Raw genomic sequence first — 55980 nt, 5'->3', positions numbered from 1 at the left:
AGCGATCGCGCTCTTCGCCACCGCCAGCGCCGCGACCCTTGCGCTCCCAATCCGGGTGGCTGCGCGCCACCAACAGGCTGGACAGCAACGCGCGCGGCAAGGCGGTCGTTGTCTCCGGGCCCTCGGCAGCCGCGGCGGGTGCCAGCGGCATGCGCAAGGCATCCTGCACTGCATGGCTGCGACTGGCCAGTGCCAGCGCCAGGGCATGCAGATGCTGCAGCAGCAGCCACAGCAGCGCATCTTCCGCGGTCAGTTCCTGCACGCCGCTCAGCCGGTTTTCCAGCTTGCGCCACAGCGGCCGCCAACCGCCCGAAAGGGCGCCGCCTACGGTAGCCCCCAGCGTAGTCGCGGCACCCAGCGACAGGCCCGCGAGCAGCAGATCGGCGATCGCACCGACGCCGGCGCCGATCACCGAGCCCAAGCCCAGGCGCATGCCAGCCTGCGCAAGCAGTTCGGGGTCGAAAAGGTCGTCCTTCCAGCGGCCCGCGAGCTCGGGCAGGTCCGCCAATTCGGCATCGCCCGCGCGAAAGGCGTGCAGCGCCAGCAGCGCATCCATGCCCGCCTGCACATGGGCGCGCAGCGCGGTCCGGAATTCAAGCACGCACTGCTCGCGCCTGACCTCATCCTGCAGCACCTCGGCCGCTACTTGCCGACGCATGGCGGCCACGTCGATCAGTGTGCTTGCCACGATGCGCCAGCCGGCCTGTTCGCGCTCCTGCGCGGCCTGCGAGAGCGCGGCGCCGATGGCGGCCACCTGGCTGCGCCGCTCGGGCGGCAGCAGCGTGGCCAGATCGGCGTAGAGCTGCTGCTCGCTGCCATGCAGCGGCGCCACCACATCGAACTGCGCCTGGGCATGCAGGCTGCATTCGCGCAGCAGGGCCTGCCACTCGGGCACGCGGCTGGCGGCGTCGGCGGTGAAGTTGAGCACCGGCATGATGGGCCGCGTGCACCAGCCGAGGATTTCGATCTCGGCGCGGTACTTGGGCAGCACCGGCGCGCGCGTATCCAGGACCAGCATCGCGCAGTCCGCGCCATCGAGCAGCGCGCGCAGCACCTTGGCTTCCTGCTCGAAGGCGGCGCGGGCCTCGGGGCCGGCGAGAAAAGCGCGGATTTTCTCCAGCCGCGTCTGGCCCGGCTGCTGCGCCAGAAACCCGTGCAGCGCGATGGAATCCTCCAGCCCGGGCGTATCGGTAAAGCGCGCCAGCACTTCGCCCGCAATGCGCAGATCAACCACCTGGGCATGGCGCGTGGTGCCGGGGCGATCAGACACCTCGCCGAAATCGCGCTGGCGCGTGAGCGCGCGCAGCAGCGAGGTCTTGCCCGCGTTGGTATGGCCCACCACCACGGCGGTCAAGGGCTGGCCATTCATTGCTGGCTCCTTTTCACTATCCATTCAATAGCTTGTTGCGCATGTTCCATAAGCGCAAGATCCTCAAAACCCTCTGAATCCATCCAACGGCGCCAGCGCGCCACGCCATCACCGCCCGTGGCCAGCACGGCGACCTCAGGCACGCTCTGGCGCAGTTCACGCAGCCAGCGCGCCGTGCCGCGATCGGGGCTGCCCGGCGCAGCCACCACCACCAGCGCCGCGCCTGGCCGCTCCCGCAACAGGCGTGCGTGCAAGGCCTCACGCTCCTCGGCGCTACCGCTGAGATTCACGCTCCAGCCCCCACCAGCGCCGGCCAGCTCCGTCGGCGGCCAGGCGAGCTCGGGCGGGAGCTCGAAGCCGATCAACACCACCCCTGCCGCGGCGTTGCCGGGTTCGCGTTCGGCCCGCGCGGGCAGCGCCACGCCGCGCCGCTCGGCATCGACCACCACCGGCGGCGGCTCCAGCGCATCCAGGCGCCGCACGATCTGCTGGATCTGCGGATCGGCCGTGTCCACCACCGCCAGCCGCGCCAGCCCGCTGCGCCAGCGCGCAAGGCTCAGCAGCGCAAGCAGCGCCCGCGGCAGCACGCCATACACCACCACGCAGCCAATCAGCCACCAGGCCCAGGCGCGCTGCTGCACGGCATCGGCGGTGTGGTGGGCAGCCACGGCGCGCACCGCATCGGCATCGGGCACGGCAAAGCCGAGCAGCGCGGGCAAGCTGCCCGTCCAGGCGACAAAGCGCTGGAAAAACGCCGGGCTCAGGATCGTTGTTTCCCAATGCAGCGCGTAGGCCTGGAAGGCAAACCCCGCCAGCAATACCGCCAGCGTGAGCGTGAGCGAAACCGCCCAGATGCTGTGGCTGAGCAGACCCGCAAGCCAAGGCCACAGGCGCTGGCGCTGCACCAGCGCGGCAAAGGCCTGCCAGATCTCGGGCGCATGCCGCCCGCGGTCTGGCGGCAGGCGCGCGGCCCAGGCCAAGGCCCAGCGGCCCAGAGACCAATCGCCGTGGCGGCTGCCGCTCTTCATGTCCCAGAGCAGGCCAAAAAACCACATCACCAGCGTCACGAGGTGCAACCCCAGCAGACTGGCAAAGGCCGCGATGGCGTTGATGCTGCGCGCTTCGCTCAGCACCGCCCGCCCGGCGAGCAGGCCCGCCAGCGCGAGCAGCAGCGCCAGCAGTAAAGCGCAAAGGCGCGTGGCACGCCGCCAGCGCGCCAGCTCGGCCACCACACCCAGACGCTCACCCAGCAGCCAGGCGCGCTGCTGTACCTGCACAGGCCGGTCCGCTGCGGCGGCAAAGGCCTGGCGCAGCGGTGCATCGTCTTCCAGCGCCCCGCCCTGCTCGATGCGTGCGACAGCCGCCACCACGACGGCGCGGTCCAGCGCGCTGGCAGAAGTGAACGAACCCTGGGAGGTGTGCGCAGCGCTATTCACGACGGCAGGCCGCGAACAGATCCAGCGCGCGGTTGTAGCTGGGCGAGCGCACATCGAGCAGCGTGAGCACCGACGAATACAGGTTGTCGTGCGTCAGCGGCGCATCCAGATGCGTGCGCAAACAAACCGGCGAAAGCCCCAGGCGCTGCTGCAGTGGCGCGCTGAACCAGGCAAGCATAGGCACATGCTTTTGCACGTCGGGCGCCACCGCGTAGGGCATGCCGTGCAGGTACAGTCCGTATTCTCCGAGCGATTCGCCGTGGTCACTCACGTACAGCAGGCCGGTGTCGCTTTGCGCCGAGCGCTGCGCAAGCCAATCCACCGTGCCGGCCAGAAAGGCATCGGTGGCGACGATGGAGTTGTCGTAGGCGTTGATGAGCGCCTGCTGATCGCAGTCGGAGAGCACTTCGGTGCGGCATTCGGGTTCGAACGTTTTCTGCGCCGCCGTTGAACGCTTGTAGTAGGCCGGGCCATGGCTGCCCATCTGGTGCAGCACCAGCAGCACGCCGCGCGCGCGCTCGGCCTCGGGCAACGCGGCGATGCGCGCATCCAGCCCTGCCAGCATGGCCTCGTCGCTGCATTCACCGCCGGGGCACAGCTGCTGGCGCTGCTGCGGGCTCAAGCCGTCGATCGCATCCGCATGGTGCACGCGGTCGCACACACCCTTGCAGCCACTCTGGTTATCCAGCCACAGCACCGCAAGACCGGCGGCTTGCACGACATCGAGCAGGTTTTCCGTGTCCTCGCTGCGCGCGAGGAAGCCATCGCGCCCCAATGGCGAAAACATGCACGGCAGCGATGCCGCGGTACTGGTGCCGCAGGAAAACACGTCGCGCCAGCTCAGTACATCATCGCGACGGGCCAGCTCGGGGTTGGTGGCACGCGCATAGCCATTGAGCGCGAAATGGTCCGCACGCGCGGTTTCGCCCACCACCAGTGCCAGCAGCAGCGGCCGTCGGTTGCCGGCATGGCTCGCGCCAAGCGCCGCGCCTGCGGTCATTTTCACCAGGGTACGCGGGCGGCTGAACCATTGGTCGTGCACGGCCATCACGCTCGAAAACAGCGGCGCTGCCGGGTTCATCAGGTAACGCAGTTCGGTGTGGTTGCGCATCAGCGGCGCCAGGCTGCGCGAACCCAGCGCGATGGTGGCTCCTGCCAGCGCCAGCGCCAGCGCGATCAAACCCGCATTGCGCGCCATCTGGCGCCACCAGGGAGCGGGCAGGAGTTGCAGGTGCAGCAACCACCAGGTCGGCAGCGTCATCACCAGCAGCACTGACGTCAGCAGACGGGCGGTGAGCAGATCGCGCGTCTCGCGCACATCGGTCTGCATCACGTTGGTGAGCATGCCCGGGTCCATCACCACCCGGTAGGTCAGCATGTAGTACTGCGCCAGCGCCGCCACCAGCAGCAAGAGCCACCAGAGCCAGCGCATGCCGCGCGACCAGGCGGTCACGCCCAGCACCGCCAGCGTCGCACTGGCGAGCAGGCCCAGCATGGGGACACCCAGCGACAGCACATCGCCCTGACCCTGGGCAATACGCGCCAGGCTCAGCCACAGCGGCCAATTGGCCGTGAGCAGCAGGTACAGCGTGAGCAGCAGCACCGCACGCTGCGCGGACATGGGACCACGCCACCAGGAGGCTGTGCCCTGCGACAGTGAAGGATGGCTCACGCTGAATCCAGATCGCGGGTCACATGAAATTGCGCGTGTGCAGCAGCGAAAGCCGCTGCGCCTCGTCGCGCTCGAAACCCAAGCGCAGCAAGCGTGCAAAGCGCCCCCCGGCCATGTCCCGCACCAATGCCTGCACACGCTCAAAGCCTCGCCGCAGCGCCGCGATGTCCAAGGCTCCTGCACCTATCAGGATCAGCGCATCGAACACTTCCTCATTCAAACCCGAAGTCCCGGACAAGCCCTCGTGGCGCTGCTGCATCGCCCGGGCCAATTGCTGGCGCAGCGCAGGCCCAGCCTGCAGGCGATAGAGCAGGTGGGACATGCCCAGAGCCACATGACGTGCCTCGTCGCGCGCCGCCAGCTTGCAGATCTGGCGCGTAAGCGGATCCGGCCCGTGCTCGGCAAGAAACTGCAGCAAATGAACAAAGCTGCCCTCCCCCTGTACCGACAGCAAAAAGCTCGCCATCGAAAAGTCCGGCTCATCGAGCAGCGTCTTGAGCGACGCCTGTCCACCCGCGGTGGAAAGTGCGGGCTCACGCCCGCCCTTGCGAATGCGGCGGGTGAAGACGTCGATATGGCGCGCCTCGTCCGCCACCTGAATGGCAAGCGCTGCCTGCATCTCGCGGAAATGCGGGTGGATCTGGCCAAGAAAGCGAGCGGGAACGAGCAGCGCAGCGTTCTCGTTCTCCACCATGTAGGTCATAACCTGGCACACAGCTTGCTCGATCTCGGGCGGGTGCGTGAATGAAACGCTCCAGTCCAATGCGGTATCCGGGTTCCACTGCGCCGCGACAGCCTGCGCATAGAGCTCTGCCGCGTTGTCGCACCAGACTTCTTCCTTGCGATCCAGGCGAAACGCAAACGAGGGCGAGCCCGCCTCCACCAGTGCTCCGCGGGCGGCCAACCCCCAACCGGGTTCGGCCTGTTCCAGCACCGCACCCGGCACGTGCGGATCGCTGCGCCCGGTGGCCAGCGCATCGCGCCAACGCCCGGTCTGTGCACTGCCGCGCGCAATCACGGCGGCCTCGCCTTCAAGGCTGATGGCGTGCCCTTGCGAGCGACACCAATGGGCAAGCGGCGCTTGCCAGCCCGCGCCCTGCCCGGTCACACGCAGCCGACCACCTACCGCAACGTGCGCGAGCGCGTGCTTGACCAGCAGGTGCGCCCCGGCATCGAAGCCCAAGTCTTCAATATCGATAGTCGCTGGCGAGCAGTCCACCGTTGGCGTCATAAAACCCCTGCTCCGTTGCCGCACGTTCAAGCAGCGCCCACCCGCTGGTGCGCCCCGCGCGCCATTGGCGCAAACCTTCAAGCTCCAGCAGCGGGCGTACCTGCGCATCGTCCCAATCCATGGACAGCAGCAACCCGCCCAGGCGATCGGCCGCCTGCGCATCCACGCCGGGGCTCACGGTAAGCGTGCAGTGGTCGAACAAGCTCGTCGTGGCCAGCACGCGCGTTCCGCCGGCTGGCAAAGTCCCTTCTTGCGCGAACGCCTGGTAGTTGCCGGCAATCATCCAGCTTGCCGCCACTTCGCCTCTGAGCATGGCCTGCGCCGCATCACGTTCACCGCCGATATGGTCGCCATGCTTGCCGCCGAGCACGTCAAAGCGGCACACCTCGTACTCACGTCCGCCCACCAAGCCCCCCTGGTGCTGCAGATGATCGAGCGGAATCAGCGTGGCTTGCGGTGAATCGATGGCGCCAAAGCCCACCGCCTGGCCACGCAGATCGGCCAATTGCTTCAGCGGGCTGTCGGCCTTGACGACAAGCACCGACTGCAGGTCCTGATCAGTGTCACGCATCACCAGCGAACGCACGCTCTGACCGCGCGCGCGCGCCATGCGGTCGGCCCGCACCCAGGCCAGCGGTGAATTCCAGGCGAATGCAATATCGCCCGTGAACTGCGCTTGCACCTGCGCCTCGTAGTTGGAATACAAGACGTAGTCCATGGCAAAGCCGCGCTCTGCCAACCACGCCTTGAAGCCTTCCCAGATGGTGACGACCTTGGGCGCATAGGCAACGGCGCCAAGCATGAGAGGGGATGAACGCATGGGAGATCCTGGAAAACGCCTTATTTTTTGGGGGCCGCGGCATCGCACAGCGCACCGCCGATGAAATCGAACAGTACGTCCGACGTCGGCGCCATGATAGATGCCGCTCGCGCATCGCGGAACATCCTCTCTATGCCCAGATCCTTGCGGAAGGCCGCGCCACCGCAAATGCGCATTGCGGTATCAGTCACTTCCAGCGCAGCCTCGGCAGCGCTGGCCTTGACCTGCAGCACACGCAGTGTCGCATCGGCACGCCCTGCAGCCAGTGCCGCCAGCGTGTCGTCGCGCAACAGGCGCGCCTGGTCGGCACGGATGCAGGCCCGTGCGAGATACGCGCGCACCGTCGGCAAATCGGCAATGCTGCTGCCGCTTTCGGCAAAACGGCCGTGGGTGATGTGCGCCGTGGCACGCGAGAGCGCACCATCCATCATGCCGATGGAGCAGGAGGCAATCAGCGCCGTGAACGTCGGCAACTCATCGTTGTTCATCAGTTCGGCGCCCTGGCCGTCGTCGCCCAGAAGGCAGTCGAGGCCGATGCGCACACCTTCAGCGCTGACCGGCGCCGAAGCGTTCGCGCGCAAGCCGAGCCCATCGAACGGAGCGGGGCTGGACAAACCCGGCAGGCGGCTGTCGACCACCCAGAGGCTGCAAGCTGCATCGCCCTGCGTAGGGCGTGAGGACCAGACGTAGGAATCCGCCGCGCCTGCCGACGTGACCATGCTCTTGCGTCCATCGAGGACCACCGCGTTCCCCTCGCGACGGGCCGTACCCACCGGTGCCCAGAAATGGCTGCGCGTACCCACCTCTGACCACGCCAGCGTGGTCAGGTGCCGACCGGCGGCAATCGCCTCGCGCAGGGCACGTTGCCCATACTTCTCGATCAGGGTGGTACCCGCGTAGTGCATGGTCAGCACCATGGCGGTGGAAGAGCAATCGCGCGCAATGCGTTCGACGACCTGGGTTGCCTCGGTCAGGCCAAGACCCAAACCACCGACATCGCGGTGACTGATCAGGCCCAGCAGCCCAGCCGCGCCCAAGGCGTCGAGTGCAGCACGTGGGAATCGGGCCTCTTTGTCAGTGATCTCGGCCGTGGGCGCGATCACGTCCTGAACGATGGGCTCCAGCGTAGAAATAAAAGACATGGGATGAAAACAAGCAAGACCGCAAACCAGGGCGCAATTCACACTGGTGACCGATCGTGGAAAAGAGCGCTGCAATGGACACGTTCTCGCACGATGATTTCCTGTGCAGACCTGCAACACCATCATACGGAGGCCATCAGCGAATGGCTGCCCGCAGTGCGGGAACAGCCATTTTATAGCGCACAAGGCAAGTCTACGCTGCGCTAAAAAATGCCCAGTGCCAGCCCGGCAGCCAGCGCCTCGCCCAGCGCTCGGCAGCGTTCGCGATCGGCCTCGACTATGTGCTTGGGCGCCGCAATCGCCTCCGGCGTTTGCGCATGGGTGCAGACGATGAGGGGCTCGGCCACCGGTCTCAAGCGCCAGCCCGTGGCAATGCGTGCCATCTGGCGCGCCGCGCCCTCGCCATCGCTGCCGGCACAGACCATGCCCGCATACGGACGCCCCTCGATACGACCCAGCGCGCCGTAATACGTGCGGTCAAAAAAATCCTTCATCATGCCGGCCATGCTGGCCAGGTTTTCCGGCGTGGCAAACAGATAGCCCGTTGCGGCCAGCAGGTCACCCACACCGGTCTCCTGGGCGCTCAGCAGTCGCACCTGCACATCCGGTTCACCCGCCGCCCCCTGCTGCGCCGCCTGCACCATCTGTAGCGTGCCGCCGGTGAGCGTGTGATGGACGATGAGCAGGGTGCGCATGGTGGCATTTTGCGTCAAAAATGCCGCCAAGGCATGCCTATCAAGCGACTGAAGCTATCATTCAAAAAGCATCTGCTGGCACTGCCATGCAGGTGCTGTCACGCCGCGCCACCGGCGCCAGCCAGGCGGCTATTTTTGGCAGTTCGTAATGGTAAAAATAGCATGCAGCGCCCATCCTGCCTGCGTTGGCAGCTATCGGTAGCGGAGCATCCTGCTGCTGCACGCAGAGCGCCACGTCGAGCCACACCCAGGCCAGCACCACGTGGCCAAAGGCTTGCAGATAGGGCACGGCGTTGGCCAGCGCCGCGGCCGGGTCGCCGCTGCTCCAGGCATCGCGCGTGGCCGCTTGCAGCTGCGCCAGCGCCTGCTGCAACTGCCCGGCCCAGGCGGCCAGCGCCGGCGTTTGCGCGGCCGCCACTGCCGTGGCCTGCACGCGCGCGGCCCACAGCGCCAGCGCCGCGCCGCCCTGCATCACCACCTTGCGCCCGAGCAAATCCTGCGCCTGGATGCCGTGCGTGCCCTCGTGGATCATGTTCAGGCGGTTGTCGCGCCAGTACTGCTCGACGGCAAAGTCGCGCGTATAGCCATAGCCGCCGTGGATCTGGATGGCCAGCGAATTGGCCTCCAGGCAGTTCTCGCTCGGCCAGCTTTTGGCGATCGGTGTCAGCAGCTCCAGCAGCAGTTTGGCCTCGGCCGCGGCCTCCGGCGCGCCGGTGCGGCCTTCGTCGACCAGCCGCGCGCAGTACAGGTTGAGCGCCAGCGCGCCCTCGCAAAAACTCTTTTGCGCCAGCAGCATGCGCTTGACGTCGGCGTGCTCAATCAGCGCCACCTGCGGCGCAGCGGCGTCCTTGCCGCCGGCGCCCACGGGCCGGCCCTGCAGCCGGGTCTTGGCGTAGTCCAGGCTGGCGTAATAGCCGGCGAGCCCCAGTGCCGTGGCCGCCATGCCGATGGCGATGCGCGCCTCGTTCATCATGTGAAACATGCATTTGAGCCCCTCGCCGGGCTGGCCGACCAGGTAGCCGATGGCGCCGGCCTGGCCCTTGACGGGGTAACGGCCCTCGCCAAAGTTCAGCAGCGTATTCGTCGTGCCGCGCCAGCCGAGCTTGTGGTTCAGGCCGGCAAGGGCGATGTCATTCCTCTCGCCCAGCGTGACGCGCGCAGCCCCCATCCCAGCCTTCCCCCAGAGGGGGAAGGAGTCGGGACCATCGCCAGCGCCCAGCGGTACTCCCCCCTCTCCTTCTGGGAGAGGGCCGGGGTGAGGGCTGCCCACCTCCACCAAAAATTTCGGCACGATGAACAGCGAAATCCCCTTGACCCCCGGCACCAGCGTGCCATCGGCCTGCGGGATCTTGGCCAGCACCAGGTGCACGATGTTCTCCGTCATCTCGTGCTCGCCAGAGCTGATCCACATCTTGTTGCCCGTCAGGCGGTAGCGCGGGCCGAGCGGGTCGGCGGCAAAGTCCGCCCCATCAGCGACGGCGCGCGTGGCGATGTCGCTCAAGGAAGAGCCCGCCTGCGGCTCCGAGAGGCACATCGTGCCGGCCCAGCGGCCATTGAACTCGTTGGCGGCAAACACCTGCTGCTGCAAGGCAGTGCCGTGCGCCAGGATGGCGTTGGCGTTGCCCGTGGTCAGCAGGTTGGAGCCAATGCTGATCGACGCCACGCCAAAAAAAGTGTTGGCCGCCGCATCCACCAGCCAGGGCAGCTGCATGCCGCCCAGCGCGTAGTCCTGCGCCGCGGCCAGCATGCCGCTGTCGGCGTAGGTCTGGCGCGCCTCGTGCGTGCAGCGCGGCAGCACCACGCGCAGGCTGCCTGCGCCGTCGGGCTCGGTACGCGGCTCCTCGGTGTCGACCTGGCGGTTGAACGGCGCATATTTCTCGCGCGCGATGCGCTCACAGGTGTCGAGCACGGCGTCAAAGGTCTCGCGCGAATGGTCGGCGAACCTCGGCCGTTCGGTCAGGGCGGGTGCCTGCAGCCAGTCGTAGAGCAGGAAATCGAGGGTGGAGCGCAACGGGGAAGTCATGCCGCGGATTTTGGGAGCGCGGCAGCCCAAACGCCTGTCCGATGGGCGACGCACAGGCGCCGGTGGCTCAGGCCGCCCCTTCCCGCGTGCCCAGCCAGCACAAAATCGCACCGCCGCAGACCATGAAGGCGCCGATCCAGAACGGCGCCGCCAGCGGCACCTGCAGCATCACCGCCGCCAGTGCCGCCGACAGCACCGGGATGAAGTACGACGCGCCCGCCAGCAGCGTCACGTTGCCGTGCAGGATGCCCACATTCCAGGCCGCATAGCCAAAGCCCATGGCACAGGCGGCCAGCGCAAGGTAAACGGTGGTTGGCCAACTCCAGTGCATCGCGCCGCCACCGTCCAGCAGGTATTTGGCCCAGAGCGCCAGCGCCGTCAGCATGAAGAACAGCGTGATTGCGTTGCTGCCCCGGGCGATGCGCGCGGTGACGGCGCAATAGGCGGCCCAGATCACGGCCCCGGCAAACGCCAGGCCATAGCTCAGGGGGTTGTCCTGCACATTGGCCCACATGCCGGCCAGATCAATGCCGCGCTCGCCCGCCAGCACCTGCACGATGCCGAGCATGGACACCAGCGCGCCTGGCGCGACCAGCCAGTTGGCGCGCTGGCCGTTGAAGGCAATCGCCGCCAGCAGCGTGAACGTCGGCCAGAGGTAATTGACCATGCCGACCTCGATCGCCTGCTGGCCGGTGTGCGCGTAGCCAATCGAGAGCGACAGACACAGCTCGTAACTCACGAACAGCAGGCTGCCCCAGCACAGATAGCGCCGCGGCATGCGGCGCAGCCCCTGCAGGCCCACGCTGAACACCAGCAGGACAGAGGCACTGGTGTAGATCAGCGCGGCGCCGCCGGTGGCGCCCAGGCCGTCGCTCACGCTGCGGATCAGGCCGACGATGGAGGCCCAGAGAACGACAGCGATCAGGCCGATGAGGGTAGCGGTGCGGTAGGGCATGGGGCGCGATTATTGGCACTTCTGATGAAGCTGTTTCTGCCGCATCGAGCTGCCCTGCGGCGCATGTTGATCCAGAATTCGCCGGGAGCCGCGCTGTCAGCGATCGGTCTGGAAAACAACGCAAGGAGCGAACATGAAAGTCTATGAAGCCATCGCCCACGGATTGTGGGACATGGGGTGCACCGAGCTGTTTGGCGTGCTGGGCGATGGCTGCGTCTACGTCGTGGACAGCTTCCGCCGCGACACCCAGGGCCACTACTTCCCCGCCGTCAACGAAGGCGGCGCGGTGCTGATGGCGCAGGGCTGGGCGCGCGTCACCGGCCGCATCGGTGTGGCCACGGTGACCCATGGCCCGGGGCTGGCCAACACCGTCACCGCGCTGATCGAGGGCGTGAAGGCCGCCACCCCCATGGTGCTGCTGGCCGGCGTGACCCCGGCGACCGACCTGGAGCACGCGCAGCACATCAACCATGTGGAGCTGGTCACCGCCACCGGCGCGGGCGTGGTCAACCTGCGCGGCATCGATACGGTGGCCGAAGACCTGGTGCGGGCGTTTCATCGCGCCTGGACCGAGCGCCGGCCCATCGTCTTCAACATGCCGGTCGAGCTGCAGTGGAAGGAGATCGAATACGAAAAACCCGCGCTGCGCCTGCCGCAAACGCGCAGCGCCATCCCCAGCAGCACCGACATGGACGATGCCATCGGCATCATCGCCTCGGCCCACCTGCCGGTGGTCATTGGCGGGCGCGGCATTGATACCCCCGAAGCCGAGGCGGCGGTGCTGCGTTTTGCCCACCGCATCGAGGCGCCGGTGGCGACTTCCCTGCGCGGCAAGGGTCTTTTCGCTGGCGATCCGTTTCACCTCGGCATCTCGGGCACCGTGAGCCATGAGGTGGCGCTGGACGTGATCGGCAAGGCCGATTGCCTCGTGGTCTTCGGCGCCAGCCTCAACAAGTACACCTCGGGCCACCGCGGCCTGACACGCGGCAAGCGCATCGTCCAGATCAACCCGCTGGCCAGCGAGATCGGCCGCTGCACGCCGGTGACGGTGGGCCTGGTGGGTGACCCGGGCCTGACGGCCGACGCCATGGTCAAGTGGCTGGACGAAGCGGAAATCCCCGGCTCCGGTGCGCGCAGCGAGCATTTGCGTGAGCAGCTTCAGGCCTGGGATGCGCACAAGCGCCAGAAGCTGATGCACAAAACCCCCGCCGGCACGGTGGACCTGTACGAGATCGCCTTCGCGCTCGAAGCAGCGCTGCCCAGGGACCGCGTGTTCCTAACCGATTCCGGCCGCTTCATGTTCGCCTTCTGGAACGTGATCTCGGTGCCCAACCCGCATTCCTATGTGGATTGCAATGGCTTCTCCTCCATCGGCCTGGGTCTGGCCCACTCGATCGGCGCCGCCAGGGCCGCGGGCGAGCGCCCCACGCTGCTGGTCGTGGGCGACGGCGGCTTCACGCTCAGCGGCCTGAGCGAGCTGGCGACGGCGGTGGACGAGCAGCTGGACCTCATCATCGTCGTGCCCAACGACGGCAGCTACGGCGCCGAGCACATCGCGCTGACCGCACACAACATGGACCCCAGCCTGTCGCTGCTGCCGCAGCGCGATTTCGCCCGCATCGCCGAAGCCTTTGGCGCCAAGGGCATCACGGTCACCAGCAGCGCCGAGCTGCAATCGGCCATGCAAGCGATCGCCACGCGCGACCGCAAGCGCCCGATGGTGATCGACGTCAAGGTCGATCCGGCATCCGTCTATGGGGGCGCACCGATTTCCCGCCCCTGAATCCCTTTTGGCGCGCTTCCCACGGCAGCGCTACGATGATCGCGAGGAGGCACCCGCCATGAACCCACCGGAACCAACGCGGCTCGAGGCGCGGCACACGCAGTTTCGCGCACTGCATGCTGCGGGCTGCTTCGTCATCCCCAACCCCTGGGATGTCGGCTCGGCACGCTACCTCGCCAGCCTGGGCTTCAAGGCCCTGGCGACGACCAGCTCGGGGTTCGCCTGGTCGCATGGCGCGCGGGACGGCGCCATGCCGCTTGAAGCCGTACTCGGTTACCTGCGCAGCATCGTCGCCGCCACCGATCTGCCGGTGAACGCGGATTTCGAGAGCGGCTATGCTGATACTCCTGAAGGCGTAGCGCATAACGTAGGTCTGGCTTGCGCTACAGGCATATCCGGCATCTCCATTGAAGACTCCACGGGAAACCCTTACGCACCCCTCATGGAGATCCCGCGCGCCGTGGAGCGCCTGCGCGCCGCTCGCGAGGCGATCGCTGCCAGCGGCCAGAACGTGATGCTGATTGGCCGTGCGGAAAACTTCTTCGTCGGCCGGCCAGACATTGACGACGCCATCGCCCGTCTGCGCGCCTACGACGAAGCGGGGGCCGATTGCCTCTACGCGCCGGGCATCCATACGCACGAGCAGATCACCGCCGTGGTCGCCGCCTGCGCGCCCAAGCCGGTCAACGTGCTGGTGGGCGGCACCAGCGCCTTCAGCGTCGCCGATCTGGCGGCGCTCGGCGTGCGCCGCATCAGCGTCGGCGGCGCTCTGGCACGTGCCGCCTGGGGCGGCTTCATGCGCGCCGCCAGCGCACTCGCCACCGAAGGACGTTTTGACGGCTTCGCAGGCGCCACGGCCGGGCGCGAGCTCAACACGCTGTTTCAGCCCTGACCCGTGCCAGCGGATAGCATCCGGGTTCTTCCTCAAGGACCACGGACCGCATGAGCACCACCCAAGCACCCGCCCTGCGCGAGGGCATCACCCGTCTGCTCAACCAGGTGCACGGCATGGCACCGATGCGCACCGCCGTCGTGCACCCCTGCGATGCACTGAGCCTGGCCGGCGCGCTGGACGCGCGCGATGCAGGCGTCATTGCTCCGGTGCTCGTCGCACCCAAGGCAAAACTCGAACATCTGGCACAAGCAAGCGCACTGGACCTGAGCGGCTGTGAAATCGTCGATGCGCCCCACAGCCACGCAGCCGCAGCCGCAGCCGCGCAACTGGCCGGCAAGGGCGAAGTGCAGGCGCTGATGAAAGGCAGCCTGCACACCGACGAATACCTGGCCGCGGTGCTGGCGCCCGAGGTCGGCTTGCGCACCGAGCGGCGCCTGTCGCACTGCTACGTGATGCAGACGCCCAGCTACCCGCGCCCCTTCCTCATCACCGACGCCGCCATCAACATCGCCCCCACGCTGGTGGACAAGGCCGACATCATCCGCAACGCCATCGCTCTGGCCCAGGTGCTGGGCGTGGCGCTGCCCAAGGTCGCCATCCTCGCCGCAGTGGAGACGGTGAACCCGCGCATGCCGGCCACGCTGGATGCCGCCGCGCTGTGCAAGATGGCCGACCGCGGGCAGATCACCGGCGGCGTGCTCGATGGGCCGCTGGCCTTCGACAACGCCGTCTCGCCCGAGGCGGCACAGGTTAAGGGCATCACCTCGCCCGTCGCCGGGCAGGCGGATGTGCTGGTGGTGCCGGACCTGGAAAGCGGCAACATGCTTGCCAAGCAGCTCGAATACCTCGGCGGCGCCGAGAGCGCCGGCATCGTGATGGGCGCGCGCGTGCCACTGGTGCTCACCAGCCGGTCCGATTCGCGCACCACGCGGCTGGCCTCCTGCGCGATTGCACGCCTGCTGGCAAGCCCATGAACGCCGACATGCCGATGCACCGCCCGAGCAACACCATGAGCGATCAAGGCCCCATCCTCGTCCTGAACTGCGGCTCGTCGAGCATCAAGTTCGCCCTGTTCGATACCGGCAGCACGCCGCTGCCGCGCGCCGCGCTCTACAGCGGCAAGGTGCAAGGCATAGGCCAGGCGCAACCGACGCTGGATGAGTCGGGCCGCGCGCCGCTACCCCTGGTGCTGGATGCCGAGCACCCGACCACCGCCGCGCTGCAGATCATCCTGGCGCGCGTCAATGCGCAGCTGCAGGGCGCGCCGCTCAAGGCCGTCGCGCACCGCGTGGTGCATGGCGGGCAGCACTACTTTGCGCCCACACGCATCACCCAGGCGGTCATCGACGAGTTGCGCGCGCTGATACCGCTGGCGCCGCTGCACCAGCCCTTTCCGCTCAAGGCCATGAGCCTGATCCTGCAACAGCACCCAGCGACGGCGCAGGTGGCCTGCTTTGACACCGCGTTTCACCGTACCGTGCCGCAAGTCGAGCAGATGTTCGCCCTGCCCTGGTCGGCCTGGGAGTCCGGCATTCGCCGCTACGGTTTTCATGGCCTGTCGTACGACTTCATGAGCCGCGCACTGCCCGAGCGCCATGGTGATCTGGCATGCGGGCGCACCATCGTTGCGCACCTGGGCAGTGGCGCCAGCCTGTGCGCGATGCAGAACCTGCAAAGCCGGGCCACCACCATGGGCTTTTCCGCGCTCGACGGGCTGATGATGGGCACGCGCTGCGGGCTGCTGGACCCTGGAGCGGTGATCTATCTGATGCAAGAGCAAAAGCTGAGCACGGACGCGGTGGCCGCCATGCTCTACCACGACAGCGGACTGCTGGGCGTCTCCGGCGTCTCGCCTGACCCGCGCGAACTGCTGCCGCTGGAAGCGGGCAACGAACGCGTACGCGCGGCGCTTGCGCTCTACGTGCAGCGCATCGTGCGCGAGATCGGCGCGCTCACCGCCGTGCTGGGCGGCCTGGACATGCTCGTCTTCACCGCCGGCATCGGCGAGCACAACGACCTGCTGCGCGCGCGCATCTGCGAGCGGCTGGGGTGGCTGGGCGTGCAGATCGACGCGCAGGCCAACGCCCGCCACGCAGTGACGATCTCGGCCGCGGGCAGCCGGGTGAGCGTGGGCGTGGAAAAAACCAATGAGGAGTGGGTGGCCGCACAGCAGACGCTGGAGTTGCTGGCGGCGCAAACCGCCTGAGCCGTGCCCAGGCGGGTTCAACGCTGCGTTCAGGCCGGCACGCCCGAAAGAAATTTCTCTATCACCGTCGCCAGCCACACCGGCGTTTCGTCCATGGGGTAGTGCCCGGCGTTCGCCAACACCTGCAGTTCGGCCTGCGGAAATTGCTGCATCCAGGTGGCGCGCGCCGTCGCCTCGCCCAGCGCCGGGTCATGCTCGCCGGGCAGCACCAGTACCGGCAGCGCCTGGCCCTTGACCTGTTCGACGCAATTGGTCTTGGCCCACGAGGGCAGATAGCCACCGACGGCTTCAGTATCCGAATGCGCCTGGCTGCTGGCCACCATGGCATCCAGCCAGGCGCCGCTCAGGCGGTTGCCGGTAGTGAAATCAATGATGCCGCGGCGCGCCGCCATCACGCTCTCGGCCGAGGTGAAGAGTTGCCAGCCCTGCTCGTCAAAGGGCAGGCCCGAGGCCGGCACTGCGGTGATGCCGACGAGCGCGCGCACCCGCTCAGGCGCACGTGCCAGCACCTGCAGGATGGCTGCACCGCCCATCGAATGGCCGATGAGCGAAAAGCGCTGCCATCCCAAGTGGTCGGCAAGCGCCAGCGCATCCTGCGCGATCTGCTGCACGGTGTAGGGCCCACCCGAGCCGCGCATGCCGCCGTAGCCGCGGTAATCCATGAAGGCATAGCTGAAGGCCTTGCCGTCCAGCTGCCGGGCAAACGGGCCCCAGCCATTCGCATGGCCGAACCAGCCATGCAGCGCAATCACCTTGTGCGCACCGTCGCCGAGGAGAAGATGGGTATTGGGCATGCTCTTGTCTCCGCAAATGATGTATGGGTGGCCTGCATCATACGCAGCCAAGTCTTCATGCAAAACATGGTCGCTACACTGCACCGAACATTGCAGACATAAACGAAAACAGGAGACAAGGCATGCGTTTTTCGATCTTTTCCGTCAACGACCACTACCCGCCGGAAAAATTTCCGGGCTTTACCCGCACCGTCGCCGATATCTACAAGGAGGTCTCCGACCAGGCCGCGCTGGCCGACCAGCTCGGCTACGACACCTTCTTCGTCGCCGAGCACCATTTCCACGAATACGGCGCCATCCCCAACGCCGCCATCATGATGGCGCACCTGGCCAACCACACCCGGCGCATTCGCATCGGTTCGGCGATTTCGGTGCTCACGCTGCACAACCCGCTGGAGGTGGCCGAAAATTTTGCGATGGTCGACGTGCTCTCGGGCGGGCGACTGTTTCTGGGCGTTGGCTCGGGCTACCTCAAGCATGAGTTCGAGGGCTACGGCATCCCGCTGGAAGAAAAGCGCGATCGCTTCGACGAGAACCTGGAAATCGTCACGCGCCTGCTGGCCGGCGAGCGGCTGACCTACCACGGCAAACACAACCACATTGATGCGGTGCAGCTCAATGTGCTGCCACTGCAAAAGCCCCCGATGATCGCCGTAGCCATCCTGCGCCGCGAGGCGGCCTTCCATGTCGGGCGCGCAGGGCACGCCATCATCTCCGTCCCTTATGCCTCGGTCGATGGCTGGGCCGATGTGGCGCAGATCGTGGACGAATTCAAGCGCGGGCGAGCCGAGGCGGGCAAGCCCTATCAGCCGGGCGATGCCGTGGTCAGCCTGCACACGCATGTGGCCGAGACCGACGAACGTGCGCGTGCGCTCGCGGCCGATCCGTTTGATCTGTACGTCAAGACCCGGCTGTATGCCAGGCGCCAGACCTATGACGACATCCTCCAAAGCGGTCTGTCGCTGTTCGGCTCGATCGATCACGTCGTGGACAAAGTGGTTGAACTACACCAGATGGGTGTGGATCATCTGATGACGCAGCATTACTTCGGCGGCCTGGCGCCCGAGCATGTCGCGCATTCCATGCGCCTTTTTGCGCTTGAAGTCATGCCACGCGTGCGCGTCAAGCTCTCAAAATTGTAATTCCAGATTCCAAAAATCACGCCCACCCCGACCGGCTGGCATTCCGATGCTGCCACGCCCCGACTGCGGCAGAATCCGTCTGCGCCTGCCTGCTGAACGGGCCGGCGATTTCACCCCCTACCGCACGCAAGGAGACTTTTCATGGCCACCCTCAAAGCGCAGTTCAAGACCGCCGTCACCAATTCAAAGAAACTGTCCGCGCGGCCGGACAACGCCACGCTGCTGAAAATCTACTCACTCTACAAGCAGGCCACCGAGGGTGATTGCAGCGGCAAGCGCCCCGGTCTGCTCGACCCGGTCGGCCGCGCCAAATGGGATGCCTGGGACAAGCTCAAGGGCACTGGCACCGATGAGGCGATGCAGGACTATGTCGACCTGATTGAATCGCTCGGCTGAAACGCCGCGGGCAGCCCGGGGTCAGGCCTTGGCCCTGGACCTGGCCTTGGGTTTGGGCTTGGGCCTGGATTCGGGCGCATGCTCGCTGAGCAGTTGATCGAGGTTGTCGATGATCTCGCTCTCGATGCGCTGCTTGAACACGCCCATCAGCAGCCCCAGCTGCACCTGCAGATCAAACGCTGAAGCGCTCACCAGCAAGCACCCCTTCAGGCCCGGGCGCTCGAACGCGATGCTGTCCTGGGCCTTGCCCTTGTCGACCGTGCAACGCATGTCAAACTCTTGCTCCACCCGCGCCTGCCACTGCGCCGCCATGCGCCGCGCCTGTGCCATGCCAAGCTGGTGTTCACGCTGAACCTGGATTGCGGGCACTGGGACTCCTGTGGCGGGTGAGGTGGTGACGGGCGTCGCATCAGCGCGGCGGGCTTACCGGCAACTGGTAGAGCTGCATCAGACGGTCCAGCTCTTGCCGCGCATCGCTGCGAACGTAGGGAGCGAGCAACCCCAGCAATTGCCAGGCGCCGCGCACCAGACATTGTTGCGCATGCTCGGGCTGCTCGTCCAGCCGCGGCTGCAGCGCGTATTCAAAATTCAGCCAGTAATTGATGGTGAACACCAGCTGCCCGCTCAGGCGCTCGCGCTCGCTGCCCGAGATATCGATGACGCCATGGCGCTCCAGGCCGCTGACCATGCCCTGCATCGCCTGCTGCTTGCGGTCCAGCAATTGCCTGAATTGCTGCTCCAGATGGCGGTTGCGCGAAATCAGATCGCTGATGTCGCGGTAGATGAAGCGGTAGTCGCGGATATGTTCCAGCCAAGTGTGCAGCAGGAACCACGCGTCCTCCAGGCTGCCCACCTCGGCCGCCGCCTGCGCCAGTGGCTCGACGGCGCGCATGTAGCGCTCCAGCAGCGCATTGGTCAGCTCTTCCTTGGCCGGGAAGTGGTAATAGAGATTGCCGGGGCTGATGCCCAACTCGCTGGAGATGAGCCCGGTGGAGACATTGGCCTCGCCAAAGCGGTTGTACAAGGCCAGCGTCGCCGCCAGGATGCGCTCTGCCGTGGGGTGGGCCTTGCGCGGCTTCATGCGGGCGCGCGCTTGGGTTCAAGCCCGGTCTTCATGGCCGCCTCCAGTGCATCGAGCACCGCATTCAGGCGCGCGGCGGGTGCAGGGCTTTGGAGCATGCCAACCACCAGATGGCGATTTTTGTCGTGCAGCATTTCAGCGTCAAAGCCAATGCCGTGGCGCGCAAACACCTGCGTCAGCCGCACCGCATTCAGGCGCAACCAGTGCCGCGTCTGCTGGTAAGCGTGCTCGGCCAGTTCGCGGCGCTGGCGGTAGCTGAAGGTGTTGGCCAGAAACATCTGCGCATCGCGGTGGTCGGGTTCGAGCAGCACGATGTCGGTGTCGGGATAATCCTGCGCGTAATGCTTCATGCCCAGCTCCAGCCGCGAGTGGATCAGCGAGCGGAAGGTCTGGTTCAGCACCACGGGCAGGCCGCCGCGCACCAGCGGCGGAATGCGCTCGCGCTCCGTCACGCCCTGGTTGGCCAGAAACGGCACCAACGGGTTGAGGCAGATGAGAATGTCCACACCCTGCTCCAGCGCGATCGAGGCGTGCATGGTCTTCTTGAGCGCGCCGTCGGCATAGTGGCGTCCGTCGATTTCCACCGGCGGGAACAGCCCGGGCAAGGCTGCGCTGGCGACGATGGCGCGCGAGATCGGCACATGCTCCCATCCAGGCTGGCCGAACGGCGCGGCATCGCCGCTATCGAGGTCCGTGGCCACCAGCGTCAGGCTGGCCTTGAGCTGGCGGAAATCGTTACAGCGCCCCTTGCGCGTGAGCAGCGCCTCGATCTCGCGGTGCACGGCCTCGTTGTCCAGCAAGCCCGTCGGCAGCGCCGCCCCCAGCGTCTCCAGAATGCTGCCGAGTGAATGGCCTTGCGCGGCCCAGCCCCACAAGCCCTGTGCCAGCAGCCACGGCGCGCGTGCGCTGCGCTGCAGCACCTCGGCCCAGGCCGGGCGCAGCAGCGCGTTCATGTCGAAGTCTTCATCGGCCAGCGGGTCATCGATGAACATGTGGCACATGTCCCGCGGGCGAATGCCGTTGGCCAGACCGGCCGCAATGAAGGCCCCGGCCGACACGCCGATGTAATCGCTGCATTGGTGCAGCTTGAGCCCGTACAGGCACTCATCGAGCGCGCACAACGCGCCAATTTCGTAAATCGCCCCCAGCGGACCGCCGCCCGCCAGCGCCAGGGCCACCCGGGGCTTTGTCATCGGTCGAGCAGGCAAGGCCTTGGCTTTGGTGGGCATGCGCTAGGGTTTCAGATAGACAGACGGCGGCACCAGCGTCGCCGAAAGGCATTCTCGGGGGAGCCGCCGCGCAGGTCAACCCGCGGGTGCTCCCTGCATGGTTCAGGCCTTTTGGACCTCGTCAAACGCCGTCTTCGGCTTGGCTTGCTTGGCAGTGCTCTTTTTGACAGCCGCTTTTTTTGCAGCCGGTTTCTTTGCAGCGGGCGCCTTTGCTGCCGCTTTGGCGCTGGCGGCACGCGCCTGCTTCACGGGTGCCATGACTTTGCCAGTGATGGCCTGGGTCAACTGCACCACACGCTCGTTGAGCTCTTCGATGCGCGAGAGCAGCTGGCCCATTTCGCGCGCCGAGGGCACGCCGAACTTGTCCATCACGCGCTCCACACGGCCTTCAAAAATGCCTTCGAAACGGTCCAGCTTGCCGGCGGCGGTGGCGGTGATGTCCTTGGCGATGGAGTTGATGCGGTCCTGCGCCTTCTGAACGCGCATGCCGGCCAGATCCTGCGCCTTGCGCTGCAGCGACTGCCCTTCCTGGACCAGCGTCTCGAACAACTGCCCCACTTTGCCGCCCTCGGCCTGCGCGTTGGCAAAGGCCGCGAGGCCGGCGGCCCAGATCTGCTGCGCCTTCTCGTTCAGCGGCGCCGGCAGCGGCAGGTTGGCGAAGGGATAGGGCAGCGTCTTCTTGCTGCTCGATGCCTTCTTGCCAGACGCTTTGGAAGTAGTCTTGGCAGCGGTCTTGGAAGCCGACTTGGAAGCGGCGGGACGCTTGCTCGAAGCGGTGGAAGCGGTCTTCTTGGTAGCCATGGAAATCTCCTGTGAGAAAAAGTGGTGCGATGACGGAACTGTAGGGACGACGGCTGTGCTTTGGTAGAGCGTGCAGTCTAGAAAATGAAAAGGCTCAGGCTGCGCCCAGCTGCGACTGCAACCAGGCGCAGGCGGCGGCGCGGTCGCTCTGAAACAGCGTGTCGATCGCTGTCGCTTCGCGCTCGTGCACCAGTGACAGGAAGGCCTGCGGATCGGGCAAGGCGGCAAATGCATCAAAGCCTGCCTCCAAAGTGCGCTGCAGCGCTGCCAGACCCGCAGCCTTGGCGGGCGCACGCATCATGCGCAGCGCCAGCCGCAAGGCCTTCATGCGCGTGAGTCGCGCCAGAGCGTCGCCCAGTTCGGTCACCAGTTGCAATTGCTCGTGGCGTTGTTGCTGCGATCCCGTCTGGCGCCAGCTGCTCACATACCGCTCGACGGACGTGGATGCGGGTGGGCAGGCGCGCCAATGCTGCGCCATCGTAAAGTCCAGCGCTTCCGACAGGCCATGCAGCCGCGCGAGGTTCTCGGCGAGCTGTCCCACATGGTCCGGGAACAAGCGCTCTATGCTGCCCGCAATGCGATCGAACTGCGCGTCGCGCCGGGAAAAATCATGCGGACCGTAGAGCTCGTCGAGGAAGAACTGCGCCGCCGGCCGCATCGGCCCGCCGTGCAGGCAATCGGCATAGGTTGCCGAAAAACGGCGGGACTGAAACTGCTTGATCGCGTTGACGGCATCCCGCAGGCCGTCGTCAGCCGCCTGCGCCCGCAGGCGCTGGATGGCCTGCAGGTCGCGCCGGATCGCCTGGGCGTGGCCGTGCGAGGGGATGGAAGACATGGTGGACGGCATTGAAGGAAGAGAACGCAGACATCATGGAACGCAAGCGCTGCTGCTTGTAGAGTGTCCACTCTAGAGTTGGACCTTGAAAGCCCGCAGGGCACTGACTACGCTACACACCCACCATGCAGCACGCTTCGACGCCCGCCCCAGCCACAGTGTCCGCCCTCGCCCGGCGCGAGATAGGAATGCTGCTGGCCGGGCTGCTTTCTTGCGCACTGCTGCTGCGGCTTTGGCCGCGCACGGCCGGGATGCCCTGGTGGCTGTGGCTGCCAGCGGCGGCGCTGCTGCTGCTGGCCGTGCTCGGGCTCAGCCAGATCCTGCTCATGCTGTGGGCGCGAGCGATCAGCCGGCGCTGCGCAGATCCCACGCCCGCGGTCACCTGGCCCGGCTTCCACGACGCCGCGCTGCGCGAGGCGCGCGCATGCCTGTCGGTGTTCACCTTCGAGCAGGCCTTTCGCTGGCGCGATTACCCCGACAGCCTGCCGGGCGGCGCGCACGACAGCACACAACCCCCGCTGGTGCTGATCCACGGCTATGTCTGCAACCGCGGCATCTGGCGGCGCTGGATGCGCGAACTCACGCACCGAAGATGGCCCTACGCCAGCGTCAACCTGGAGCCGGTTTTCGGCCCCATCGACCGCTACATCCCGCTGGTCGACGACGCCGTCGCGCGCGCCGCATCGCTGGGCAGCGCCAAACCCTGGCTGGTCTGCCACAGCATGGGCGGTCTGGTGGCGCGCGTCTGGGCTGCGGCAACGCCCGATGCAGAGCAGCGCATCGCCGGCATCGTGACGCTGGGCACGCCGCACCGCGGCACCTGGCTCTCCAGGCTGGCGCACACACCCAACGGGCAGCAGATGCGCCAGCACAGCCCCTGGCTGCAGGCCTTGCAGCAGCGCGAAACCGAACAGAGCGAACGCCTGTCGCAGATCCCCCGGCTGAGTGTGCATGCGCAGACCGACCAGATCGTTTTCCCGCCTGCCACAGCCACCTTCCCGTCAGGCAGCAACTGGCTGGTGGCCGGCGTCGGCCATGTCGCCATGGCGCGCGATTTGAAGCTGCTTGCGCGCATCCTCACCTGGATCGGAACCCGCGGCGGCGCAAAAACGGCCGAGTGCCGCTGATTTTGGGTATCGTCACGCTCGGGACACAACAACACCATCGCGCTTGCAGGAGACACACCATGCCCCCATCCGCCAAGAAGCACGTTGCGCAAGACCCGCGCTGGCTGGGCCTGATCCATCAGGCCAAGGGCTGGGCCGGTACCTTTTTGCAGACCGCGGGCCAGCTCACGGACCTGAGCCTGAACGTGACTCAATCGAGCCTGAGCGACCCGAAGAAGAAAGCGGCCGTCGCCCAGGCCGGGCAGCAACTGCGCCAGTGGCGCGAGTCCGCCGGGATGACGCTGGCGGAGCTGGGCACTGCCATCGACCTGAAGGACCCCAGCCTGATCGAGCAGGCCGAACAGGGCAAGGTGGCACTGCCGTTCGAGGTCATCCTGCGCCTGGCGGCGGTGCTCGGTCGGCGCGACCCGCTGTCGCTGGTAATGACGCTCACGCGCAAGTACAACCCCAAACTCTGGCGCGCGCTGGAAGACATGGGCATTGGCCTGCTGGTGGTGCAGGGCTTGCGCGAGCGGGAGCTGGCCAATATCTACCGCGCCAACGATGCGGCGCGCAAGCTCAGCGACGCGCAATTCGCCGAGGTGCTGGAGTTCACCCGCAAGGGCTTTGACATGGCGGTGGACTTCAGCCAGAGCCGCCCCGCGAAAGCGCCGCTCGGGAAGGCGGAAGAACCCGCCGATGCCAAGCCAGCGGCCGCCGCTGCCAAGCGCAAGACCGCTTCACCCCGCGTCAGCACGCGTGCTGCAACGGCGCGCAAAACCCCCTCCAAAACCACCGGAAACCGCAAAAATGCTGCTTGACCTCATCCCGGAATCGGCCCAGAAGGCAGGCCTTGGCGCCTTGATGAAAGGGGCCGGCAAAGTCACCCGCTGGCTGCCCATCCCGCAGCCGACCCTGCTGGTCGGGCCGGATGCGAGCATCCGCCTGGGCCAGGCGATCGCAGGCTTTGGCCACCGCAAGCTGCTCATCGTCACCGACAAGGTGCTGGTGCAGCTCGGCTTGCACCACGGGCTAACCGGGCAACTCACCCAAGCCGGTGTGCAATTTGCCGTTTTCGACGAAATCACACCCGATGCGCCTATCCCGCTGATCGAGCGCGGCATCCAGTGTTACCAGGAAAACGACTGCGATGCCATCGTCGCGATCGGCGGTGGCTCTTCGATTGACGCTTCCAAAGCCATAGCGCTTGCGATCAGCAACCCGGGCAAGCGGCTGCGCCAGCTGGCGGGCTACTTCAAGGGCTTGCACAGCCCCGTGCCCATCTACGCCGTGCCCACCACGGCGGGCACCGGCTCGGAGGTCACCGTCGCCGCCGTGGTGGCCGACCCGGAGCGCCAATCCAAGCTGGTCATCGTCGATACCCGCATGGTGCCGCGCATGGCGGCGCTCGATCCGGTGCTGATGGCGGGGCTGCCGCCCGCGGTCACCGCGGCCACCGGAGTCGATGCCCTGACCCATGCGGTGGAAGCCTTCATCGGCCGCTGGGCCAGCCCGCAGACCGACAGCCTGGCATTGGCGGCCGTCGGCATGATTTTCAAGAACCTGCCCACGGCCTACGCCACGGGCGCAGACCTGCAGGCGCGCGAACAGATGGCGCTGGCGTCCACCTTTGCCGGCATGGCCTTCACGCGCGCCAACGTCGGTTATGTGCATGCCATCGCGCACCAGTTCGGCGGGCGCTACCACACGCCGCACGGGCTGGCCAACGCCATCGTGCTGCCGCATGTCTTGCGGTTTTCCGCGCCCGCCATCGAAGACCGGCTGGCGCTGCTGGCCGAAAAGACCGGCGCAGACCTGCAAGGCCTCTCAAAAACCGAGCGTGCGCAGTCCTTCCTGGATGCGGTCGATGCACTGCTGCACACCCTGAACATTCCCCAACACCTGCAGGCCCTGCGCAAGGAAGACATCTCCTCGCTTGCGCGCGCCGCGCTCAAGGAAGCCCACACCGGCTACCCCGTGCCGCGCTACATGACGCAGAGCCAGTGCGAATCGCTGATACGCAGTCTGCTGCCAGCGGAATCCGGAAAACCCGCCACCGACAAGCCCAAGGCGACCAGGGCCGCCAAGACCACCTCAACCACCTCGGCACCCAAGGCTGCACGCAAACGAACTATAAAAAAGGAAGCTGCAGCCGCAGACCCCAAAAGCGCCAAGGCCATAAAAACATCGTAAACACCCCTCAGGAGACAAAGCATGAAAAAAATCGTCACCGTGTCACTCGGTTCGTCCAGGCAGGATTTCAGCTTCACCACCGATTTCCTCGGCGAGCGCTTCCAGGTCAAGCGCCTGGGCGCGGACAACGACACCACCAAGGCCTGGGAGCTGCTGCGCCGCCACCAGACGAGCGCCGACGCGATGGGCCTGGGCGAGATCGGTGACCACTGGCATGTCGGCCAGAGCACGCTGATCAACGCCGAGACGCGGCGCCTGCTCAACGTCGTCACGCGCGTGCCCGCCACCACCGGCGCCACGCTGCGCCGTCTGCTGCAGGTGCGCGCCGTGCGTCACGTGCAACACGAACTCAGGGACTATTTCAACAACAACATCGTGCTGTTCCTGAGCGGCATGCGCAATTACGACATGGCGCTGGCGCTGTCGGACTACACGCCCAATCTGCAGTTTGCCGATGCGCTCACGCAAACCGGCGCGCCCAAGCTGCTGACCTCGCTCACGCAACTGGAGCTGTACGCCAAGGGGCGCGATCTGGTGCTCTCGGGCAGACCGGGCGAGCTGCTCGAATCGGCGCTGACGGCCTTCAAGAACAACCGTCTGGCCGCGGCCGTGCACAAGTCGCACGTGATCGTCGGCACCTTCCACGAGATCAAGGCGGCGGGCAGCCCCGCCAATCTGGAGGGCAAGACCGTCATCACCTCCGCCGTGGACGACGATCGCCTTGCCTTCTTCAAGCACTGCAAGGTCAACCTGGTGATCGATGTCTCGCCCAAGCTGTTCGAGCATGTGGTGGGCGTGAACGTGATCGAAGCCATGATTCTGGCCAAGCTCGGCAAATCGCCCGAGGATGTCTCCGACGACGATTTCATCGAGATCCTGGATGAGCTCGACCTCAAGCCCCGTCTGCTGCACCCTACCGGCAAATTCCGCGACATCCGCCGCTTTGCTTTCGTGATCCACCCGCTGAGCCAGGAATTCATCCGCAAGGGCCTGCCCATCCCCAAGGCCACGCCCAAGTTCATCATGAACAAGGTCGAGAGCATGGCCGCGCACATGCCGCCCTGGGTCTATTGCAAGATGGAGAACATCGTCTCGCCCACCGGCGCCGAGGCCGAGGGCTGGCTCATCACCGTCGGTGGCACGCCCAGGGAGATGCTCGCGCGCAGCCCGGAGTTCACCTACCGGCGGCTGCTGGCAGCCTCGCGTCTGGCGGAAAAAATGGGCGCGCAAATCATGGGCCTGGGCGCGTTCACCAAGGTGGTGGGAGACGCCGGTGTCACCGTCGCCAAACGTTCGCGCCTGCCGATCACCACCGGCAACAGCTATTCCGCCTCGGGCGCGCTCTGGGCCGCGGCCGACGCGATGAAACGCATGGGTCTGGTGCAGCTTGATCCCAAGAGCAAGAAAGTGATGGCCAAGACCATGGTGATCGGCGCCTCGGGCTCGATCGGCTCGGTCAGTGCGCGCCTGCTGGCAATGGCGTTTGACGAGGTGGTCATCGCCGGGCGCGACATGAAGAAGCTCGAACAGCTCAAGGCCTCCATCCTGCAGGACACGCCCGACGCCAAGGTGGTCTGCGCCACCGACTACGACGCGCTGCTCGGCTCCATGGACATGATCGTCACCTCCACCTCGGGCGCGGGCAAGAAAATTCTGGACATCACCAAGGTCAAGCCCGGCTGCGTCATCACCGACGTGGCGCGCCCGCTCGATCTGCCACCCGAGGAAGTGGCCAAGCGCCCGGACGTGCTGGTGATCGAATCGGGAGAAATCGAGCTGCCGACCAAGGTCAAGGGCCTCAAGAGCATTGGCCTGCCGCCCAACGTGGTCTACGCCTGCCTGGCCGAGACCATCGTGCTGGCGCTGGAGGGGCGCTTCGAGGTCTTTACCGTCGGGCGCGATACCGAATGGGAAAAGGTCAAGGAGATCTACAAACTCGGTCTCAGGCACGGCATGAAGCTCTCGGCCATCTCCGGCGTCAAGGGCATGTACACCGATGAGGACATCGCCCAGGTGGTGAAGCTGGCGCGCAAGGCGCTCAAGACCTGGGGCGGGGCAACGCCCGCCACGCCCGTGGCACCCGCGCCGCGCAAGCGCGCTGCCGCTCCTGCCAAGAGCAAGGCGCTGGCAAGCCCTGCGGCCAAGAAGGTGGCTGCAGCGCGGCGCACCAAAGCGACTGCACCCGACGCGGTGTCCAAGGGCGCCTCCCCCGCCGCCAAGGCGCCGGCCAAAAAAGCCGGCCGCCGCACGCCAGCCGCCACGGCGGTTTGAAACCCCTTGGGCAGGCATGACCCCGGAGACACAGCACCATGACACACAAGCGCCTCAACCCGGTGGATCTCGCATGGCTGGTGACCGATTCGCGCGTCACGCCCAACCATGTGGGCGGGCTGCTGATCTTTCAGCTGCCGGCAGACGCACCACGCGACTATCTGCGCAGCATGCTGGCGGAGTTTCGCGCGCATCAGGCCTTTACCCCACCGTGGAATCTGAAGCTCAAGTCCGCCCTCACGATCAATCCACTGGCCTGCTGGGTGGAGGCCGACGAGATCGACCTCGAATACCACATCCGCCATGCCGCGCTGCCCTGGCCCGGCGGCGAGCGCGAACTGGGCGAGCTCGTCGGGCGCCTGCAGAGCACGCCGATCGATCTCACGCGCGCACCCTGGGAATGCACGCTCATCGAGGGCCTGGAAAACGACCGCTTCGGACTGTTCGTCAAGATGCACCATTCGCTGATCGACGGCGTGAGCGGCATGGCGATGCTGCAGCGTGCCATGTCAACCAGCCAGAAGGCCAGCTTCAAACAGCCGCCGTTCTGGGACCAGAGCGCGGCGCAGGGCGAGCGGCGCGAGAAAAAGGAGCGGCCTGCGCCCTCGATGGCACAGGTGATGGCGTCCGCGATGAAAGCGCTCAACCTCGGTGCCGCGACACTGCCTCATCTGGCGTCGGCCTTCGGCAAGATGATGCGCCGCATCGGCGACCCGTCCGAGGGCCTGGCCGTGCCGTTCAACACGCCGCAATCGCTGTTCAACGGCCGGGTGCACGAAAAGCGCCGCTTTGCCACGCAGCAGGTGCCGCTGGCGCGCATGCGGGCGGTGTGCGACGCCACGGGTGCCACGCTCAACGACGTGGTGCTGGCGCTGTGCGGCGCAGCACTGCGCCGCTTTCTGATCGAGCGCGATGCGCTGCCAGAGAAGCCGCTCACCGCCGGCATTCCGATTTCCGTGCGCCCCAGCGATGACGACGGCACGGGCAACGCGATCAGCTTCATCGTCGCCACCCTGGGCACCGACATCGAGGATGCGCGGCTGCGCCTGCAGGCCATCCAGGCCTCCACGCGCGAGGCCAAGGCCCATGTGCAAAGCCTGCCGCGCCAGGCCATGACGCAATACACCATGTTGCTCATGGGGCCCACCATCCTCACCATGCTGCTGGGCCTGGGCGGGCGCGTCCGCCCGATGTTCAACATGACCATCTCCAACGTGCCCGGGTCCGCCAAACCGCTATATTTCCGCGGGGCCGAACTGCTGGCGATTTATCCCGCCTCCATCGCCACCCACGGACAGGCGATGAACATCACTTGCTGCAGCTACAACGGCCAGATGGACTTCGGCTTTGTCGCCTGCCACACCTCGGTGCCCAGCATGCAGCGCATCGCCGTCTACCTGGGCGAAGCCATGAACGAGCTGGAGCAGGCCTTTCGCCCAAAGAAAGCGACACCCGCCAAAAAGACCGCGCCCGCCGCAAAAACAGCGACGCGCCAACGCGCGCCGCGCAAAAAGGCCGCGGCCATCCAGACCGACACCCCATGACGATTGCCTGCGATACCCACGACCAGCACCTGGACCGACTGCGCGAGGATTTCGACCTCAAGCACGCTGCCACCCGCTCCCAACCCGAAACCCCGCTGGCCCTGCGCCGCGACCGCCTGCGCCGTCTGCGCACGCTGGTGCAGGACAACGCCCAGGCGCTGAGCCAGGCCGTGCAGCAGGATTTCGGCATGCGCTCGGCCGCGCTCACCGAGATCGCCGACCTGTTCGTGCTGCGTGCCATGCTGCACCAGCTGGACAGCCATCTGGCCGAGTGGATGCAGCCTCGGCCGGTGGCCACGCCCTTCTACCTCAAACCCGCCAAGGCCTATGTGATGCGCCAGCCGCTGGGCGTGGTGGGCGTGATGTCGCCCTGGAACTACCCGGTGCAGCTCGCCCTCGGCCCGGTGGCCACGGCGCTGGCCGCCGGCAACCGCGTGCTGCTCAAGCCCAGCGAGCACACGCCTGCCACCTCCGCCCTGCTGGCCAAGCTGATCCACAGCCATTTTTCCGACGAAGAACTGAGCGTGCACCTGGGCGGTGCGGCGATGGCGCAGGCCTTTGCCGCCCTGCCCTTCGATCACCTGGTCTTCACCGGCTCCACCCACACCGGGCGGCTGGTAGCGCAAGCGGCCGCGCGCAACCTCACGCCGACGACGCTGGAGCTGGGCGGCAAGTCGCCCTGTGTGGTCGATGCCTCGGCAACCCTCAACGATGCGGTGCTGAAAATTGCCCACGGCAAGCTGCTCAACGCCGGGCAAACCTGCATCGCGCCCGACTACCTGCTGCTGCCCAAGGCCCGGCACGAGGCCTTCGAGCACGGCATGCGCGAGGCCGTGGCGAGGCTCTTTCCCGGCATTGCCGACAACCCGGACTACGCAGCCATCATCAATGGGGCGCAGCTCGACCGCTTGCAAACGGCCGTCGAGGAGGCACGCAGCCGCGGCGCCCGCATCGTCGACATCGGCCCCGGCAATCCGGGCGACAGCGCCTCGCGCCAGCTCAGGCCGCTGCTGGCGTTCAACGTGCCCGAGGACTGCGCGCTGATGCAGGAGGAAATCTTCGGCCCCATCCTGCCCGTTCTCGCCTGCGAGAGCCCGGCCGACGCGATCGCCTACATCAACGCGCGCCCCCGGCCGCTGGCGCTGTACTGGTTCGGCCAGGATGCCAAGGCGCAGGAACGCATCCTCACGGGCACGGTGAGCGGCGGGGTGTGCATCAACGACACGCTGATGCACTTCGCGCATGAGAACCTGCCGTTTGGCGGCGTCGGCCACAGTGGCTGGGGCGCCTACCATTCAGAAACCGGCTTTGCGCGCCTGAGCATGGAAAAGCCGGTGTTCACCCAGTCGCGCTTCAACGTCGGCGAGGTCTTCTACCCGCCCTATGGGCCGAAGTTCGAGCAGATCATGGCAATGATCAAGCGCTTCGTTTGAGTGCGCGAGCGAATCAGGCGTGCAAAGGCCTGTGGCCCGCCACCACCAAGCGGTTGCCACTATCGTTGTCGTAGCGGCCAAGACCCAGGCCGGAGGTCGAGATATCGGGCGTGTGACCGAGCGCGATATCGGCCAGCAGCTTGCCCGAGCCGGCCGCCATGGTCCAACCCAGCGTACCGTGGCCGGTGTTGAGCAGCAGATTGGGTATGCGCGTGGCGCCCACGATGGGCGTGCCATCGGGCGTCATGGGGCGCAAGCCAGTCCAGAACTGCGCGGCGGGCAGGTCGCCGCCGCCGGCAAACAGCCCTTGGGTGACCATCTCCAGCGTGGCGCGGCGCTGCGGATTGAGGCGCAGATCAAAACCACCGAGCTCCGCCATGCCGCCGACGCGGATGCGCTCATCGAACCGCGTGATCGCGATCTTGTAGGTTTCATCCATCACGGTGGAGACCGGCGCGCGGCTTTCGTCCACCAGCGGGATGGTGAGCGAATAGCCCTTGACCGGGTAGACCGGCAGATCCAGCCCCAGCGCATGGGTCATCGCGCGTGAATAGCTGCCCAGCGCCAGCACATAGCGATCGGCGGTGAGCACTTCGCCCGCCTCACCTGCCAGCCGCACGCCGCTGATCTGGCCACGGCGCCGTTGCAGCTCGGCAATCCGAACGCCAAAGCGAAACTTCACACCCAAGGCCTTGGCCTTCGCGGCCAACTCGGTGGTAAAGCGCTGGCAATCGCCCGTTTCGTCGCCCGGCAACTGAAGGCCGCCGATCAGGCCCTTGGCATGCGCCAGTGCCGGCTCGTAATCCGCAAGTTGCGCCGGATCGGTCATCAGGCGATACGGTACGCCGCATTCGTCGAGCACCTCGGTATCGCGGTGCGCTGCCGCCAGTTGCTTGGCCGTGCGAAACACCTGCAGCGTGCCTTGCGTGCGCTGCTCATACGCAATACCCGTGTCCTTGCGCAACTGGCGCAGGCAGTCGCGGCTGTACTCGGCGATGCGCGTCATGCGCTCCTTGTTCACAGCGTAGCGCGCGCTGGTGCAGTTGCGCAGCATCTGCGCCATCCAGCGCAGCTGAAACAGCGAGCCATCGAGCCGTATGGCCAGCGGCGCATGCTTCTGGAACATCCACTTGAGCGCCTTCAGCGGAATGCCGGGCGCGGCCCAGGGCGTGCTGTAACCAGGCGAGACCTGACCGGCATTGGCAAAGCTGGTTTCCAGCGCCACGCCGTCTTCGCGTTCGATCACCGTCACATCCGCCCCGGCGCGCGCCAAGTAGTACGCCGTGCTGACTCCGATCACGCCACCGCCCAATACCAGAACTTTCATGATCTGCCTCCACCGGTTTGGATCACCTTGATCTGCTGAAAGTTTAGGCAAGACGACGCAGAAAGACTCACTGAAATAGCTAGCCAAAGCTCGAATACTCAGCAAAAATCACTTTTATTCATCCAATTCAAAGGCAACCATAATGGAGCTTGACCGCATCGACCAGAAAATCATCGATGCTCTGCAGCGCGAAGGCCGGCTGCCCATGACCGAACTGGCGCAGCGCATCGGCCTGACCACCTCGCCCTGCACCGAGCGCGTCAAGCGGCTGGAGCGCGAAGGCGTAATCACCGGCTACCAGGCACGCGTGAATCCTGAGGCACTGGGCCGCAGCCTGCTGGTGTTCGTCGAACTCACGCTATCGTCCAAATCCACCCAGACCTTCGAGGCAGTACGCCAGGCCCTGCTGCTGGAGCCACGCGTGATCGAATGCCACCTGATCTCGGGCAGCTTCGATTACCTGGTGAAGGTGCGCCTGACCGCCATGCGTGAGTACCGCGAGTTGCTGGGTCACATCCTGCGCCAGATCCCGGTACCAGCCCAAAGCAACAGTTATGTGGTGATGGAGGAAATCAAGGAAAACGGCGTGCTGACTATCGCGGTTTGACCGCTTTCGTCGGCATTGTTTTTGGAAATACGAATAATTCTTGTTTAAAATCTCATAAACCAACCATCATTGACCCATTCCATGCACTCCATCACCCGCCGCACCGTACTCCAGCGCGGTTTCTCCCTGGGTATCGCCGGCGCACTGTCCGGTGCAGCCGCCAGCGCCCTGGCCGCCAATCAGAGCCCCCTCATCCTGTACAACGGCCAGCACAAGGCGACGACGCAAAAGCTGCTGGATGCGTTCACTGCCGCCACCGGCATCAAGGTGGAAAGCCGCAAGGGCAGCAGCATCCAGCTGGCCAATCAAATCATCGAAGAGGGTGAGCGCTCGCCCGCCGACCTGTTCTTCTCCGAGGAAAGTCCGCCCGTGGCAGCGCTGGCCGAGCGCGGCCTGCTGACCCGGCTCGCACCCGCGACGCTGGAGCAGGTGCGCGCCGGCTACCGCGACCCCGAGGGGTACTGGAGCGGCGTGACGGCGCGCTGCCGCGTCACTGCCTACAACAAGAAGATGGTCAAGGAGAGCGAGCTGCCGGCCTCCGTGCTCGACATGGCCACCGCCGCCTGGAAGGGGCGCGTCGCTTACGTGCCCACCAGTGGCGCCTTCCAGCAGCAAATCGTCGCGATCAGTGCGCTCAAGGGTCGGGATACGGCGCTCGCCTGGCTCAAGGGCCTGAAGCAGTATGGCGAGGCCTACGGCAGCAACAAGGCCGCCATGACCGCCGTGGAGCGCGGCGAGATCGCAACGGCGCTGATCAACAACTACTACTGGTACAACCTGGCGCAGGAAAAAGGCGCGGACAAGATGCAGTCGGCCATCCATTTTTCCGGCAACGGCGATCCCGGTGCGCTGGTCACCGTGTCCGCCGTGGGCATCCTCAAGACCACCAGGAACGCCGAGGCGGCGCAAACGCTGGCAGCCTTCATGACCGGGGTGGCGGGCCAGGAAATCCTCAGCAAGGCGGCCGCGGAATGGCCGATGAACCCGCAGGTCCAGCCCTCGTTCGGCCTCAAACCTTTCGCTGATCTGCACCCGCCCAAGGTGAATCCGTCCAGCCTCAAAGGCGCCGAGGAGGCGCTGGAACTGCGCCGGGAAGCCGGATTGGCGTGAGCGACTCGCCACGCCACCACCAGCACGGCTTTGCCAAGCTGCTCTCCCATGCGCGCTGCTGATGCATGCATGGCGCTTGCCGCGATGGCGGGTATCGCCTCCGGTGCCGCCTGCGCAGCTCCCGCGGTCACTCTCTACGGTCGTGCCGATGCAGGCCTCTTGCACCGCACGGCCAGGTTCAATGGCGGCACCACTTCCGTTCGGTTGAGCCGCACCGGCATGCAGAGCGGTTTGCACCATGCGAGCCGCTTCGGCATGAAAGGCCAGGAAGACCTTGGAGGTGGGCTCTCAGCCCGCTTCAAATTTGAGCAAGAGGTGGGGCTCACTGACGGATCGAGTGATGGCGGTTTCAGGCGCGAGGCCTGGCTGGGGCTGTCCAGCACCCGCTGGGGAACAGTGAAGCTGGGGCGGCAGATGACTTTGCCCGACGATTTTCTGGGCATCAGCACTGTGCGCGCCCAAGGCAAATTGAGCCGCAGCTTTGGCGGTGGCGAAGATGCCAGCGCCAATGACATGCTGAGCTACGTCAGCCCGCGCTGGTCCGGCGTGCAGGCGGGGCTGGCGTATGCCCGTGGCGGCGCCGACGCGGGCGAGACCTTCCGCCACTGGAAGGGTGCGGCACTGCGCTATGACCATGGTTCATGGCACCTGGCCGCCACCATCGACCAGCTGACCATGCTGGACCCGGTGACCGGCGGCTCTGCCGGCTACGCGGTACGCGACTGGATACTGGCTGTGCGCTACCGCCTTGGTCGAATCCAGTTCAGCACGGCCTACGGGCAAGACCACAACGGCAAGATCAAGCAGCCTGCCGATGCCGACGAAACCACCCTCGGTGGTTTCGTACCTGCAGGCTTGGGGGAATACAACCGCCGCGGCTTCAGGTCGCGCAATTACTACCTGGGTGTTTCGGCCGAATGGGGCGAGCACACCCTCGGGTTGGCCTGGAGCCGATCCCTGTCCAACCTGGGGCAGATCCACGCCGCCAACCACGGCACAACACCACTGTCGGACAGTGCGCAAACCATCGTCGCGGCACAGTACCTGTACGCGCTTTCCAGGCGCACACTGGTGTACGTGTATGGCGCCAGGGTAAGCGGCATGGCATATCTCAGAGGTTTTGGCGAGCACGCGTTTGCCATGGGCCTGCATCACCGATTTTGAGCATGCCGACCAGCACCATGTCCCCCACGGAGATCACCGCCCCGCTGTCCGCCCCACACGCGGCTTTGCGGCGCCGCAAACCCTTTCCCTGGCTGCTGCTGGCGGCGCTGGTGCCGGTGCTGCTGATCTCGCTGCCGCTGATCTATGTGGCGGTGCGCACGACGCAGGCGGGCCTGTCGGACCTGCTGGCCGAGCTGCTGCGGCTGCGCACTCTGCAGTTGCTTCTCAATACCGTAGCACTGGGCACGGGCGTGACGTTGCTCACCGTCGGCATAGGCCTGTCCGTCGCCTGGTGCGTAGAGCGCACGGATCTGCCGCTGCGCAATGTCTGGCGCGTGGCCGCCGCGCTGCCGCTGGTGCTGCCGGCGTTTGTTGCCAGCTACGCCTGGGCGTCCATCGGCACCCAGTTCCAGAACCTGGGCGGCGCCATCATGGTGCTGACGCTCACCAGCTACCCGCTGGTGTACCTGCCGGTCGCGGCGGCGCTGCGCAGTACCGATCCGGGGTTTGAAGATATCTCGCGCTCGCTCGGCGCCGGGCCCTGGCAGACCTTCCGGCGTGCGCTGTTGCCGCAGCTCATGCCGGCGCTCGGTGGCGGGGCGCTGCTGGTGCTCACGCACATGTTTGCCGAGTTCGGCGCCCTCGCCTTCTTGCGCGTGCAGACCTTCACCACGGCCATCTTCGAGTCCTACGAGCTGCACTTCGACAGCGCCACCGCCGCGGCGCTCTCCATCGTGCTGATGCTGCTGTGCCTGCCCGCGGCATGGCTGGAGATGCACCTGCGCGGACAGCGGCGCATCGCCCACGTCGGGCGCGGTGCGGTGCGCACGCCGCATCTGGTGCGCCTGCGCGGCTGGCGGCTGTGCGGCGTGCTCGCCGCTTTCGCGCTGCTCGGCGCGCTGTCGCTCGGCATGCCGCTGGGAACGCTGGGCTACTGGCTGCTCACCGGCAGCTCGGCGGGCGGCGGCCATGAAGGGCTCTGGCCCGCCATCCGCGGCTCCATCACCTTCGCCACCAGCGGCGCGCTGCTCACCAGCGTGCTGGCGATCCCGCTGGTGCTGCTGGCGGTGCGCCAGCGCAGCCAATGGGCACAGGCTGCCGAGCGCCTGCCCTACATCGTGCACGGCCTGCCGGGCGTGGTCGTGGCGCTGGCGCTGGTGTTTCTTTCGCTGCGGCTGGTGCCCGGCATCTACCAGAGCCTGCTGGTGCTGCTGGTGGCCTACGCCATCCTCTATCTGCCGCTGGCACAATCATCGCTGCGTGGCTCGATCGAGCTGCTGCCCCCCCAAATCGAAGCCGTGGCGCGCAGCCTGGGCAAGCGGCCTGTGCAGGTGTTTTTCTCCATTGTTCTTCCCAACATTGCCCCCGGCATCGCCGCGGCGCTGGCGCTGATGGCGCTGCAGATGGTGCGCGAGCTCACCGCCACGCTGATGCTCGCGCCCACCGGCGCGACGACGCTCGCCACCGAGGTCTGGTCCTACACCAACGACGGCGAATACGCCGCAGCCGCGCCCTTTGCCGCCATGCTGGTGGTGCTCTCGATTGCTCCCGTCTGGGTATTTGCGCGGCGCATGCTGCACCCCACGCGATGAGCCAGGTGACGGCGCACGGGCTGCGCAAGGCCTATGGCCCGACCGAGGTCCTGCGCGGCGTGGATCTGCAGCTGGCCTCGGGCTCGGTGCTGGCGCTGCTGGGGCCTTCGGGTTGCGGCAAGACCACGCTGCTGCGCCTCATCGCCGGTTTCGAGCCGGTGGATGCGGGCAGCATCACGTTTGGCACCACCGTCGTGGCATCGCCCAGCCGCTTCGTGCCGCCGGAGCGGCGCTCCATAGGCTACGTGCCGCAGGAAGGCGCCCTGTTCCCGCACCTGACGGTGCAGGAAAACATCCGCTACGGGCTGGCGCGCGGCAGCGACTGGCACCAGCGGCTGCACGAAGTGCTGGCGCTGACCGGCCTCACCGGCCTGGGCGAGCGCTACCCGCACGAACTCTCGGGCGGGCAGCAGCAGCGCGTGGCGCTGGCGCGCGCGCTCGCGCCCAAGCCGGCGCTGATGCTGCTCGATGAGCCCTTCAACGCACTGGATCTGGACCTGCGCCACAACCTGTGCGAGGAGGTGGTGCAGATCCTGCGCGGCACGGGCGCAACCACCATCCTCGTGACGCACGACCCGGTGGAGGCCTTCAGCACCGCCGACCAGGTGGCCGTGATGCAAAACGGCCATATCCGCCAGGGTGCCAGCCCTGAAACCGTCTACTGGTGCCCGGCCGATGCGACAGTGGCGCGTCTGACGGGCGCCACGATTTTTCTCCCCGGCGAGGCCAACGGTGCGTCGGTGCACTGCGCGCTGGGCCGCCTGCCTCTGCATGAAGCCGCCGGCGCGCTGCAGGGCGCGGTTCAGGTAATGCTGCGGCCCGAGCAGGTGTGCTGGAGCGACGCGCAAGACGGCGTCGCCGCCCAGGTGCTGCACCGCTCCTTCCGGGGCGATCACACGGTAGTCAGCCTGCGGGCAGGCAGCTTGCCGCTGCGCCTGCGCATGCCCACGCTGCAGGCACCGGCGCACGATACACAGGGCAGCGTGCGCGTGCAGGGCCAGTGCATGGCCTGGCCAGCCTGAGGGCTACCAACTCTGCGCCGGCGGGTTGCGGCGCAGGACAAACGGCGTCTCCACCGCGCGCTGACCGGGAACCGGCAGTCGCTGCACGGTGCCATGAATCTCGCGCCCACAAGTGGCGGCATCGAGCCGTCCGTTCCAGAACGCCGACAGACGCTTGCCGTCGTGCGATTCATCGAGGTTGAACTCGCCCTCTTCCACGTCACCCGAGGCAATCGACCGCACGCCTGCCAGCTCAAATTCGCCGCGCAGGCTCGCGGCAAACTCCGGGTGCTGGCGCAACACCAGCGTGCCGCGTTCACCCAGCTGCGGCAGCTCCACGCGCCAAAGGCCATGGAGTTCGCGCGCCTGCCAGCGGGCGAGATGGGGGCATGCGGGGTTGGTGTCCGCCGCGGCCGTGGAAACCGCTCTGGTTTTCGATCCATTTTGGCCTGTAGCGCAGGCAGACAAAGCGCCAGCCACTATCAAAATAATAGATGAACACCGCATCGATGGGCCAGGGGCAGATCAGAGCAGTCGGGTACCCAGGGGCACCTCGCCATCCGGCACGCACAGCCGCACGTGGCCGGTTTCGTCGTGGAAACCGGTCACCAGGCATTCAGACATCAGCGGGCCGATCTGCTTGGGCGCAAAGTTGACCACCGCCACCACCAAGCGCCCCACGAGGGACTCGGGCGTGTAATGCGCGGTGATCTGGGCGCTGGACTTTTTCACGCCGATCTCGCCGCCGAAATCGACTTGCAGCTTGTACGCCGGCCTGCGCGCCTCCTTGAACACCTCGGCGGCAACGATGCGCCCGACGCGCAGTTGCACCTTCATGAAGTCGTCCCACGCGATGGTGTCCATGCCCTGCCCTCTCAAGCGCTGATCTGCCGCGCGCTGATGCGGTAGATGAAGGTGGCCGGGTCGTACTGGTCCAGCCAGCCGTCGGCATCTTCCGCCATCGGGTACATCAGAAAGCCCAGTGCCTTGCCGCGGCTGCCGGGCAGTTTGACGTCGTGCGCGGTGTTGTAGGCCATCCAGTTGCCCTCCCAGGCGCCGTACAGGCCGGCATGGACCGGCGCAATCAGCGGGTGCGCGACATCCTTGATCCACTCCGGCTTTTCCTGGCGCATGACCTTGGCCACGTCGGCCGGGTCCATCGCCGTCCAGCCATGCGCCTGCAGATAGACCTCGGCGCGGCAGTGCTGCGCGCCGGTGAGGCTGGCCGAGCTGCTGCCCAGCTGCTTGTAACCGAAGGCGGACGGCGCCACGCGAATGCCGTAAACATCGCGCGCCGGCACGCCCGCCGCGCGGCACAGGCCGACGAAGAGCGCGTTGATGTCGGCGCACTTGCCGCCCAGGTTGCCCGTCTCCAGCATGGTTTTGATGTCGCCCTCGCCGCAGCCCTTGACCTCGGGCTCGCGCCAGGCGTTGGCGACCACCCATTCATAGATCGCGCGCGCCTTGGCTTCATCGCCGCGTGCGCCGTGCGTCGCCTTGAGCGCCGTTGCGCGCACGATGCCATCCAGCGGCAGCAGCCGCGTCGCGCGCAGCGCGTGGCGCAGCGTGGCCGGGTCTTCGGCCTGCCGGTGGTGCGCGCGTTCGCGGCTTTGCGTGCTCACGCGGCTCGTCACCTCGACGAACGGCTGCTGTACGCCATCGGCAAACTCCACCGCGAGCATGCGCACGCCCTGCTCGCCATCGGCGATCAGGCGCGCCTTGCCGTTGCTCGTGAACGCGTCGTTGATCGGCAGTTGCCAACCGGTCTGCACCGCGGGCAGCGGCAGCCAGACCCGCGTGGCGCTGGTGGTGGCGGGCAGATCGACCCGCGTGGTGACATCAAAGGTGCGCCAGTCACCGGCGCGCGGCGCGAACCGAGGGCTGTCGGCAGTCTGGGCGCGGGCGGAGACGGCCCAGGTGACGGGGAAGGCGGCGGCCATGCCTACGCTGGCCACGCGCCGCACGAGAGAGCGACGATGCAAGTCCATGAAAGAGAACCTTTTGATTGCAGAAGACAACACCTGTCGGCGCATACGGGGCGTTGTTTTGCAAACGCCCATGCCTCGAAGGCAGGTGATCGGCGCAGCACAGGCGCTGCGCGCGATAGCTCCGATTATGTGCTTCGCGCGTGCGGCATGCGCAGCGCCTGGAGCCAGCGGGCCGCTTCAGGCCCGGTCCAGTCCACCGCGCCCAGCACCACCTGGCGGGCATGGCCCTCGGTATCGATCAGCACCGTGGTGGGGAACACCGACACGCCCCAGGCGCGGGCGATGTCGCCCTCCGGGTCGCGCAGCACGGTGAGCCGCAGATTCGTTGCCTGCAGATAGCGGCGCACGCGCGCCACCGGTTCGGCCACGTCGATGGCGAGCACCGCCAGATCGTCGCCCTCCATCTCGGCCAGGGTCTGCAGCGTAGGCATCTCTTCCTTGCAGGGGCCGCACCAGGTGGCCCAGAAATTGAGCAGCACGACACGGCCCTTGAACGCCGCCAGCTCCCAGGTCTTGCCAAGCAAGTCCTGCGCCGCCAGCAGTGGCTGGGGCCGGTCTGCGGGCCAGGGGGATGAGCGGTGTTGCGCCCGGGCGGGCAGCAGCGGCGCGCCCGCCAGCAACAGGGCCAGCCAGTCGCGCCGTGAAAACTGCGGCATCACGCGCGCTCTGCGACCCAGCCCGGCACACTGGCGAGCGCCTTGGGCAGGCCTGCGGCATCGCTGCCACCAGCCATCGCCATGTCGGGTTTGCCACCGCCCTTGCCGCCGACCTGTTGCGCGACGAAGTTCACCAGCTCGCCCGCCTTGAGCCTGGCCGTCTCGGCCTTGGTCACGCCGGCAGCGATCTGCACCTTGTCGTCATCGACGGCGGCCAGCACGATAGCGGCGCTCTTGAGCTTGTCCTTGAGCTTGTCCATGGTCTCGCGCAAGGTCTTCGCGTCCGCGCCAGGCAGCACGGCGGCGAGCACCTTGATGCCCTTGACCTCCACCGCCTGCTCCGCGAGTTCATCGCCCTGGCTGGCGGCGAGCTTGCCCTTGAGCTGGGCGATTTCCTTTTCCAGCGCCTTGGCGTGGTCTAGCGCCGCGCTGATGCGCTGCGTCAGCTCGTCGGTCGGCGCACGCAGCGCCCCTGCCGCATCGCGCACCGTGGCTTCGAGCGACTGCAGGTAGGCGAGCGCGTTCTCGCCGGTGATGGCCTCCACGCGGCGGATACCGGCCGCGACGCCGCTCTCGGCGACGATCTTGAACAGGCCGATGTCGCCGGTGCGCGCCACGTGTGTGCCGCCGCAGAATTCGCGGCTCGTGCCGATGTCGAGCACGCGCACGCTCTCGCCGTACTTCTCGCCAAAGAGCATCATCGCGCCGGTCTTCTGCGCACTCTCGATATCCATCACGCGCGCCTGCGTCGCAGTGTTGGCGAGAATCTCGGCATTCACGCGGCGCTCGACCTCCTTGATCTGCGCGGGCGTGACCGGCACGTTCTGCGCGAAGTCGAAGCGGGTTTTTTCGGCATCGACCAGCGAGCCCTTTTGCTGCACGTGCGCGCCCAGCACCTCGCGCAGCGCCTTGTGCATGATGTGCGTGACGCTGTGGTTGCGCATGGTGGCGGCGCGGCGCAGGGTATCGACCTGTGCCTGAACCTTGTCGCCCAGCTTCAGGCTGCCCGAGGCCAGCTCGCCGTGGTGGCCGAACACGCCCGCCTTGATCTTTTGCGTGTCGTGCACCGCAAAGCGCGCACCGCCCGCGGTGATCACGCCCGCATCGCCCACCTGGCCGCCGGACTCGGCGTAGAACGGCGTCACATCCAGCACGACCACGCCGTGTTGACCGGCTTTCAGCTCTCCAACGCTCTCACCATCTGCGTAAAGCGCTATGATTTCTGCGGATTCGGCCAGATGCTCGTAGCCGGTGAAGGTGTTGGCCTCGCCGTGGTAGTCGAGCAGCTTGTCCATCTTGAACTTGCCGGCGGCGCGCGCCGTGTCCTTCTGGTGCTGCATCGCGGCATCAAAGCCCGCCTCATCCACCGCCACGCCGCGCTCGCGGCAGACGTCGTTGGTCAGGTCGAGCGGGAAGCCGTAGGTGTCGTGCAGCTTGAACGCGACGTCGCCCGGCAGGGTTTTTTCACCACCCGCCAGTGCCGCATCGAGGATTTCCATCCCATGCGCCAGCGTCTCGAAGAAGCGCTCTTCCTCGGTCTTGAGCACGCTGGTGATGTGCGCCTGCTGCTCGGCCAGGCGCAGGTAGGCCGCGCCCATTTGCGCCACCAGCGGCGCGACCAGCGTGTGAAAGAAGGGCTGCTTTTGCCCCAGCTTGTAGCCATGGCGAATGGCGCGGCGGATGATGCGCCGCTGCACGTAGCCGCGGCCTTCGTTGCCGGGGATCACGCCGTCGCTCACCAGGAAGGCGGTGGCGCGGATGTGGTCGGCGATCACCTTCAGGGACGGATGGGACAAATCCGGTTGGGCGTTGGGCGTTGAGCGTTGAGCGTCACCGCTCCCCCCCGCCGAACGCTCAACGCTGAACGCTGAACCCCACACCGCCTTGGCTGCGGCCTGGATCAGCGCCTGAAACAGGTCGATCTCGTAGTTGCTGTGCACGTGCTGCAGGATGGCCGCCAGCCGCTCCAGCCCCATGCCGGTATCCACGCAGGGCGCGGGCAGCGGCGTGACCGAGCCGTCTGCCGCCATGTCGAACTGCATGAACACGTGGTTCCAGATCTCGATGAAGCGGTCGCCGTCTTCATCCGGGCTGCCGGGCGGGCCGCCGGGGATCTCGGGGCCGTGGTCGTAGAAAATTTCCGAGCACGGGCCGCAGGGCCCCGTGTCGGCCATCATCCAGAAGTTGTCGCTCTTGTACTTGCCGCCCTTGTTGTCGCCGATGCGGATCACGCGCTCGGGCGGCAGGCCGATCACTTTCGTCCAGATGTCGTAGGCCTCGTCATCCTCGTGGTAGACGGTGGCGAGCAATTTTTCAGGCGGCAGGCCATAGACCTGCGTCAGCAGCTCCCAGCCCCACTCGATGCTCTCGCGCTTGAAGTAGTCGCCAAAGCTCCAGTTGCCCAGCATCTCGAAGAAGGTGTGGTGCCGCGCGGTGTAGCCGACATTTTCCAGATCGTTGTGCTTGCCTCCGGCGCGCAGACACGCCTGAACGCTGGTCGCGCGCACATACGGACGCTGGTCAGTGCCGAGGAACACGTCCTTGAACTGCACCATGCCGCTGTTGGTGAACATCAGCGTCGGGTCGTTGCCGGGCACCAGGGGGCTGGAGGGCACGACGGTGTGGCCCTTGCTGACGAAGAAGTCCAGAAAGCTCTGGCGGATGTCGGCGACGGTGGTTGGGGGAGTCTTTGTTTTCATGATGGTTTATGGCTCTGGCGCTTTTAAATAAAGCGCTGTCAGCTCAACAATTGATAGCGCAAACCGGTGAATTTGGTGAAATTTTTGTCGAAAGTGAGCACCTCGGCGTTGTGCTCTATGGCGAGCGCCGCGATGTGGGCGTCGGTCGTCAGGTTGCCGGCGGTGCCTGCCTGCAGCAGCAAGCGGCCAAGGATGCCCGCATGCATGGGCCCCGGCTGCAACACGCGGGCGTAAGGGTGGGTCAGCCAATCCTCCAGCACGCCCAGTACCTCGACCGTGGTGAGCGGGGACGGCAGGATGCCGCGCCTGGTGGACAAGCGCACGAACCCCAGCAACACCACCCACGACAGCGCCATGCCGCGTGCATCGTTCAGCAAGGCGTCCATCTCGCGCCGCGCACGCTCGTGGTGGGCGCTATCGGCATGCACAGCACTGAGCAGCACATTGGTGTCGGGCAGCTTCATGCCTTGCCGGTCTTCGCGGTCTTCTTGCGCGCAGCGGCCTCGGCTTCCAGGCGGCGGTTCAGCTCAAGGAAATGCTGATCCTCCATCGCGCCTGCCAATTGATTGGCCTTGGTCAGGTCCACCAGTGGAACACCACTGTGGAAGGTGCGCTGGACAAACGGCGGAACCTTCTCGGCAACCATCGCTGCTTGCGCCGCGATCGGCACGATCCGCGCCACCGGCTTGTTGTGGCGCGTGATGATGACTTCCTCGCCGCGCTCGGCGCGGGCGACGTACTCGGACAAGCGGGTTTTGGCCTCGAACAGGCCGACGGCGGTAGCGGTGGCGTTCATCGCAGTCCTCCGAAAAATTGGTTGAATCAACCAGATTTTAGCAATGCAGCCCGATCGCAAGCTGCCGTCGCGGCCCTGAACTTCAGCCCTGCACCGCACGCTGGTGGTGGCGGCCGGTGGCAATGACCGGCTCTTTCGGTTCACCGAGGGCGAAGTCAGCGCACACATGCCACCGCGCAGTGTGCCTGGGTGATGCATCGTTGCTGCAGCGCTGGCGTTTTGCCAACCCGATGCCACGTGAACCGGTACGGCAACGGCTGCGCTCGGATGCGGTCGCACCTGCGCCTGCCTGAATGGGGGATTGGAAGGTCTCGGACCTTCGTGATTGGAGCGGGTGAAGGGAACCTCATCGTGTTCCCAACTCGTTGATTGATAACGAGTTTTCCGCACTCGGCGAACCGAGATGGACATGATTATGGACTGAAAAACCACCCTTGGTCAACGCGCGCTCCGAGCAGGTCCAGTGCGAGCCATGGACAGCCAGCAATAGCCAATGTACCCGAGCACCAACGTCACGAGGCCAGTTCATCCCCTTCGGCAGGAACACTTAACCGGACCCAGGTCAGTCGCATCTGGCGCGCGCTGTGGTCGAACAACGGCACGCCGAGCGTGGCTTTGAGATTGCGCATCGCACGGGACCTCCTGTTCGCTTCGTTCTTGGCCTGCGTCCACCTCATGCGGATTGCGCCTCGCTTTCTCCTTCGATGATGGGAAAGAGGTTCTGGCTCTGATCTGCTTGGGGAGCAGATTCGCCCCGGTCCTGCTACTCCATCAACGCCACAGACTTCACCTGTACCCACAGTTCGAGCCCAGGCTTGACACCAAGGGATGCCGCGGCCCGCTTCGTCAACCTGGACAAAAGGACGGTATCGCCTACCTGGACTCGCACAAGTGCAACCCCAGGATGCACATCGTCACCCACCGCATCAACGCAACCGCGGAGCACGTTCTGAATGCTGCTGGTCCCTGGCTGCTCGGCCAGACTCACGTCCCGCGCCAAGACGCGCACACGCACGCGATGACCAACCACCAGCCCGGAATCTCTCGCCCACAGGCTGCCTCCCGAAAAGTCCACCCGCACGAGGTGCCAGTCCTTGTCCACCTCTGCGACGGTTGCATCAAGAACGGCACCGGCATCCTCGCCCAGCCGAATCGGCAGATCGAGCCGTGCCAGCGTGTCGGCCAAGGGGCCGCTCGCCAGTACCCGACCATCCTCCATCGCTACCAGGTAGTCAGCCAGCCGAGCCACTTCATCCGGCGAGTGGCTGACGTAGAGCACCGGGATATCCAGTTCGTCATGCAGGCGTTCGAGGTAGGGCAGGATTTCCTGCTTGCGCTTCAAATCCAGCGCAGCGAGCGGTTCGTCCATCAGCAGCAGACGCGGGCTGACGGCCAATGCCCGTGCCATGCCGACCCGCTGTCGTTCACCGCCCGACAGCCGATCCGGCTTGCGGTCGACCAGATGACCGATGCCCAGCAGATCGATGGCCTGGTCCAGACTGACCCGCTGCTCGTCCGACATGCGCTTGAGGCCGTAGCGCAGATTGCTTATGACGGACAGATGCGAAAACAGGCTGGGTTCCTGGAACACGTAGCCGATCGGCCGCTTGTACGTCGGCACCCAGCGCTGCTCGTCCTGCCACACCTCGCCGTTGACGATGAGCCGACCTTGCGGCGCACGCTCCAGCCCGGCGATACAGCGCAGCAGCGTCGTCTTGCCAGAACCGGAATGCCCGAACAGGGCCGTAACGCCCCGCGTGGGCAGGGCCAGGTCCACATCGAGCGAGAACCCCGGCCAGTCGAGCCGGAAGCACGCTTGAATACCCATCGCGTCAGCCCCCATTTCTCGGGCGCGGACGCCATGCGTACAGGATCAGCAGCACCAGGAAGGAGAAGATCAGCATCACCGCTGCCAGGCGATGCGCACTGGCATATTCCAAGGCCTCCACATGGTCGTAAATCTGCACGGACACCACGCGCGTGATGCCGGGCAGGTTGCCACCGATCATCAGCACCACGCCGAACTCGCCCACCGTATGGGCGAAGGTCAGGATCGCGGCGGTCAGGAAGCCCGGCGCAGCTAGCGGCACTGCCACCGTGAAGAACGCATCGAGCGGTGAAGCCCGCAAGGTGGCGGCAACTTCCAGGGGCCGTTCGCCCACCGCCTCGAAGGCGGTCTGCAACGGCTGCACCATGAAGGGCAACGAGTAGAACACCGAGGCAACAACGAGGCCCCAGAAGGTGAACGGCAACGGCCCGATGCCCAGCGCCTGAGTCAGTTGCCCAATCGGCCCGTGTGGTCCCAGCGTCAGCAGCAGGTAGAAGCCAAGCACCGAGGGCGGCAACACCAACGGCAGTGCGACCACCGCGCCGATCGTTCCCTTCCACCAGACCTTTGTGCGCGCCAGCCACCAGGCGATGGGCGTACCCACCACGAGCAGAATCAGGGTCACGATGCTCGCCAGGCGCACAGTCAGCCATATGGCCTGCAGATCACTGTCCGTCAGCATGCGAACACCCTCCCGTCAATGCGCATGCTTGAACGTCTTGATGGCCGAAATAAGCAGAACCACGCCCAGCAGGGCCAGCAGCAGCCGGGTGGGCACGAGGCCCAGCAGCACGCCGCCCAGGGCTGCGCCGAGGATCGAGCCGATCGCCATCCACACTCCCAACGGCCGTTCCTTGCGCAGCACGTCGAAGGCGTCGGAACTGGTGTAGCGGGCAAAGCCGACGATCATGGTGGGCAGGCTCACCATCAGCGAGAGGCTGCCCGCGATCTTGATGTCCAGGCCGTAGAGCAGCACGATGGCCGGGATCAGCAACTCGCCACCGGCCACGCCCAGCAAAGCGGCAACGATCCCGATCCCCAGGCCGGCAATGACCCCCGCAACGATGCGCAGCGGGCCGGCCTCGAACAGCGGCGTGCCGCCTCCATGGTTGCCCGCCCAGGCTTCCGCCAGCATCACCAGCGCCAGGCCCATCAGCAACACCATGATGATGCGGTTGAGCCAGTGCCGAGGCAGCTTCATGGCGTGGCCTGCGGCCCACCAGGCGCCGACCAGGCTGCCGGCGAGCAGGTTGACCACGACATCGAGGTGCTCCATCAGGAGCGTGGGCGAGATCGCGCTGCCCCGGAACAGCAGAGCGGACGCCACCACCACCAGGCTCATGGCCTTGTTGAGAATGACGGCCTCCAGCGTGCCGAGCCGGAACATGCCGACGAGCACTGGCAGGCGAAACTCGGCACCGCCAAGGCCAATCAGACCGCCCAGCGTGCCGATCAGCGAACCGGCCAAGAATCCCTGGCCGTTGCGCATGCGCACAGTCATAGTCGTCGCGCTCATGTCCATGTCCTCGGGCTACTTGCTGGCAGATTCACCGGGCAGAACAAAGCCATACTTGACCATCACGGCGCGGGCCGGTTTGCTGCCCATGTAGTCGGCGAAGCGCTTGGCCAAGGCATTGCCTTCGGCTCGCTTGGTGATGATGAAGCCCTGCTCCAGCGGTTCGTGCAGGTTGTCCGGGATCAGGTAGTAGCCCCCCTTGTTCGCCAGCTCGGGATTAACGGCGAGGGCCAGCGCGATGATGCCGGCCTGGGCATTGCCGGTCTGCACGAACTGCGCGGTATGGGCGATGTTCTCGCCATAGACCAGCTTGGGTTCGACCTTCTCCCACAGACCGGACGCCCGCAATGCTTCTTCGGCGCGCTTGCCATAGGGCGCGTGCTTCGGGTTGGCAATGGCAACGCGAATGATCTTCGGATCGGTCAGGCTCGCCAAAGTCATCTTGGTAGCGTCCATCGTCGCGCTCCACAGCACGATGCGGCCGAAGGCATAAGGCTTCGCATCGGAAGCAGCAAAACCCGCTTTCACCAGCTCGCGGGGAAAGCCAATGTCCGCAGAGAAGTACAGGTCGTAGGGCGCGTTCTGCTGAATCTGCGTATGAAACTTGCCAGAAGAACCGTAGATGACTTCCACCTCGTCGGCGGCATTGGCCTGCTTGAAGGCGGTGACGATTTCGTCCATCGCAAACTTCAGATCGGCCGCGGCCGCAATGGTGATCTTTTCGGCATGGGCAGAGGCGGCGAACAGCAGTGCGCATGCAAGCAGGAGTGACTTGATCGTCTTCATGGGTTGTCCTCGACAAGGTTGGTCAGAATTCGTAGCCGTAGGCGCGGATCACCTTCTTGGCCGCGTCGCTTTTCAAATAATTCAGCAGGGCATCAGCGGCCGGATTGCCCTTTCCGCGGCTAAGCAGCACTGCGTCTTGCTTAATTGGTGAATAGAGATTGGCTGGCACCATCCAATGGGAGCCGGCTGCGAACTGGCCGTCTTTGTAGATTTGCGATAGCGCGACGAAACCCAAGTCGGCGTTGCCGGTTGCGGCGAACTGATAGGCCTGCGTGATGTTCTCGCCAACGACAAGCCTCTTTTCGAGGGCGGTGTGGATGCCCAGCTTCGTCATCGCCTCCACGGCGGCAGCCCCATAGACCGCGACTTTCGGATTGGCGATCGCCAAGTACCGGAAGTCGCCGCGCGTGAGCACATCGCCCTTGTCGTCCACCACCCCAGGTTTGGCGCTCCACAACACCAGCTTGCCGACGGCGTAGGTGAAGCGGCTCTCGGGAACCGCCATGCCATCGTTCTCCAACCGGATCGGGGTCTGCTCGTCCGCCGAGACGAGCACCTCGAACGGCGCCCCGTTCCTGATCTGCGCGTAGAACTTGCCCACGGTTCCATACGCAACCACAGCCTTGTGGCCGGTGGCCTTCTCGAACTCGGGCACGATCTGCTCCATGGGGCCGGTGAAGTTCGCGGCGACTGCCACGTTGACGTCGTCCGCGCTCGCTGACGCGCAGATGGCCCACAGAAGCACGGCAAGGAGAGCGCTAGCAGGCCGCATGTCGCCGCTCTTCCAGGGTAAGGTTTGCGATGCTTGGCTCCTCATGGCTCCACTCGAAATTGAACGAAAATAGACGAAAGATGATGATATGCCCTGGAAGTCAGTGCGATTGGCTTCCATACGCACGAAACATGCATTGCAGAATAAACGAAAACGTCTGATACTTGCTTTGGTGTCGGAAAGTTTGCGTGAAAACGCACTAAAATGAACGATCTTGTATGAAGATCAAGCCATGAACGATGAGAGAGCCTTGACCGCCGAAGACGTGGCCGAGCGGCTGCATGTCAGCAAGAGCGGGGTGTACGCTCTGGTCAAAGGCGGTGAGATCGGCTTCTACAAAGTCGGGCGCAAGATTCGCTTCGCCGAAAGCGATGTCCGCGACTACATCGAGAAGTCAAAAACCAATGCCCGTGATGGCGGGCGCCCTGAAACAGTGGCGCTCCGCGAGGATCAGTATTTCGACCTGTCGCAGGAACGCCGGAGCGAAGCCGGCTTTGTCATCTGCGGACAAGACCTGATCCTGGACATCCTGTCGAACTTCCTGCGCCTGCACGGCGTCATGGCGCTGCGGGCCTATATCGGCAGCTATGACAGCCTCATTTCGCTTTATCAGGACCGGGTCAGCGTCGCGACCACTCACCTTTGGGACAGCCTGACCGACGACTACAACGTGCCGTATGTCCGCTACATCCTGCCTGGCATCCGCTGCGTGGTCGTCAACGTCACGTACCGCACGCAAGGGCTCTACGTCGCCAAGGGAAATCCCAAAGGCATCCAGTCGTGGGAGGACTTCGGCCGGGATGACATCACGATGATCAATCGTGAGAAAGGCGCCGGATCGCGGGTGCTGCTGGACGAAAACCTGAAGCTGCTCGATCTCTACGGAAGCAGCATCAGAGGCTACGGCAACGAAAACCAGTCCCACCTTGCTGTCGCAAGCGCGGTGGGGCGTGGCGATGCGGACGTGGCGGTTGGCAGCGAGAAGATTGCCCGGCAGGTCGAGAACGTCGATTTCATTCCGCTGAAGAAGGAGCGATACGATCTCGTCGTCAAGAAGGAGCGTTTTGACACGCCGGAAGTGAAGGCCATGCTGCGGATACTTCGCTCAGAAAAGTTCCGGAATGAGTTTAGAAGCATCGGCGGCTATGACATTCGCGACATGGGCAACGTCATCACGGAAACCTGAGTCTCCTGGCAACGCGCGCTCCGAGCAGGTCCAGTGCGAGCCATGGACAGCCAGCAATAGCCAATGTACCCGAGCACTCAACGTCACGAGGCCGGTTCATCTCCCTTTGGCAGGAACTCCTCGCGGGCGCGCTGCAGAAACCGTTTCATGGGCTCAGAGGGTTCGGCGCCGCGGCGCAGCAGGTAGGTGGACAGCATGGGCGGCGTGCCGGCCAAGGGGCGGACGGTTATGTCGGGGCGGTTCAGGGTCTGCACCTGCGAGGCAATGGCGAAACCGATGCCGTAACCTGCACCGACCAGAGTCAGCATCACGCCTAAGCTCGTCACCTGATCTACCAGCTTGAGCGGCATGGACGCACCTTGAAGTACCGCCTGGATCTGATGGTGACAGCCCGATCCCGCGTCGGGATGGCACAGCACCAGCGGAAACTTCAAGGCTTCATCCAGCGGCACTTCCGCGTGCGCCAGCAAGGGGTGGCGCACGGGCACGATCACCGACAGCGGATCGGTCCACACGGGCTCGGCGACAAGGCCTTCACTCACCGCGTCCGACAGCGCAAAGCCGATGTCCAGGAGATCGTTGTGCAGGCCCTTGAGCTGCTGCGCGAAAGGCAACTCGAAGACGCGAATCTCCAGTTCCGGCTCTTCCTCGCGGCTGCGTGCCAGCAAGGTGGCAATGTGGGGCTGCGCCAAGCTATCGCAGATGGCGATGCGCAGATAACCCTGATAGCCCTGCGCCGCCGCCTTTGCAGCACTCACCGCCTGCTCCACGGTGGCCAACACGCGCCGGCACTCACCGAGGAACACTTGACCGGCCCAGGTCAGTCGCGTCTGGTGCGCGCTGCGGTCGAACAACTGCACGCCGAGCGTGGCTTCGAGATTGCGCATTGCGCGCGACACAGGCGATTGCTCAACGCCAAGGCGCTCGGCCGCTCGCGCGAAATGCAGTTCTTCCGCGACCGCAACGAAATAGCGTAGTAGTCTGAGTTCCAATGCGGCCTCCTGTTCGCCCCGTTCCTGGCCTGCGTCCACCTCATGCGGATTGCGCCTCGCTTTCTCCTTCGATGATGGGAAAGAGGTTCTGGCTCTGCTCTGCTTAGGGAGCAGATTTGCCCCGGTCCTGCTACTCCATCAATGCCACAGACTTCACCTGCACTCACGGCGTCGCGACGATGCCGGTCAAATTGGTGGACCGCGCGATGCGCAATGCCCTGCCGACAGTGCTCGTACTGCTGTCCCGGTTGGGGTCCGCACTCCTGCTCTGGCGTTGACAGGTTCAGATCAACTCCTTGCGCACGTGGGCCGTGACCCATTCGCTGACCAGCACCGTCGCAAAAATGGCGATCAGCAGCATCGTGACCTTCGGCCAGGCCAGCGTGCCCAGCGCGGCTTCCAGCTTGACGCCGATGCCGCCTGCGCCCACCAGGCCGAGCACAGTGGATTCGCGGATGTTGATGTCCCAGCGGAACACGCTGATGCCGGCCAGGGTGGGCGCAATCTGTGGCGCCACGCCCCAGGCCATGACCTGGGCGCCCGAGGCGCCGGTGGCTTGCACCGCTTCTACCTGCCGGGGGTCGATTTCCTCGATGGCCTCGTAGAGCAACTTGCCGATGAAGCCGATCGAACGCAGCGCAATGGCAATGATGCCGGCCAGCACGCCGGGGCCCAGAATGGCCACCAGCAGCAGAGCCCAGATCAGCGAGTTGATGGAGCGCGAGCCAACGATGGCCAGTAGCGCCAGCGGGCGCACGAAGCGCGCGCTGGGCGTGGTGTTGCGCGCCGCCAGAAAGGCCACCGGCACCGCCAGCATGACGCCCAGCAAAGTGCCCAGGGTGGCGATGTTGAGCGTTTCCCACAGCGGCCACCACAGCTCGCCCATGAAGGACCAGGCCGGCGGCAGCATGCGCGAGCCGATGTCGGCGACCTGGGCCGGCGCGTCGGCGACGAAGGCCCAAATGGTGTTCTGGGTCATCACCTGGAAGGTCCATGAGACGAAGGCGAGCGCCAGCACCCAGGCCATGAAGACGGTGGCGTCCTGGCCGGGCGTGCGCTTGCGCCACAGGGGTGCCGAGCTGCTCACTGGACGTGTTTCCTAAGCCAGCCCGAGGCGTACTCGGCCAGCATGACGATGACGATGATGACGAGGATGACTGCCGCAGCGGTGTCGAACTCATAACGATCCATGGCGGTGTTGAGCGTGGCGCCGATGCCGCCCGCGCCCACGATGCCGATGACCGCCGACTCGCGAAAGTTGATGTCCAGCCGATACAGCGACAGGCCGATCAGGCGCGGCAGCACCTGCGACAGCACGGCGAAATCCAGCAGTTGCGGGTAGCTCGCGCCGGTGGCGCGGAGGGCTTCGAGTTGGCCGGGCACGATTTCCTCGATGTCCTCAGCCATCAGCTTGGCCATGAAGCCGATGGTGGCGAAGGTCAGCGTCAGGAAACCGGCGAAGGGGCCGAAGCCGAACATGGCGACCAGGAAGATGGCGACGATGATTTCGTTGAGCGTGCGCGAGACGGCGATGAAGCCGCGGCACAGCAGGTAGATCCAGGCCGGCGCCAAGTTGCGCGCCGCGCCGACCGCGACCGGAATCGACAGCGCCACGCCCAGCGCAGTGGAGGTGACGGTCATGGTCAGGCTTTCCTGGAAGCCGATCACGATGTCGCTCCGGCGGGAGCCGAAGTCGGGCTGCAGGAAGGCGGCCACGAAGCGCAAGCCGCGCGCCAGTCCCTCGCTCACACGCGCCCAGTTGACTTCCAGCGAGGCCAGGGCGAGCACCAAGTACAGAGCCCCGCCGAGGATCAGCCCCCAGCGCCATGCGAGGCTGGTGATGAAAGGCGGGCGGCGCCAATGCCGGGGCGCGGCGGCCGCTGTCATGCTGCCGCCGCTTCTAGGCGACCGGCGGGCTGCGGATGCGGCGCCTCGGCATCCGACGACTGCATCTGCCGCGTGATGGCGCTCCAGTCCTCGTCGCCGTAGATACGGGTCAGCACTTCGCGGTCGAGGCCCGTGGCCGGGCCGTCGTAGACCACGCTGCCGGCACGCAGGCCGACGATGCGCGGCAGGAATTCGGTGGCCAGCACCACGTCGTGGATGTTGACGATGGCGGCCAGGCCGCGCTCCTCGCACAGTTCCAGGATCAGGCGCATGATCTGGCGCGAGGTCTTGGGGTCCAGGCTGGCGGTGGGCTCGTCCACCAGCAGCAGCTTGGGGCTTTGCATCAGTGCACGCGCGATGCCCACGCGCTGGCGCTGGCCGCCCGAGAGCGCGTCGGCGCGCTTGTTCTCCAGGCCCGCGAGGCCGACGCGGTCGAGCAGCAGGTAGGCCTGCGCGATGTCGTCGTCCGCGAAGCGGCGCAACCAACTGGCCCAGAAGCCGGTGTACCCGAGCCGGCCCGAGAGCAGGTTCTCCATCACCGTCAGGCGCTCGACCAGCGCGTATTCCTGGAAAATCATGCCAATCTGCCGCCGCGCCAGGCGCAGGCCCTGGCCTGACAGGCGGCCCAGGTCCTGGCCGTCCAGCATGATCTGCCCGGCGCTGGGGCTGACCAGCCGGTTGATGCAGCGGATCAGCGTGGACTTGCCAGCGCCCGAAGGCCCGATCAGGCCCAGCACCTGGCCCGCCGCCACTTGCAGGCTCACACCCTTGAGCGCCAGATCGCCGGTGGGATAGCGCTTATCTAGCGCGCGCAACTCCAACATGCCCTGCCTCCTTGCCGCTTGCGGGCTTATTTGCAGGCGTAGCTCACGTTCATTGCCTGGTCGATATCGCGGATCACCTGCCAGTGCTGCTTGTAGACGATGGGCATGAACTTCTCCTGCGGCGGCTCGCTCGCATTGAACTCCTTGGCCAGTTCCGAGCCTTCCCAGTTGAAGCTGAAGAAGGCCTGCTTGATCTTGGCCGCCAGCTCGGGCTTGAGGTTGTAGGCCAGGCCATAGCCGGTGGTCGGGAAGGTCTGCGACTTGTAGATCACCTTGAGCTGTTCGGGCTTGACCATGTTGCGCGCTTCCATGCGCTGCTTGACCGAATTGGCGATGGCGGCGGCGGGATAGTCCTTATTGGCCACGCCGAGGATGGAGTTGTCGTGCTTACCGGAGAACACCGGGGTGTAGTCCTTGCCCGCCTCCATCTTGAACTGGCTGCGCAGCAGCGCAGAAGGGGCCTTGTAGCCGGAGTTGGAAGTCTCCGAGGTGAAGGCCAGCTTCTTGTTCTTGATGTCTTCGACCTTGTCCACGCCGCTGCCCGGGTAGGTGATGATTTCCATCTCGTAGCCGTAGCGATTGTCCTTGGATGCCATCATGGCGAAGGGCACGAAGCCGGCGCAGTTGACCGCCAGTGGGTTGGAGCCGGTATTGAAGCCAGCCACGTGCAGGCGCCCGGCGCGCATGGCTTCGAGCTGCGCCGCGTTGGACTGCACCGGGAAAAACTGCACGCGCTTGCCCGTGACCTGGGCCAGGTGCTGGAGGAAGCCGTCCCACACCTTGGCGTAGACCGCCGGGTCTTCCACCGGGGTGTAGGCGAATATCAGCGTGGCGGGGTCTACCCAATCCTTGGGGTCGGTGGGCGCGTCGGCGACCAGGTCGCCGTCTGCGTCCTTGTAGCGGGGGTCCAGTGCATGCGCCGAGACAGCAACCAACAATGAACCCATCGCCAAGGCAATGGCTTTCACTTTCAATTTCGTCACCATATTTGAACTCCCTGCTAATTGAATATGGATGAATAGAGTGACCCTATGACCGATATGTGACGGAAACGTGGCGGCCTCGAAGCAGAAAGGCCATTCAATGGCAGCGCGCCAGGAGGCGTCCGTAGACGATGTCGTTCATCAGAGTGTTCTTATGTGGCTGAGTCGATGTCTCCTGCTTGCGTGTCGCCGGTGATCATGCTGCTTTCATCGAGTTTTCGGCGTTCCGATTCGGGGCGGCGGCCGGTTGCCTTCAGATAGGCGGCTTCCGCAATGTGGGTCGCGTGGTCGCCAATGCGTTCGATGTTCTTCGCGCAGAACAGCAGGTGAACGAAGCCAATTACATGCGACTGCTCTGGGCTCATCCGGGAGACCAGATCGCGAAAAATCACTGAGTGCAATTCGTCGATGGCCTCGTCGTTCTGACGCACCAATAGTGCCTCTTCGGCATCGCGCGCGATGAAGGTGGCAAGGGCGTGCTTCAATTGCTCTGAGGCCAGCGACGCAAGCTTCTCCAAGCTCTGCACTAGGTCATCCGAGAATGAAATGCCTGCGGTCGCGATGGCGCGCTTGGCAATGTTCTTCGCGAGATCGCCGATGCGTTCGAGATCCTCGACGATCTTGAAGTCCGCCAGAACCTCGTCGAGATCGCCGGCAAGCGGTTGACGGCGCGCAATGACGGACGCAGCAGAAGCGGACAAATCGCGACGCAAGGCATCAAGTTGTCGGTCCTGATCGATGACGCGTTGAGCCAGCGCCATGTCGCCATGCAACAGCGCCCTCACCGCGTCGGTCAGTTGACTGCCGGCAAAGTCGCCCATGGCGCCAATGCTGTTGGTCAGCGTATCCAGCTCCTGATCGAACGCTTTGACTATGTGCGAAGAAGAATGGGGCATGGTGAGATTTCCTCGACGTAGGCCGCGTTTATCCGAAACGGCCGGTGATGTAATCCTCGGTTTCCTTCCGCGAGGGCTTGGTGAAAAGCTGCTTGGTGTCGGTGTACTCGATCAGCTTGCCAAGGTACATGTAGGCCGTGAAGTCTGAGACCCGCGCAGCCTGTTGCATGTTGTGCGTGACGATGACGATCGTCAGCTTGCGCTTGAGGTTGTTCAGCAACTCTTCAATTTGGGCAGTCGCGATCGGGTCCAGTGCCGAACAGGGCTCGTCGAGTAACAGCACTTCGGGTTCGAGTGCGATCGCACGGGCGATCACTA

General features: G+C 65.6%; 53 protein-coding genes and 1 pseudogene (1 of these 54 only partly in view). 19 read left to right on the top strand and 35 right to left on the bottom strand.

Translation table 11 applies throughout. The annotated features are described in order from the left end of the window. From ABS45_RS08435 to yddG, 9 genes are all read right to left on the bottom strand, one after another. A protein-coding gene (locus tag ABS45_RS08435) for a GTPase/DUF3482 domain-containing protein (protein ID WP_291554929.1) crosses the window boundary here: on the bottom strand, window positions 1–1369 show its 5' portion. It extends 50 nt beyond the left edge of the window; only the first 1369 of its 1419 coding nucleotides appear in the window; the start codon lies at window positions 1367–1369; its stop codon lies off the left edge, out of view. After that, window positions 1366–2805: a DUF2868 domain-containing protein gene (locus ABS45_RS08430; RefSeq protein ID WP_291554928.1), complete on the bottom strand. Its 1440-nt coding sequence runs from the start codon at window positions 2803–2805 to the stop codon at window positions 1366–1368. Before ABS45_RS08430 ends, ABS45_RS08435 begins: the two co-directional genes overlap by 4 nt. Then, window positions 2798–4426 (bottom strand): phosphoethanolamine--lipid A transferase, encoded by a 1629-nt coding sequence (locus tag ABS45_RS08425; protein ID WP_291554926.1) that lies wholly within the window; start codon window positions 4424–4426, stop codon window positions 2798–2800. The genes ABS45_RS08430 and ABS45_RS08425 overlap by 8 nt, the downstream gene beginning before the upstream one ends. A gap of 70 nt (window positions 4427–4496) precedes the next feature. After that, on the bottom strand, window positions 4497–5708 hold the full coding sequence (locus ABS45_RS08420; protein ID WP_291554924.1) for a ferritin-like domain-containing protein: 1212 nt from the start codon (window positions 5706–5708) through the stop codon (window positions 4497–4499). Further along, the gene (locus ABS45_RS08415) at window positions 5665–6528 is read right to left on the bottom strand and encodes a PhnD/SsuA/transferrin family substrate-binding protein (RefSeq protein ID WP_291554922.1); all 864 of its coding nucleotides are present in this window, start codon (window positions 6526–6528) and stop codon (window positions 5665–5667) included. Before ABS45_RS08415 ends, ABS45_RS08420 begins: the two co-directional genes overlap by 44 nt. Window positions 6529–6548: 20 nt before the next feature. After that, window positions 6549–7670, bottom strand: coding sequence for an acyl-CoA dehydrogenase family protein (locus ABS45_RS08410; protein ID WP_291554920.1), 1122 nt, complete (start codon window positions 7668–7670; stop codon window positions 6549–6551). A gap of 203 nt (window positions 7671–7873) precedes the next feature. Next, window positions 7874–8365: an NAD(P)H-dependent oxidoreductase gene (locus ABS45_RS08405; RefSeq protein ID WP_291554918.1), complete on the bottom strand. Its 492-nt coding sequence runs from the start codon at window positions 8363–8365 to the stop codon at window positions 7874–7876. A gap of 61 nt (window positions 8366–8426) precedes the next feature. Next, window positions 8427–10388, bottom strand: coding sequence for an acyl-CoA dehydrogenase (locus ABS45_RS08400; protein WP_291554915.1), 1962 nt, complete (start codon window positions 10386–10388; stop codon window positions 8427–8429). Between the two features lie 67 nt (window positions 10389–10455). Continuing rightward, on the bottom strand, window positions 10456–11343 hold the full coding sequence (yddG, locus tag ABS45_RS08395) for an aromatic amino acid DMT transporter YddG (protein ID WP_291554913.1): 888 nt from the start codon (window positions 11341–11343) through the stop codon (window positions 10456–10458). 24 nt (window positions 11344–11367) lie between these two features. On the opposite strand from yddG, the gene ABS45_RS08390 reads away from it, so the two are divergent. From ABS45_RS08390 to ABS45_RS08370, 5 genes are read left to right on the top strand one after another with little or no spacing between them, the layout of a single operon-like run. Continuing rightward, the gene (locus ABS45_RS08390) at window positions 11368–11490 is read left to right on the top strand and encodes a hypothetical protein (RefSeq protein WP_291554911.1); all 123 of its coding nucleotides are present in this window, start codon (window positions 11368–11370) and stop codon (window positions 11488–11490) included. Beyond that, on the top strand, window positions 11477–13126 hold the full coding sequence (locus ABS45_RS08385; RefSeq protein WP_291554909.1) for a thiamine pyrophosphate-binding protein: 1650 nt from the start codon (window positions 11477–11479) through the stop codon (window positions 13124–13126). Before ABS45_RS08390 ends, ABS45_RS08385 begins: the two co-directional genes overlap by 14 nt. Window positions 13127–13184: 58 nt before the next feature. Then, complete coding sequence (locus tag ABS45_RS08380) at window positions 13185–14018, top strand: isocitrate lyase/phosphoenolpyruvate mutase family protein (protein ID WP_291554907.1); 834 nt, start codon at window positions 13185–13187, stop codon at window positions 14016–14018. Window positions 14019–14068: 50 nt separating this feature from the next. Further along, entirely contained in the window at window positions 14069–14995 is a 927-nt protein-coding gene (locus tag ABS45_RS08375) for a bifunctional enoyl-CoA hydratase/phosphate acetyltransferase (RefSeq protein WP_291554905.1), read from the top strand. 35 nt (window positions 14996–15030) lie between these two features. Beyond that, complete coding sequence (locus tag ABS45_RS08370; RefSeq protein WP_291555208.1) at window positions 15031–16227, top strand: acetate/propionate family kinase; 1197 nt, start codon at window positions 15031–15033, stop codon at window positions 16225–16227. Window positions 16228–16256: 29 nt separating this feature from the next. Here ABS45_RS08370 and ABS45_RS08365 read toward each other — a convergent pair whose 3' ends face one another. Beyond that, entirely contained in the window at window positions 16257–17021 is a 765-nt protein-coding gene (locus ABS45_RS08365) for an alpha/beta hydrolase (RefSeq protein ID WP_291554903.1), read from the bottom strand. 122 nt (window positions 17022–17143) lie between these two features. Between ABS45_RS08365 and ABS45_RS08360 the strand changes: the two genes are divergently transcribed. Continuing rightward, the gene (locus tag ABS45_RS08360) at window positions 17144–18163 is read left to right on the top strand and encodes an LLM class flavin-dependent oxidoreductase (protein WP_291554901.1); all 1020 of its coding nucleotides are present in this window, start codon (window positions 17144–17146) and stop codon (window positions 18161–18163) included. Window positions 18164–18304: 141 nt separating this feature from the next. Beyond that, complete coding sequence (locus tag ABS45_RS08355; protein ID WP_291554899.1) at window positions 18305–18559, top strand: acyl-CoA-binding protein; 255 nt, start codon at window positions 18305–18307, stop codon at window positions 18557–18559. 21 nt (window positions 18560–18580) lie between these two features. On the opposite strand, the gene ABS45_RS08350 is transcribed toward ABS45_RS08355, so the two are convergent. The 5 genes from ABS45_RS08350 to ABS45_RS08330 form a co-directional block, all read right to left on the bottom strand. Further along, window positions 18581–18928, bottom strand: coding sequence for a polyhydroxyalkanoic acid system family protein (locus ABS45_RS08350; protein WP_291554897.1), 348 nt, complete (start codon window positions 18926–18928; stop codon window positions 18581–18583). Between the two features lie 40 nt (window positions 18929–18968). Beyond that, a complete protein-coding gene (locus ABS45_RS08345; RefSeq protein WP_291554895.1) occupies window positions 18969–19640 on the bottom strand; it encodes a TetR/AcrR family transcriptional regulator in 672 nt (223 codons plus the stop codon). After that, complete coding sequence (locus ABS45_RS08340; protein WP_291554893.1) at window positions 19637–20869, bottom strand: patatin-like phospholipase family protein; 1233 nt, start codon at window positions 20867–20869, stop codon at window positions 19637–19639. Before ABS45_RS08340 ends, ABS45_RS08345 begins: the two co-directional genes overlap by 4 nt. A 102-nt stretch (window positions 20870–20971) precedes the next feature. Continuing rightward, window positions 20972–21670, bottom strand: coding sequence for a phasin family protein (locus ABS45_RS08335; protein WP_291554891.1), 699 nt, complete (start codon window positions 21668–21670; stop codon window positions 20972–20974). A 94-nt stretch (window positions 21671–21764) separates the two neighbouring features. Beyond that, window positions 21765–22505, bottom strand: coding sequence for a hypothetical protein (locus ABS45_RS08330; RefSeq protein WP_291554890.1), 741 nt, complete (start codon window positions 22503–22505; stop codon window positions 21765–21767). Window positions 22506–22630: 125 nt separating this feature from the next. Between ABS45_RS08330 and ABS45_RS08325 the strand changes: the two genes are divergently transcribed. From ABS45_RS08325 to ABS45_RS08300, 6 genes are read left to right on the top strand one after another with little or no spacing between them, the layout of a single operon-like run. After that, entirely contained in the window at window positions 22631–23632 is a 1002-nt protein-coding gene (locus ABS45_RS08325) for an alpha/beta fold hydrolase (RefSeq protein ID WP_291554888.1), read from the top strand. Window positions 23633–23691: 59 nt separating this feature from the next. After that, complete coding sequence (locus ABS45_RS08320) at window positions 23692–24432, top strand: helix-turn-helix transcriptional regulator (protein WP_291554885.1); 741 nt, start codon at window positions 23692–23694, stop codon at window positions 24430–24432. Then, window positions 24422–25804, top strand: coding sequence for an iron-containing alcohol dehydrogenase (locus tag ABS45_RS08315; protein WP_291554883.1), 1383 nt, complete (start codon window positions 24422–24424; stop codon window positions 25802–25804). Before ABS45_RS08320 ends, ABS45_RS08315 begins: the two co-directional genes overlap by 11 nt. 21 nt (window positions 25805–25825) lie before the next feature. Further along, on the top strand, window positions 25826–28075 hold the full coding sequence (locus ABS45_RS08310; protein ID WP_291554881.1) for a saccharopine dehydrogenase NADP-binding domain-containing protein: 2250 nt from the start codon (window positions 25826–25828) through the stop codon (window positions 28073–28075). A gap of 38 nt (window positions 28076–28113) precedes the next feature. Next, a complete protein-coding gene (locus ABS45_RS08305; RefSeq protein ID WP_291554878.1) occupies window positions 28114–29619 on the top strand; it encodes a wax ester/triacylglycerol synthase family O-acyltransferase in 1506 nt (501 codons plus the stop codon). After that, entirely contained in the window at window positions 29616–31052 is a 1437-nt protein-coding gene (locus ABS45_RS08300; RefSeq protein ID WP_291554876.1) for an aldehyde dehydrogenase family protein, read from the top strand. Before ABS45_RS08305 ends, ABS45_RS08300 begins: the two co-directional genes overlap by 4 nt. A 13-nt stretch (window positions 31053–31065) precedes the next feature. On the opposite strand, the gene ABS45_RS08295 is transcribed toward ABS45_RS08300, so the two are convergent. Beyond that, window positions 31066–32379: a D-amino acid dehydrogenase gene (locus tag ABS45_RS08295; RefSeq protein WP_291554875.1), complete on the bottom strand. Its 1314-nt coding sequence runs from the start codon at window positions 32377–32379 to the stop codon at window positions 31066–31068. Window positions 32380–32518: 139 nt separating this feature from the next. On the opposite strand from ABS45_RS08295, the gene ABS45_RS08290 reads away from it, so the two are divergent. The 5 genes from ABS45_RS08290 (at window position 32519) to ABS45_RS08270 (ending at window position 37874) form a co-directional block, all read left to right on the top strand. After that, window positions 32519–32986 (top strand): winged helix-turn-helix transcriptional regulator, encoded by a 468-nt coding sequence (locus ABS45_RS08290; RefSeq protein ID WP_291555207.1) that lies wholly within the window; start codon window positions 32519–32521, stop codon window positions 32984–32986. Window positions 32987–33067: 81 nt separating this feature from the next. Continuing rightward, window positions 33068–34096 (top strand): extracellular solute-binding protein, encoded by a 1029-nt coding sequence (locus ABS45_RS08285; RefSeq protein ID WP_291554873.1) that lies wholly within the window; start codon window positions 33068–33070, stop codon window positions 34094–34096. 48 nt (window positions 34097–34144) lie between these two features. Then, window positions 34145–35260: a porin gene (locus ABS45_RS08280; protein ID WP_291554871.1), complete on the top strand. Its 1116-nt coding sequence runs from the start codon at window positions 34145–34147 to the stop codon at window positions 35258–35260. 2 nt (window positions 35261–35262) lie between these two features. Then, entirely contained in the window at window positions 35263–36852 is a 1590-nt protein-coding gene (locus ABS45_RS08275) for an iron ABC transporter permease (RefSeq protein WP_291554869.1), read from the top strand. After that, entirely contained in the window at window positions 36849–37874 is a 1026-nt protein-coding gene (locus ABS45_RS08270; protein WP_291554867.1) for an ABC transporter ATP-binding protein, read from the top strand. The genes ABS45_RS08275 and ABS45_RS08270 overlap by 4 nt, the downstream gene beginning before the upstream one ends. Before the next feature lie 3 nt (window positions 37875–37877). Here the strand turns inward: ABS45_RS08270 and ABS45_RS08265 are convergent, their stop codons facing one another. The 12 genes from ABS45_RS08265 to modA (ABS45_RS08210) all read right to left on the bottom strand — a co-directional run bounded on the left by ABS45_RS08265 (window position 37878) and on the right by modA (ABS45_RS08210) (window position 48894). Then, window positions 37878–38192, bottom strand: coding sequence for a hypothetical protein (locus ABS45_RS08265; RefSeq protein ID WP_291554865.1), 315 nt, complete (start codon window positions 38190–38192; stop codon window positions 37878–37880). 186 nt (window positions 38193–38378) lie between these two features. Next, window positions 38379–38717 carry a tRNA-binding protein gene (locus ABS45_RS08260; RefSeq protein ID WP_291554863.1) on the bottom strand — a complete coding sequence of 113 codons (339 nt, stop codon included), beginning with the start codon at window positions 38715–38717 and terminating at the stop codon, window positions 38379–38381. Window positions 38718–38728: 11 nt separating this feature from the next. Next, window positions 38729–39841 (bottom strand): transglutaminase domain-containing protein, encoded by a 1113-nt coding sequence (locus tag ABS45_RS08255; RefSeq protein ID WP_291554861.1) that lies wholly within the window; start codon window positions 39839–39841, stop codon window positions 38729–38731. A 125-nt stretch (window positions 39842–39966) separates the two neighbouring features. Beyond that, a complete protein-coding gene (locus tag ABS45_RS08250) occupies window positions 39967–40497 on the bottom strand; it encodes a TlpA disulfide reductase family protein (RefSeq protein WP_291554859.1) in 531 nt (176 codons plus the stop codon). Beyond that, window positions 40497–43196 (bottom strand): alanine--tRNA ligase, encoded by a 2700-nt coding sequence (gene alaS, locus ABS45_RS08245; protein ID WP_291554857.1) that lies wholly within the window; start codon window positions 43194–43196, stop codon window positions 40497–40499. The genes ABS45_RS08250 and alaS overlap by 1 nt, the downstream gene beginning before the upstream one ends. A gap of 38 nt (window positions 43197–43234) precedes the next feature. Continuing rightward, window positions 43235–43660, bottom strand: a complete 426-nt coding sequence (locus ABS45_RS08240) for a type II toxin-antitoxin system VapC family toxin (protein ID WP_291554855.1) — start codon at window positions 43658–43660, stop codon at window positions 43235–43237. Next, window positions 43657–44403: a type II toxin-antitoxin system prevent-host-death family antitoxin gene (locus ABS45_RS08235; RefSeq protein ID WP_291554854.1), complete on the bottom strand. Its 747-nt coding sequence runs from the start codon at window positions 44401–44403 to the stop codon at window positions 43657–43659. Before ABS45_RS08235 ends, ABS45_RS08240 begins: the two co-directional genes overlap by 4 nt. Window positions 44404–44755: 352 nt before the next feature. Next, complete coding sequence (gene modC / locus ABS45_RS08230; RefSeq protein ID WP_291554853.1) at window positions 44756–45820, bottom strand: molybdenum ABC transporter ATP-binding protein; 1065 nt, start codon at window positions 45818–45820, stop codon at window positions 44756–44758. Between the two features lie 4 nt (window positions 45821–45824). Beyond that, window positions 45825–46502, bottom strand: coding sequence for a molybdate ABC transporter permease subunit (gene modB, locus ABS45_RS08225; protein WP_291554852.1), 678 nt, complete (start codon window positions 46500–46502; stop codon window positions 45825–45827). A gap of 15 nt (window positions 46503–46517) precedes the next feature. Further along, window positions 46518–47336: a sulfite exporter TauE/SafE family protein gene (locus ABS45_RS08220; protein WP_291554850.1), complete on the bottom strand. Its 819-nt coding sequence runs from the start codon at window positions 47334–47336 to the stop codon at window positions 46518–46520. Between the two features lie 15 nt (window positions 47337–47351). Beyond that, on the bottom strand, window positions 47352–48122 hold the full coding sequence (gene modA, locus ABS45_RS08215) for a molybdate ABC transporter substrate-binding protein (RefSeq protein WP_291554848.1): 771 nt from the start codon (window positions 48120–48122) through the stop codon (window positions 47352–47354). A gap of 22 nt (window positions 48123–48144) precedes the next feature. Next, window positions 48145–48894, bottom strand: coding sequence for a molybdate ABC transporter substrate-binding protein (modA, locus tag ABS45_RS08210; protein ID WP_291555206.1), 750 nt, complete (start codon window positions 48892–48894; stop codon window positions 48145–48147). 250 nt (window positions 48895–49144) lie between these two features. Between modA (ABS45_RS08210) and ABS45_RS08205 the strand changes: the two genes are divergently transcribed. Next, window positions 49145–50080: a helix-turn-helix transcriptional regulator gene (locus ABS45_RS08205; protein WP_291554846.1), complete on the top strand. Its 936-nt coding sequence runs from the start codon at window positions 49145–49147 to the stop codon at window positions 50078–50080. 83 nt (window positions 50081–50163) lie between these two features. Here the strand turns inward: ABS45_RS08205 and ABS45_RS08200 are convergent, their stop codons facing one another. From ABS45_RS08200 to ABS45_RS08170, 7 genes and pseudogenes are all read right to left on the bottom strand, one after another. Then, window positions 50164–51072: a LysR family transcriptional regulator gene (locus ABS45_RS08200; RefSeq protein WP_291555205.1), complete on the bottom strand. Its 909-nt coding sequence runs from the start codon at window positions 51070–51072 to the stop codon at window positions 50164–50166. Between the two features lie 283 nt (window positions 51073–51355). Beyond that, entirely contained in the window at window positions 51356–52099 is a 744-nt protein-coding gene (phnE, locus tag ABS45_RS08195) for a phosphonate ABC transporter, permease protein PhnE (protein ID WP_291555204.1), read from the bottom strand. Window positions 52100–52155: 56 nt separating this feature from the next. Then, complete coding sequence (gene phnE / locus ABS45_RS08190) at window positions 52156–52959, bottom strand: phosphonate ABC transporter, permease protein PhnE (RefSeq protein WP_291554845.1); 804 nt, start codon at window positions 52957–52959, stop codon at window positions 52156–52158. Next, window positions 52956–53783 (bottom strand): phosphonate ABC transporter ATP-binding protein, encoded by an 828-nt coding sequence (gene phnC, locus ABS45_RS08185; RefSeq protein ID WP_291554844.1) that lies wholly within the window; start codon window positions 53781–53783, stop codon window positions 52956–52958. Before phnC ends, phnE (ABS45_RS08190) begins: the two co-directional genes overlap by 4 nt. Before the next feature lie 26 nt (window positions 53784–53809). Beyond that, complete coding sequence (gene phnD, locus ABS45_RS08180) at window positions 53810–54766, bottom strand: phosphate/phosphite/phosphonate ABC transporter substrate-binding protein (RefSeq protein ID WP_291554843.1); 957 nt, start codon at window positions 54764–54766, stop codon at window positions 53810–53812. Between the two features lie 152 nt (window positions 54767–54918). Next, entirely contained in the window at window positions 54919–55662 is a 744-nt protein-coding gene (gene phoU, locus ABS45_RS08175) for a phosphate signaling complex protein PhoU (protein WP_291554842.1), read from the bottom strand. Between the two features lie 28 nt (window positions 55663–55690). Next, window positions 55691–55980, bottom strand: a pseudogene (locus ABS45_RS08170) (phosphate ABC transporter ATP-binding protein); the annotation flags it as partial.

Source organism: Comamonas sp. SCN 65-56, assembly GCF_001724135.1.
In the GTDB taxonomy this organism is placed as follows: Bacteria; Pseudomonadota; Gammaproteobacteria; order Burkholderiales; family Burkholderiaceae_C; genus Comamonas_C.
Note: the sequence above shows the minus strand (reverse complement) of the source record. Positions and strands in the feature narration are given on the sequence as shown.

Excerpts from the sequence above, each read along its gene's own strand:
- ABS45_RS08375 (WP_291554905.1), top strand. The coding sequence starts at position 14,069 with ATGAGCACCACCCAAGCACCCGCCCTGCGCGAGGGCATCACCCGTCTG.
- phoU (WP_291554842.1), bottom strand. The coding sequence starts at position 55,662 with ATGCCCCATTCTTCTTCGCACATAGTCAAAGCGTTCGATCAGGAGCTG.
- ABS45_RS08405 (WP_291554918.1), bottom strand. The coding sequence starts at position 8,365 with ATGCGCACCCTGCTCATCGTCCATCACACGCTCACCGGCGGCACGCTA.
- ABS45_RS08285 (WP_291554873.1), top strand. The coding sequence starts at position 33,068 with ATGCACTCCATCACCCGCCGCACCGTACTCCAGCGCGGTTTCTCCCTG.
- phnE (WP_291554845.1), bottom strand. The coding sequence starts at position 52,959 with ATGACAGCGGCCGCCGCGCCCCGGCATTGGCGCCGCCCGCCTTTCATC.
- ABS45_RS08380 (WP_291554907.1), top strand. The coding sequence starts at position 13,185 with ATGAACCCACCGGAACCAACGCGGCTCGAGGCGCGGCACACGCAGTTT.
- ABS45_RS08425 (WP_291554926.1), bottom strand. The coding sequence starts at position 4,426 with ATGTCCGCGCAGCGTGCGGTGCTGCTGCTCACGCTGTACCTGCTGCTC.
- ABS45_RS08400 (WP_291554915.1), bottom strand. The coding sequence starts at position 10,388 with ATGACTTCCCCGTTGCGCTCCACCCTCGATTTCCTGCTCTACGACTGG.
- phnC (WP_291554844.1), bottom strand. The coding sequence starts at position 53,783 with ATGTTGGAGTTGCGCGCGCTAGATAAGCGCTATCCCACCGGCGATCTG.
- ABS45_RS08410 (WP_291554920.1), bottom strand. The coding sequence starts at position 7,670 with ATGTCTTTTATTTCTACGCTGGAGCCCATCGTTCAGGACGTGATCGCG.
- phnE (WP_291555204.1), bottom strand. The coding sequence starts at position 52,099 with ATGGCCTGGGTGCTGGCGCTCGCCTTCGTCTCATGGACCTTCCAGGTG.
- ABS45_RS08260 (WP_291554863.1), bottom strand. The coding sequence starts at position 38,717 with ATGGACACCATCGCGTGGGACGACTTCATGAAGGTGCAACTGCGCGTC.
- modC (WP_291554853.1), bottom strand. The coding sequence starts at position 45,820 with ATGGGTATTCAAGCGTGCTTCCGGCTCGACTGGCCGGGGTTCTCGCTC.
- modA (WP_291554848.1), bottom strand. The coding sequence starts at position 48,122 with ATGAAGACGATCAAGTCACTCCTGCTTGCATGCGCACTGCTGTTCGCC.
- ABS45_RS08370 (WP_291555208.1), top strand. The coding sequence starts at position 15,031 with ATGAGCGATCAAGGCCCCATCCTCGTCCTGAACTGCGGCTCGTCGAGC.
- ABS45_RS08220 (WP_291554850.1), bottom strand. The coding sequence starts at position 47,336 with ATGAGCGCGACGACTATGACTGTGCGCATGCGCAACGGCCAGGGATTC.
- ABS45_RS08255 (WP_291554861.1), bottom strand. The coding sequence starts at position 39,841 with ATGGACTTGCATCGTCGCTCTCTCGTGCGGCGCGTGGCCAGCGTAGGC.
- ABS45_RS08275 (WP_291554869.1), top strand. The coding sequence starts at position 35,263 with ATGCCGACCAGCACCATGTCCCCCACGGAGATCACCGCCCCGCTGTCC.
- ABS45_RS08360 (WP_291554901.1), top strand. The coding sequence starts at position 17,144 with ATGCGTTTTTCGATCTTTTCCGTCAACGACCACTACCCGCCGGAAAAA.
- ABS45_RS08250 (WP_291554859.1), bottom strand. The coding sequence starts at position 40,497 with ATGCCGCAGTTTTCACGGCGCGACTGGCTGGCCCTGTTGCTGGCGGGC.
- ABS45_RS08295 (WP_291554875.1), bottom strand. The coding sequence starts at position 32,379 with ATGAAAGTTCTGGTATTGGGCGGTGGCGTGATCGGAGTCAGCACGGCG.
- ABS45_RS08315 (WP_291554883.1), top strand. The coding sequence starts at position 24,422 with ATGCTGCTTGACCTCATCCCGGAATCGGCCCAGAAGGCAGGCCTTGGC.
- ABS45_RS08280 (WP_291554871.1), top strand. The coding sequence starts at position 34,145 with ATGCGCGCTGCTGATGCATGCATGGCGCTTGCCGCGATGGCGGGTATC.
- ABS45_RS08330 (WP_291554890.1), bottom strand. The coding sequence starts at position 22,505 with ATGTCTTCCATCCCCTCGCACGGCCACGCCCAGGCGATCCGGCGCGAC.
- ABS45_RS08235 (WP_291554854.1), bottom strand. The coding sequence starts at position 44,403 with ATGTCCATCTCGGTTCGCCGAGTGCGGAAAACTCGTTATCAATCAACG.
- modA (WP_291555206.1), bottom strand. The coding sequence starts at position 48,894 with ATGCGGCCTGCTAGCGCTCTCCTTGCCGTGCTTCTGTGGGCCATCTGC.
- ABS45_RS08325 (WP_291554888.1), top strand. The coding sequence starts at position 22,631 with ATGCAGCACGCTTCGACGCCCGCCCCAGCCACAGTGTCCGCCCTCGCC.
- ABS45_RS08365 (WP_291554903.1), bottom strand. The coding sequence starts at position 17,021 with ATGCCCAATACCCATCTTCTCCTCGGCGACGGTGCGCACAAGGTGATT.
- ABS45_RS08310 (WP_291554881.1), top strand. The coding sequence starts at position 25,826 with ATGAAAAAAATCGTCACCGTGTCACTCGGTTCGTCCAGGCAGGATTTC.
- ABS45_RS08390 (WP_291554911.1), top strand. The coding sequence starts at position 11,368 with ATGAAGCTGTTTCTGCCGCATCGAGCTGCCCTGCGGCGCATGTTGATC.
- ABS45_RS08420 (WP_291554924.1), bottom strand. The coding sequence starts at position 5,708 with ATGACGCCAACGGTGGACTGCTCGCCAGCGACTATCGATATTGAAGAC.
- ABS45_RS08340 (WP_291554893.1), bottom strand. The coding sequence starts at position 20,869 with ATGCCCACCAAAGCCAAGGCCTTGCCTGCTCGACCGATGACAAAGCCC.
- ABS45_RS08300 (WP_291554876.1), top strand. The coding sequence starts at position 29,616 with ATGACGATTGCCTGCGATACCCACGACCAGCACCTGGACCGACTGCGC.
- yddG (WP_291554913.1), bottom strand. The coding sequence starts at position 11,343 with ATGCCCTACCGCACCGCTACCCTCATCGGCCTGATCGCTGTCGTTCTC.
- ABS45_RS08335 (WP_291554891.1), bottom strand. The coding sequence starts at position 21,670 with ATGGCTACCAAGAAGACCGCTTCCACCGCTTCGAGCAAGCGTCCCGCC.
- ABS45_RS08305 (WP_291554878.1), top strand. The coding sequence starts at position 28,114 with ATGACACACAAGCGCCTCAACCCGGTGGATCTCGCATGGCTGGTGACC.
- ABS45_RS08415 (WP_291554922.1), bottom strand. The coding sequence starts at position 6,528 with ATGCGTTCATCCCCTCTCATGCTTGGCGCCGTTGCCTATGCGCCCAAG.
- ABS45_RS08385 (WP_291554909.1), top strand. The coding sequence starts at position 11,477 with ATGAAAGTCTATGAAGCCATCGCCCACGGATTGTGGGACATGGGGTGC.
- alaS (WP_291554857.1), bottom strand. The coding sequence starts at position 43,196 with ATGAAAACAAAGACTCCCCCAACCACCGTCGCCGACATCCGCCAGAGC.
- ABS45_RS08320 (WP_291554885.1), top strand. The coding sequence starts at position 23,692 with ATGCCCCCATCCGCCAAGAAGCACGTTGCGCAAGACCCGCGCTGGCTG.
- ABS45_RS08345 (WP_291554895.1), bottom strand. The coding sequence starts at position 19,640 with ATGAAGCCGCGCAAGGCCCACCCCACGGCAGAGCGCATCCTGGCGGCG.
- ABS45_RS08355 (WP_291554899.1), top strand. The coding sequence starts at position 18,305 with ATGGCCACCCTCAAAGCGCAGTTCAAGACCGCCGTCACCAATTCAAAG.
- modB (WP_291554852.1), bottom strand. The coding sequence starts at position 46,502 with ATGCTGACGGACAGTGATCTGCAGGCCATATGGCTGACTGTGCGCCTG.
- ABS45_RS08240 (WP_291554855.1), bottom strand. The coding sequence starts at position 43,660 with ATGAAGCTGCCCGACACCAATGTGCTGCTCAGTGCTGTGCATGCCGAT.
- ABS45_RS08270 (WP_291554867.1), top strand. The coding sequence starts at position 36,849 with ATGAGCCAGGTGACGGCGCACGGGCTGCGCAAGGCCTATGGCCCGACC.